Here is a 57671-nt window from a genome sequence, read left to right on the forward strand (position 1 = left end):
AATTAGTAAATCGCCATCCTCCAGACGCATCGCCGCAATATAAAGCCAATGTTGCCAAACTAGTCTGGGCTTGGACAATACTTTTGATTGACCAGCTTGGAGGTCTTGGAAACAAACGTCAGCCCGTAGTTGTTTCTGCCCATCGTCAAGCAAGGTGTTTTTACGAATACGGATACGAAAACGGGTACATGGGTCACTAATCAAGTAATCAAACCATTCTTCCCCCACAAATTCACGGTCTGCGGTCAAAAAGTCGATTTTACGATCTCCAAATATTTCCAGAAAACGATTACACAATTCACAACGTTCACGGGTGTTTGAGTTACCTTTTTTATCCAGCATCATCCAGACCAACGGGAATGCGATACCGTGATGCACTACCCCCAATGTCAGCACATTAAACACCGTCTTACCGAATCTCCAATCGGTGCGGTCGATACTGATTACCCATGGTTCGGGTATTTTCATTACTTTGACGACCATTAAAGCGATGCTTTCATAGTCCACTTCAAACTCCCTGAAAAATCTCTGTAACCGCTTATAGTGTGATGCGACTTTGGCTTCACCACTAAATCCTGTCGCTATTTCCGCTAGGTTTACTGTCTTTACTCGCATTAATGCGATCAAGAACATCGACACAAATAAGAGTCTTGCTCCATTCCATTGCAGATGTTCATGCAACTTTTCTCGAAATAGGTTAATCTCTTTCATAGGGGTTTTATTTGTGATGTGGTTATCTTTTATAAAACCCCTTCCTGCCTACTTTTGCAACTTTTTGTCCTGTACTAAGTCGATTGATTAAAATATGAAAGCGCACAATCATGTTCTTCTAGTCCAAAGTATGCGCTTCCTAATATGTGATGATAATATGCATCATTAGAAAGTAAAAGGGATTGTTCGTTAAGATTCTCAATTGCTTTTTTAAATTTTCCAATTTGACAATATGCATTACTTCTATCCAATAATGCATCTAAGTTACTGGGATTTAGGTTGATCGCCTGCGTATGCTCTTTAATGGCTTCTTTATATTGCCCTTGAGCATAAAATTCTAGACCTTGTTGATAGTGCTTTGTGGAGAGTTCAGTATCGTTATTAAGTGTCATATGAGCAAGTATTTATAAGCTTAATTTTATATTAACAAATCTAACGCAAAACCCTAAACCACTTGCTCTCTCATACATCCCGCCAAAATCCCGAACTCTGCGTCTTAGACACGAGCACAACACCCGTCATTAACAACCTCTACGAAGCCAAAGCACTGCTAGAAATGACAAAGGGCAAAAGATTTGAAGAATTGAAAACCTTCAGCACGATCGCCAATGCTCTCGCCATGCACGAAAAACTGATGCTCCATATCCGCTATAACCTTACTTTGATTATGCTAGGTTAAAAATACTTTGCACTAAGGAGTGAACAGATGACAACCAATAGCCCAACTGTATTTGCAGAAGAATTAGCCAACGAGCTAGACAAAATCCCTGAACAATATTGGTCAAACCTCTTACAGATTATTCGTTTGTTTCGTGAAAGTGTTACGCCAGTTACGCCAGTTTCACAAAGTCATTCTCAAGATCCTGCAATTGTCGAAGCGATCAAAGATTTAGGGCTTGTCCATTCCATGCTAGAAGTCAAAGACGAAAAGCCTCTTAGTCTCCAAGAAGCCCTTGCCGAAATGGAAAGAGAATGAACGTCAATTATTTTTTTGCATTTATTGTCGAAATAATCCGAACTACATCATTATCTCGTTTAGCAGATCAGAAACAATTTGCAAAATCTCCTCAAACTTAACTGGCTGATATGGCAGTACAAAATCTTCATCACCTTCATGCAGATGATGAGGATAAGTTTCAATCTCAGGATGGTGAGCAGCATTGTCCCAACGTTTAATGAATTTCCCATCATCACTTTGCCAATGGAAACTGTATTTAATCACCTCAACCTTATCTGATTGAATTTCAAAAAACTCAAACATTTCTAAAAGGCTATCATCTTGTAAAGTCAGCCGATATCGCCATAAACCTTTATTACCCTGTGCCTCTTCTCTAAGAATACTAAAACTTTTCACTGCTGGGCAAAGAGCAATTAATGACTTTATCAAAGCTAAATAATCTTCAGCAATCATCACAATGCTTGCTCTAGCCTGCTAATCTTAACTAAGAGATCCTTTCGCAACTCACATAAACTAAACCACTCAAACAGATCCATCTCATCCCCTAATACTCCTGATTCAAACTGTTCTTGAAACTGATTAGAATTGAGCCTATAGGTCTGTTCAAACTTGCTAATATCACAGTCATAAACAGCTAATTTCTGTCGATGACGATTTAACATGACACTAAGTAATTGACTGAGAATCCGATCTAATTCATTGCGATCGCTGCAATTTGCATTAAGTAGCTCTAATTTGTCTAATGTATTCATGGCGTATACACACAACTCATTTAACATTATACCAACGGTAATTTTTCCTATAAAAAAGGCGGCGCTTGCGCCGCCTTTTTTAAATTTTACTCTACACCTTCAATACGGTCTTCGAGTTCTTGATATAGCTCACGCAATCTATCGAGATTCTCTTCACTGGTTTCCCAATAGCCGCGACCATTGACTTCTAGAAGAGTACCAACAATCTTACGGAACGAGTTGGGGTTGAGATTTTTGAGCCGATCGCACATCTCTTTATCGTTCACATAGACATCATTGACATCTTCGTAAACCCAGTTATCCACTGCTCCAGCCGTTGCTGACCAGCCCATTGTGTTCACAAGGCGCTTGGAGATTTCGCGCACACCTTCATAACCACTCTTCAGCATTCCCTCATACCATTTAGGATTGAGAATCTTGGTGCGGGTATCGAGGCGGACGGTCTCAGTCAGGGTGCGAACTTGAGCATTAGCTGTAGTGGTGTCAGCAACAAAGGAAGCTGGTTTTTTGCCATCTTTGCGGAGACTGCCAACGAGCTTGGTGGGGTCAGAGTCGAAGTAGTGGGATACATCGGTGAGACTGATTTCTGACGAATCCAAGTTTTGGAAGGTCATGTCAACGGTCTTCAGAGAAGCTTCGTAAAGCTGACGCTGTTGGGTGTTGCTGACATTCGCACCAAAGGCGAAGGACTTGCGCGATAGATACATCTGTTGCAATTCTTCTTCGTTTTCCCATGTGCTGTTTTCCACAGCGAGGTTGACGTTAGAGGAATAGGAACCCGATGAATTACTGAATACGCGAGTTGCGGCTTGGCTAATCGTTAAGCCAAACTCTTCGGCTTGGGAGATCGCGTGTTTGCGGACAAAGTTCATTTCCAAAGGCTCATCAGCTTCGGCTGCCATACGCACGGCGCGATCGATCAAGTCCATTTGATTTACAAACAAATCACGGAATACGCCAGAGCAGTTGACGACCACATCAACGCGAGGTCTTCCTAGTTCTGCGAGAGGAGTTAGTTCCAAACGATTGATGCGACCGAGGGCATCGGGCATGGGCTTTACGCCGATCATGCAGAGAACTTGAGCGAGGGATTCGCCATAGGTCTTGATGTTGTCGGTTCCCCAGAGGACGACGGCGATCGTTTCAGGATAGACTCCGTTGTTGTCTTGACGTTGACGCTCCAATAGGCGATCGACTACGGTTTTCGCTGCTTGCACGGCCGCACTCGTAGGGATAGAGTTGGGATCGAGAGCGTGCATATTCTTGCCAGTGGGCAACACCAGAGGATTACGGATGGGGTCACCACCGGGGCTAGGGAGAATATAGTCACCTTCGAGGGCCCGAATTAAACCGCCAAGTTCGTTATCGGCAACAATTTGTTTGAGACAGAACTCTAAAAACTCAAATAGAGGCTTGATGTCATCTTTATTGATATTGGGATAGCCATTCTCTTGGAAAACTTCAATCCAAGGCTCGGTTTTGCCCATTCTAAAGAAGTTAAGCACTGAGAGTTTAGAAACTCTGCCGTCGTCATCAGCCTTAGCTTTGACTAATGCACCTACAGCTTTATTGGCGATCGCGCGAATATTTGCCAAGAGTTCCACATCGGCGTAAATACCTTTGTCACTGGATTTGTATAGCTGTTCGATATCGCGTCCGATACATTCACACATGATCCGTAGTAAAGACTTCATGTTGTCTTCGGGGCGATCAAAACTGGCGATGCTGGTCAATACATCGGTGACATCTTCGACTTTAGGAGGTTCGCCAACAACGTGTAAGCCACAAGGGAGAACACGGGACTCGATTTCCATCAGCTTGTTGTACACCTGACCGATGACGTTATCGCGTTCTTCAAGGGACATTTCCTTAGCGTCTTGGTCAGGAAGTTGCACATCCTTATCCAGATTGACCAAGCGCACCTTGTCCATGATCGTGTTGGTGATTTGGACACCACGACCACCGAGGCGCAGATCCTTGTAGGACGCAATCAATTCGCTCAGTTCTTGTAAGTTGCGGCTCAAGCCAGCATTCTCAGGTGCAGGAGTGATGTAACTGATGATGGTGGCATAACCGCGACGTTTAGCGATCGTTGCTTCCGATGGATTGTTGACTGCATAGTAATAGATGTTTGGCAATGCCCCAATTAAGCTGTCAGGGAAACATTCACCCGACATACCCACCTGCTTACCTGGCATGAATTCCATTGAGCCATGGGTTCCGAAGTGGAGGACAGCATCGGCTCCCCAGATATGGTTGAGATAGGTGTAGTAAGCTACAAATCCGTGGTGTGGCGATGCAGATTTACTAAATAGCAAGCGCATGGGGTCACCTTCATAACCAAAGGTGGGTTGCACGCCTACAAAGATATTTCCATATTGCTTACCGTAAATGAGAAGATTCTGTCCATCAGAGTTGAGATGTCCAGGAGCGGCTCCCCATTGCTCGATAATGCGATCTACGTAGGGAGTATTAGCCTCATATTCGGGCACAGACATTTTATAGGCAACATTCAGTTCAGGGCTGCCAACCATAGCTTCAGGGTTATGCAAAATTTCGGACATCATGTCGTGGGATGTCTTTGGTAAGCCTTGCACATCATAGCCATTGTTGCCAAGAGCTTCTACAACCTTGTGAATGGAAGAGAATACATCCAAATAAGCAGCGGTTCCAATATTGCCTTTGTCGGGTGGGAAGCTAAAAATCGTGATGGCAAGCTTTTTCTCATGGCGAGGCTTGCGACGCAGATTTGCCCATTTGATCGCACGGTTGGCGATGGTTTCAAGGCGATCGCCGATCGCATGGGATCTTCCCGTCATACTATCGCGCCCCGAAAGCACGATGGGATCGAGTCCGCCATCGAGTTCTGGTAGCGCAACCTGTAACGCTACTTGCACAGGATGTAATCCAAGATCGCTATCTTGCCATTCTTCAGTGGTTTGGAAGACGAGGGGTAAAGCCACCATGTAGGGACGATTTAGCTTCTCAAGGGCTTCGATCGCTTTGGGGTGATCTTGTTTAGCAGGGCCCCCAACTAATGCAAAACCAGTCAGTGAAACGACGCTATCGACGATCGCCCGATCCTTTTGCTTAGGATCATAGAAATATTCTTCAACTGCTTTTGAGAAATCTAAGCCCCCATTGAATACGGAAATCACCCTAGCCCCAAGGGATTCTAATTCCTGCACCATCGCCACATAATGCGCGTCATCTCCTGTGACAAGGTGAGTTCTTGCCATGAGCAGCCCCACACATGGCGCGAGGGGATCTTTCATTTCTTCAGGAATATCTGTGCGCGAGTTAAACCAGTTTAAATAGTCGGCAGTAGTCTCAAACATCTTGGGAGCAAGGGGATGCCACAGCCCCATGTCTAAGTAATTGACAGGATCTTTGATTTGTAAAGGTGCGGAACCATTTTCTTTTGCTCGCGCTTTGACCGTCGGCAGATAATTTTGGGCAAGCATCAACAAGAAATTTTCAAGGTTTTCCGTTGATCCCCCTAGCCAATATTGAAAGCTCAACATGAAGTTGCGAGCATCCTGCGCCTTATCCATCGGCATATATTTGAGAATCTTGGGCAGGGTCTGCACGACCTTGAGCATACTGTCTTGAAAAGAACTGCCTGATTTCTCTTTACGCTTCCGCATAAACTGGGCGATCGCGCTTTTCGACTGCCCCAGATTTTCCATACTGAATGAACCCATCTTATTAAGGCGCATCACCTCAGGCATCGATGGGAATACCACACAGGCGGATAGGCGATCTCGATGGGGTGCAACTGCTTGGGCGATCTTCGTGGCGAGATCGTCAATAAAAATTAGTGAGGCAATAAAAATATCGGCTTCTGCAATATCTTCTTTAAAGGCTTCGTAATTTTCTGGACTACGTAGCTCCTCGATTAAATAGCCATTGACCTCAATCGCTAGATGAGAATTGTTTTTGTTGATTGACTTTACAGCCGCCGACATAGCGCTCTGATATTGAGGCTCAAGCACTACATAGACCAACTTCATTAAGACCCGACCCTGTAGATTTTCGGGAATGATACGTCTACCAGATAATGTTGCGATCGGTGGCACAGAAGTGAACATGCAGTCTCCTTAAATTACTGTCCTGATTTTTTTTGGATGTTATGTATTGCGTTTGGTTATTGTGTTGCTAAAACTGTTACACAGAGTAACAATTAGCAATTAAAGATTTATACCTATTCACTATTTAATACCAGACAAGCATTGCCGTGGTTGATTTTGGGCAATAAATGCAATAATTTTAAATTGATTTGTTTACATTTCGTTACTTTTCGCAATATTTGCGACAACAAAATGTAAATATTTTTTAAATCTCTTTAAAGAACTTGAGCTAAAATCGAATCCATAAGCAATCCTAAGCGGTTTGAGAGAGTTCGCCCCAAAGGGGTGAACTCTCTCAAACTGTATCCCACAAATGAATTAGGATTGCTATAAATCAAATAACAACAAAGAATTTAGAGAAAATAGTTATGACATGGCAGCAATCTGTAACACCTCTCCACCGCTTTTATAGTTGCTTGCCTTACATATTGCCAATATCGGCGGGTGTAATCTATGGGGCGACCTTGTTTCAGCAGTTCCCAATTCTCATACTTCCCTTTTTTCCGTTTATCTGGCTGTATGGAAATGTTTTAGCATTTCCTTTAGTACCTGTGCTGGGTTTAACAGGCGAATTTTTCCTATTTATGGGATTATTCTTTTTGGTGGTGAGAGATGCTCGCGTTCCTCATTTTGTTCGCTTCAACACAATGCAAGCTTTGCTAATGCAAATAGTTTTGTTTATTGCTCAGCTTTTATTTCAAGTTGTCCAACAGTTATCTAGCAATGGATTGCCATCTGTGATCAGTGCAACCATCGCCAACACCATTTTTATTGGTACAACTCTAATAGCTGGCTATGCCATTTATCAAAGTGTCAAGGGTGAATATTCTGACATTCCTACTCTTTCACAAGCTGCATCATTTCAGTGCGAATGATAAAAACTGATCTAGGTACAGATTTTATAGAAACTAGTGATATTTAGACAGTTGAAAACAATTTGAAAATCAATAGAGATTTATGACAAGACGTAGTTCAGTTTATAATTCAGATAAGTTATATGCAAGCTTAACTTATCTATTGCCAATTACCGCAGTAGTGGGATTTGGGGCATTTTTGTTTGTCCAATTTCCCCCATTGTTTACTGTGTTTTTACCAGTTTTGAAGTTAAATCAACTTATATCTTTTTCAATTATTGATTTTATTTCAATCCGCCTTATTGCTTGGTTTTGCGTATTTATTTTTGTAGTTAGAAACTATAAGGTAAATCATTTTACGCGCTTTAATGCAATGCAAGCATTACTCTTAGATATTATTGTTGCTCTCATGGGAGCAATAATTCAGATTTTAGAAGCAATTTTAGGACAATTTGCATTCTTTCCATTTATGTTGCAAATTATTGCGAGTGTTACATTTTTAGGAATAACAGCGGCCTTTATATATTCCGTATTTCAATGTATCCTTGGAAAATATGCTGATAAAATCCCTTTAATTTCTGAAGTTGCATACATGCAAGTGCGATAAAAGTTAAAATCGCGAATTAGATGGATTAAAGGATGAGGCAGATTTCCAGACAGCTATAAAATGCAAAGTTGTTGGCTAGAGTAACGTGATTTCAGGATAAGCTACAAAATTTTAAAAATCAAAACAGTAAAAGCGTCGCAAAGCGAGGCTTTTACTGTTTTGGCTTCTAGAGATGGTTCGCGCCGCGAACCATCTCTAGAAGCTAGTTTGAAATTAACCCGAACTAAGGTTAATTAGTTTGAGCTGATACAAAACGTTCGATCGCTGCGTAATCTTGATGTATTTGAATATTGGTATATTTGCCACTTGTTTGTAATAGCGATCGCACTATTTCTGCTTGTCCAGACATTAGTTCCACAATCCAAAATCCGCCTGAGATTAAATATTGTGGTGCGATATTTACAAGTTCTCGAATAGCATCTAGTCCATCATTACCCCCATCAAGGGCTAAATGTGGTTCATGATTGGTAACTTCGGGCTGTAGATTTAAAACTTCGATACTGGGAATATAAGGCGGATTAGAAACTATTCCTGCAAGATAATTTTGTAAATTTAATTTAGCTAATGGCTCAAACCAACTGCCGTGATGAAAATGAATTTGCTGATAATTTTTACTAGCATTAATTGTGGCAATTTCTAAAGCAGCTTGACTGTAATCAACTGCATGAATTTCTGCTTGCGGAAATTGCTGTGCTAAAGCGATCGCGATCGCACCACTGCCCGTACCTAAATCTACCCAAACACCATTTTGATAAATAGGATCTTGGCAATTCTCCTCAACAATATCAATTATTAATTCGGTTTCAGGACGAGGAATTAATACGGTGGGAGATACTTGCAACTCTAAATTGCGCCATGCTACTGATCCTGTTAAGTACTGCACGGGAATGCGATCGCTTAATCGTTTTTGCCAAAGTTGATCGAGTTTAGTTAATAATTCAGGTGTAATTTTTTGTGCGATATTAGGCGATCGCAATCTGAGGTCGAGTTTATCTAGCGAAGCGAGACTCAATATTAGCCAATCAAGTTCAAATGTTGGTACATTGCCTGTCTGAGCAGCGATATGACTGCGATCGTACCATTCCCAAAAATTCATAGTTAATTTATCCTGCAATGCAATATGCAAGGGGCTGAAGCAACTTGTTAAATAAACAAAAGGCTCGCATTGCGAGCCTTTTGTTTATTTTTTGCGTTTATTCATGGCTTCGAGATAAGCCTGTTGGTAACTCAAAAAACTGTTATGCCATTCTTGAAAACGGCGATCGCCATCATGTACTAACATTTGACGATACTTTTCCGAAGAAATATATGATTTTGAAGTTGACATAATACATACCCCTCTAAATTGAGCCTATTGTAAATGAAAGAGCACTTTTTACCCCCTCTAACTCCCCCTTGAAAGGGGGAGAATTTAGATTTAGGATTCCCCCTTTTAAGGAGAAAAATTTAGATTTATGCTTCCCCCCTTCCAAGGGGGGACTGAGGGGGGGATTTACAGCTTCACCACAAAAGCATCAGTTACGCCCTGAATATGCACGATTTCATCAAGCAAACCGCTAGGCAAAGGATCGTCAATATTCAAGACCATGACTGCTTCGCCGCGCACCATGCGACGACCGACTTGCATACTGGCAATGTTTACATTGAAATTGCCGAGTAATGAGCCAATTCTACCGATGATCCCTGGCATATCACGGTGCAAAGTCAACAACATGTAGTGAGTTGGCGCAACGTTGATTGGAAATTCATTGATGCTAGTGATCCGAATTTCCGACTTACCAAGCAATGCACCAGTTACTTCTTGCTGACCTTGGCTACCATGAGCCGTCAAGTGAATTGAGCCACTGTAATCTTCAACGGAAGGATCGCGAGTTTCAGTAACGTGAATACCACGTTCTTTAGCCTCGATGCTGGCATTCACAAAATTAACTCGTTCGCGCAGAGCTGGAGAGAGCAAACCTTTGAGGGCAGCTACGACGATTGGTTGACTTTCGCTATTAGCAATTTCACCTTGAAGCTTGACATTGAGAGTATCGACACGACCACCAGCCAATTGACCAACCAGATTGCCCAGCATTTCGGCAAGTTGCAGGTAAGGCTTGAGTTTTTGCCATACATCGGGACGCAATCCAGGGATATTCACCGCCGATCGCGCAGGTAAGCCAAGCAAGACATCACGGATTTGTTCGGCAACATCAACAGCCACATTGGTTTGAGCTTCTTCGGTAGATGCTCCAAGGTGAGGAGTCAAGATTACGTTTGCACCGAGTTCACGCAAACCAGAGTCAGCTTCGAGAGGCTCATTTTCAAATACATCAAGGGCGATGCCGCCAATTTTGCCGCTCTTGATTGCTTCAGCGATCGCTATTTCATCAATGATCCCGCCTCTAGCGCAGTTGATGATTCTCACGCCATCTTTCATGATTGCAATGCGATCGGCATTAATCAAATGTGCGGTTTCTTTAGTTTTGGGTAAATGCAATGTGATGTAATCAGCTTCACGTAGCAAAATTTCTAGCTCAACCAGATGGACACCTAATTTCTCAGCACGTTCTGCGGTCAAGAATGGGTCATAGGCGAGAATCCGCATTCCCAGAGACTTTGCAACCGTAGCAACGTGAGAGCCAATTTTGCCTAAACCAAGAATACCAAGGGTTTTCTTGTAGACTTCAACGCCAGTAAAACTCTTGCGATCCCACTTGCCACCCTTGAGGGATGCGTTAGCTGCGGGAATAAAGCGCGATAGCGACATCATCATCGCCAGAGTATGCTCAGCCGCCGCGATCGTATTGCCTTCAGGAGAATTGACAACCACAATGCCCATGCGGGTAGCGGTTGGCACATCTACATTATCGACCCCAACACCAGCACGACCGATGATTTTGAGGTTTTTACCAGCTTCAACAGCTTCTTTGGTGAGCTTTGTACCAGAGCGAATCATGATCGCATCGTATTCAGGGAGAACTTGGATCAGTTCTTCAGGACTAAGGGTGGTTTTTACGTCAACGGTGGCGACTTGAGAAAGGATATCGATACCAACTTGATCGATGGGGTCAGAAACGAGAACTTTGGGCATAACGATTAAAAAATGTACCAGTGCCTATAGCGGAAGGTTTGCGGCTACGCTTTAAATCCTAAACGCCCTTGAATCAATGCAAGATAAACGCTAGACATCGCGCAGCTTAGACACACTAAGACGACAATAATTGCTTACATTAATAATATTAAAGCAAAAATGAACGCTCCTACGTTTCAGTAACTTTAGAGTTGTAATCACTCTATGGCTATTACCCGAAAGAGAGTGGCGGCGCGAAGCGCCGCCACTCTCTTTCGGGTTGGTCTTTCAGTAGCTAGCTCTAAGACTAAAAAGCTGATGAGTTGCTTGGCAACTCATCAGCTTTTTAGTGCTATGACTGTACTTTCAAAATACCGCGTAACTCACCTGCACGGTTAGATTTGGTATGGAGATCAACGTACAAACCACCACTATTAAGAGCTTGGAGTTGCTCAGCCGTTAGCGTATATTCGCCCTTAACATTACCGCTTACACCATCAGGATTAACTTGCACCTGCAAAGCATATTGGAAAGGACCATTTGCCTTAGCAGCGCCTCTATGAATATGTACACCCGAAGTAATGTTTGGATTAGGAGGAACTAGAGGATCAGTAGCATAATCACGTAGGGGACTGCTCAAACTATAAAAACCACCACGCACAATTAACCGATCGCCGAAGAGAGCTGCTCCTACTACACCTGCTGCATTAGTTGTCACTGGACTGGGAGAAATCTCATCACCTGATAATATTGCTGCAAATCTAGTGAAATTGACACTTTGGCTGATCAAATTACTTTCGGCAAGGAGTTCAGCTTCGGCTTGCTGTTGATAGATGGTTAAACTGATAGAGTTATCAGCTAGCCGTGAACTAATGGTTGTAGGGGAGACATTATGAGATTGTGCTGGTGCGCTAATATTTATCGCAAGTAAACAGATAGCGATACCAAGAGCTAGGCTATACAAAAACTTTTGATATCTCCTAAAAACCTTAATCATATTACTTTTACCGATTTAGTGAATTGGTTCTTTTTCTCTAGATTTCTCCAGTTACATTTTCTTACGCCCAAAAGTTGGATTTGGATGCAACCGTACTATATTGTTTCTGTTATATATATTTCATGAATGTGCAATATTTACTGATTTTTGGGGCGGCGCTATTGGCGGGTGGGATTAATGGAATTGCAGGAGGAGGCAGTTTTATTTTGTTTCCTGTTCTCATGTTTGTCGGCATTCCGCCAATAACTGCGAATGCTACCAATGCGATCGCTTTGCTGCCAGGGACATTAGCCAGTGCGGGAGCCTATCGTCGCGAATTTGATCAAGATAAGCGATCGCTAATTCAAGTATGTATATTGGGGATAATTGGGGGGCTAGCAGGAGCAATTTTGCTTCTTAGAACGCCATCGGCAACTTTTTTACAAGTCTTGCCTTATTTATTATTGACAGCAACATTAGCTTTTGCCTTTAGCAATAAAATGACGCTATGGGTTGAGCAGCAGCAATCTCGATTTGCGAAGCTCCGAGAATTGCGAACAGTCTTCATTACGATCTTGCAATTAGTTGTGGCTGTGTATGGAGGCTTTTTTGGGGGCGGGATGGGGATTTTATTTCTGGCAACCTTTGCGCTGATGGGGATGACCAATATCCATCGCATGAATGCTTATAAGGTCATGCTTACTAGTTGTATTAATGCCGTAATTGTTATTCCTTTTGTCCATGCGGGGGTAATTCTTTGGCAAGAAGGGGCGATCGCAGCGATCGGTGCTTCTATCGGGGGATATATCAGTGCTTACTATGTCCAAAAGATTGCCCCCATAGTAGTAAAGCGCTTTGTGATTGGCGTTGGTTCCGCAATGACGCTGTACTTTTTTATTAAAAGTTGGTTTGCCTAGCATCAGCACAGACAAGCTGTGCTTTCCGCAAACGATTTATTATACCAATTCACGAAAGTGTGGCAACACTTTTGTGAATTAAAAACCAAGCCCAGTAAGGGTTTTAAAAACACAAAATGGCGTAGCCATTTTGTGTTTTGGTATTACTTACAGTAATTACCAATCAAACAACTAGGACGACTCAAAACCCATAAGAGGCAGCGCGAAGCGCTGCCTCTTATGGGTTTTGAGTAATACCTCGACAGAGTTGATTTGGTAGTTGTTGAAGAACACGCCGAAATGGGGCAATATCTTTCAGGCTATGGGACAGAATCAAAGCACCCTGAATCATCATCATCGCATCTTCACCACGCTCCTTTGCCAAAGTCTCCTCCAATCCTGCGGTGACTAGAACCTTTGCGATCGCCTCAATCCATCGCGAAAAAGCATCACTAATCTGTGCGTGAAATAGGTCATCACTTGACTGCTCCATCAGTAAAACTGCCCATAGGCAAGAATTTTGTCCCTCATTAAAAAATTTACTCACCTCATCACACATAGCCTGAAATTTAGCGATCAGTGGTTCTGGGCGATCGAGAATCTCTAATATGTTCGTCTCTAGCCAATTGTTGACATAAGTTAGAGCCGTCTCCGCCATTTCTGCCTTGCCTTTAGGGAAATGATGATAGAGACTAGCCTTCCCCAAGCCAGTCTCTTGAGAAATTTTGGAAAGAGTTACCCCCTCATAACCAAACTGGCGAAACAGCTTGATCAAAGTTGGGACATGAGTTTGTTTAGACATAGATTTCTTAGCAGAGGATTGATGGCGCGAAGCGCCATCAATCCTTTTGGGATTTAGCAATATTTACTTATAGTTCTGCAATTTAGAAACTAATTTTTGGTGGCGCGGCGAAGCCGCGCCACCAAAAATTGGTTTTTATTTTATAGCAAAGTCTTTGTTGACATTATACCGAACGAACAGTACAGTATCAGTATACCGAACGAACGGTACAAAAACCTCAAATTTTAACTTTCCTCCTGAAAAACAGGCAATGCAATGATTAAGCTACATGGTCACGAAATCTCTGGTAACAGCTACAAAGTACGTTTAATGTTGTCATTGCTCAATCTTGAGTATGAATGGGTCAGAGTCAATCTAATGAAAGGCGAACATAAATCACCAGAGTATTTGGCAAAGAATCCTTTTGGGCAAGTTCCTTTGCTGGTCGATGATGAAACTCAAATTGCTGATGCTCAGGCGATTTTGGTCTATATAGCCAGAAAGTATGGTGGCGAACAATGGCTACCTACCGATGCATTACCAATGGCGCAAGTCGTTCGTTGGTTGTCAACGGCTGCAGGTGAAGTCCGTCAAGGTCCAGAGAATGCAAGACTGTTCTATCTATTTGGAGCAGGAACGAAGATCAATATTGAACGCGCTACTGAAAAATCTCATTTCATTCTCAAACAACTTGATCAACATTTGAGTACCAGAAATTGGCTAGAGTGCGATCGCCCTACGATTGCCGATGTTGCTATCTATCCCTACATTTCCCTCGCTAAGGATGGCAAGATTGAACTGGAAGCTTACTCTCATGTTTTAAGTTGGATGGAGCGATTTCAGAAGCTATCTGGCTATGTACCAATGTTAGGAGCTTAAACCGATGCCCAGACAATTTGGCACGATCGCCTTCACTCCAGCAGTGAAAGCCATGCAAGAAAAAATGGGTTCCCGTGAGAATTACGAGCGCTTTGTGGCAAATGGTGCTGACAATAACAGGGTTACTCCTGACATCGCTCAATTCATAGCAAGTATGGAAGGATTTTATCTTGGAACTGTCACTTCCAATGGCTATCCATATATTCAGTTTCGTGGCGGTAAGGCAGGATTTTTAAAGGTTCTTGATGAGAAAACGTTGGGCTTTGCTGATTATCGTGGCAATGTGCAGTATATCTCGGTGGGCAATCTTTCAGAACATGATAAAGCATTTCTATTTTTAATGGATTATCGAAATCGTCGCCGTTTGAAAATCCTCGGTCGTGCAAAGATTGTGGAAGACGATCCTGAGATCCTTGCTCAAGTCCAAGATCGCGACTATCCAGCCACCGTAGAACGGGCGATCGTTTTTGAAATCGAAGGCTGTGATTGGAATTGTCCGCAACATATTCCTGTGCGCTATTCGCAGGCTGAAGTGGAAGCAATGCAAGCTAGAATTAGTGAATTAGAGCAACTTCTAGCTGAGGCTAAGAACTCATAATTATGAAACTCCATGCAGATTTGAGCCAGCGCGTTGTCGTCGAAAGTGAATCCCTCGATTGGGTGGATTCCCCTATGGTTGGTGTCCAACGCCGAATGCTCGAGCGAGATGGCGAAGAAGTCGCAAGAGCAACCTCGGTCGTCCGCTATGCTCCTGACAGTCATTTTTCAGCGCATACCCACTGCGGTGGCGAAGAGTTTTTGGTCTTAGAGGGTATTTTCTCCGATGAGTATGGAGACTATCCTGCGGGAACCTATATTCGTAATCCTGTGGGTTCAACCCATACGCCTTTTAGCAAAGAGGGTTGCACGATTTTAGTCAAGCTCTGGCAAATGCATCCCGATGATCAACAACGAGTAGCGATCGCCACCAAGGAAACGCCTTGGGCTAATGGCTTAGTCAAGGGGTTACAAGTAATGCCATTGCATAGCTATGGAACCGAGAATGTTGCCCTCGTGAAATGGGATGCAGGTACTTACTTTCAGCCTCATATGCATTTAGGCGGTGAAGAGATCTTTGTAGTTGATGGAGTCTTTGAGGATGAGTTTGGTGCTTATCCCAAGGGGACTTGGTTGCGGAATCCTAGCGGCAGTCGGCATATGCCGTTTAGCAAATTAGGTTGTCTGATTTATGTCAAAGTAGGGCATCTGAGCTAATCTATTTTCTGTTTTTATCGTTGCTTTTAAAGATATGAAAACGCAAAGTATTCTGTCTAACATCGTTCTATATGGTCGCTCGATATGGCAGATAGTGCGATCGCGTCTTAGTCCTAAAAAAGGGATTGAGGATATCCTGAACTACCGATATATCTCGGACAAATTAGCTACAAGTGGTCAACCAACCGCCACAGAGCTGAAATTAATTAGTCAAGCAGGATATAAAACTGTTCTCAATTTAGCTCCGCCAACTGCTTCCAATGCTCTGCCAGAGGAACAAGCGATCGCAACTAGTTTGGGAATGAATTACATTAACATCCCCGTTGTTTGGGATAGTCCGACAATGGCAGACTTTAATCAGTTTTGCGATGTAATGGAAAATCACAAAGATCAACTAATTTTTGTTCATTGTGCGATGAATATGCGCGTATCTGCATTTATGTATCTCTATCGTCATTTGAAGATGGGAGTCCCTGCCTCAGAAGCTTATTCAGCCATGAAAACCATCTGGGAACCCAATGCTACTTGGCAGCAGTTTATTGAAACGGCGATCGCTTCTAATCAAAGTAACTTCCGAGCAAGCGAACCTCAAGAAAATTTTTAAAAGCATCGCAAAGCAATGCTTTTAAAAATTTTCTTGGTTTGAATTTGAGCGCAAAGCGCTGTAAATTAACTATTAACTAAATCCTAAAAACTATGGAAACTAAACCACCTCTTCCTCCATTTACCTTAGAAACCGCCAAAGCCAAAATCCAAGCGGCGGAAAATGCTTGGAATACTCGCGATCCCGAGCGCGTAGCCCTTGCCTATACTGAAGATTCTGAATGGCGCAATCGTAACGAATTTGTAAATGGACGCGATGAAATTAGAGAATTTCTCAAACGTAAATGGGCAAAAGAACTAGACTATCGATTGAGAAAAGAACTTTGGTGTTTTATGGATAATCGCATTGCGGTGCGATTTGAGTATGAATATCATGACGAAGCAGGTAATTGGTATCGTGCCTACGGCAATGAAAATTGGGAATTCGCGGAAAATGGCTTGATGATGCGCCGCTTTGCTAGCATTAACGACTTAGCTATCCAAGAAAGCGATCGCAAGTTTCGCTGGGAACGTTAAATTTACAACACTTTGCGCTTAAATCCAAACCATGAAGATTTTTGAAAGTGTTGCAAAGCAACACTTTCAAAAATCTTCATGGTTAGTTTGATCGGTAACTGATGTTACGTGGAACTCAGATGATGAATCTCTTGCTGGTAGCGAAGCAGGGCAACCACGGGGGGATTGCCCCTACCTGTAAATCTTAGATCTTGTAGGGGCTGTGCCCCCGTGCCAGCCCTAGACTTTCGCCATCGCAAGAATTCCTTCCACGTAACATCAGCGATAATTGCTGTAAACGAAAAAGCCGTGCTCAGCGCGGCTTTTTCGTTTAAGGATTTGGTGGACACCAGAATAGATTTTGACTAGATATGCCAAGAGATTCAAGAATCTCCTTCATCTTTTTAGCACATTCCATCCAATAGTCTTGGTTGTCATACATCCAGTCGGGACTGAAGTGGAGATCGTAATGGAGCAGATTGGGAATATTTGCAAACTCGTCAGATGTTTGCTTAGAAATAAGCAACACACGGAATGGCTTGCCCTTACATTTAATCGTTAGCTTCTCGATCAGATCAAGTACATAGCCGCGATTAGTTACGCCAGTACGCACAAATAAAACTTCATCGCAATGATCCAGAGTGTATAAAAATCTCTTTGCCCGCGCCGAATAGCGAACCCGCATTCTTTCATGAATCGGCTGCATATTATTCGCAGGATCGTCAGTATCTTCGACTTCGTGCCCAAAGGATAAGCCAGACCATTTAGAATGATAGACTCTCCCTTCTTCAATATTGTAATGGAGATAATCAGGGTTCCACATGTCTCGGAAGTCATTCATTACCATGTCTGACACATCGCCTAGATTTGTGGAACGTGCCAAATCAAAGGGAAATGCTGGCCCATCATATTCCATTTTGTATAAGAGCATTCTCGCCGCACAGCGATCGCCTAATGGCAAAATGGCAATGCGATTAATTTCTGATAGTTTACATTTGTATTTGAGCAGCATTGTCGATTTGACTGGCGCTTTGACGCGACTCTCTAAACCCTGCTCGCCAATCATCATCGTCCGAAATGGTGCTTCTGGATTGGCGGGATCGTGATAAACTCCCGCAGGCATGGCTGCTAGAGCAGACCGAATTTCTTTCCACATCGGATGGATGTTATATTCTTCTTCAGATTCATTGATAATCCGAATCGTGCGATCGCCTTCTTTGAGAATCCCTAGGTGTCCATCATAGTAAAGAATTTCTGCATTTTGAGGAGCAAAAAACTTAAGAGCAGAGCAATATTGAAGATCGACTCCAATCGGAATTTTAACTGTATTCTCAATTGAGCCATTAAACCCAACTGAAAGCAATGGAACCAAGCCTAACTCATCATTTTTAGAGACATATGATGTACCAAAGGTTAAGCCAGCCTTGCGCTTCAGAGCTTCTTGTAATTCCTTCCAAGTAGGAGTGATATTGTAAGTATATTCAGACTTATTGATAATTCTCAAGGTCTGAGATTCAGGGTTAGCAAACACTTGAAATCCATATTTATCTTCATAAATAGAAATCTCGGATGTTTTGCTAGAATGCAATATTAGTCTTTGTGCTTGCGATCGCTGAACTCGATCAATCTGGAAAATGTCGAGATTAATCGCTTGAAACATTAGCTCATGTCCTTGGGAATTGGGATGAGCCACATCTAGAGATATGTCATGTTTCCAGCCTCCATAACCATTGTCCAATGCATCGAGCCAGTCAAGCATAGGCACTCCCCACTTCAACATGCGATGGTGAGTATCGCGCAGCAACCACGCATGTTCGGGGGTATAGTCTCCATGAGGATATAGACCACCAATAATAGGTAATGCACCTAAATCTTGAGTCATCTTGATTAATTGCAGTAACCCACTCTCAAAGCGACGCTGCACCGCTCTGCGATCATGTGGACGACAATAAGCTAGTCCTTCATTTCCCAAGGAAAGAGAAATGATCACTACATCTGGTTTTTCAGGCGCAACAACCGAAGTAAAGCGTTCAATCGTGCTGGTGACATTTGCCCCCAATTGTGATCGATTGACCAGTTGATGCCCATATTTTTCTTGCAAAGCTTGTCCTAGATGACTTGCCCAACCTTTGAGCAGCCAAGCACTACATCCCATCGCCACAGAACTACCGATGACTAATACTTTAAGTCCATCTGGTGAGGGGATTGCTGATTTTGAGTCTGGAGCTAAGGCGATCGCCTTTTCCAAATATCCATAGGGATATGCAGGAATATAACCAAAAGCTTGATCATCCACAATAATTGTCGAGGTTGAGGAATTAGTATGATCTAGTTCAATCGGAACCCATCGATTAGCAACATTTTCACATTCCCATTCAGTTTTGCCATTGGCTGCAACTCGTACATACTTATACTCAATTTTTGCTTCAGATTTTGCTTCAGAGTCAGGCAAGGTTAACGGATCAATTTCTACATCTACCCACCAAATTGGGTAGCGATCGCCTGATGTACGCAAAGGTAAATATTTTTTAATGTCCCACGATCCCAATTGAGGAATCGAACCGACCATACCAATCATTTCCCCACTTTGAGTGGGAGCTTTTACCTGAAATCGATACATAGAAATGTCTTCTGTGGATAGGACTTGATTAGTTCTGCCTACTGTAGCTACTTGTTTTAAGGCAAGTCCCACCCCCATTGATGAGATGTGGCTCGAAGCAACGCATCTCATCAATGGGGGGGGCTGTCTTAGCAAGATCGGCTATAGCTATAACAATCATTAAGTATTTAGGGCGATCGCCTCAGGTTTGAACTGTCTTAGAATCTATCACTCATTAGGTTTTAAGTCTGTTTTAGAAACTACAGCTAGCTATCCAGAAATATCGTTATTGATTGCTCAAAATTGGAGAACAACAAAATAAGAAACCGATTTTTGATGGTGAGGCTTTGCCTCACCATCAAAAATCGGTTTCTTATTAAATTACAGCGCCATGATAATTCAATTTCGTCGCCAGAAAATTAAGAGGTAGCACAAAGAGCTGTCTCTTATTTTTTGGAGTTTTAAACTGGACGGAATTCGGTAAAATTATTAAGACATTGTAAAAAAGCAACTTTATATACTACGAGTATAAAAATTTTATGGCGAAGAAGAGTCTTGCAAGTTTGACTGCTACGGAATTAGCAGGCAAGAAAGTTTTAGTAAGAGTTGATTTTAACGTTCCTCAAGACGAAACAGGCAAAATTACCGACGATACCCGTATTCGTGCAGCATTACCAACCATTAAGTATCTCACCGAAGCTGGCGCTCGCGTAATCCTCACTAGCCACTTCGGCAGACCTAAGGGTGTTACCGAAAGCCTCCGCCTCAATCCTGTAGCAGTACGTTTATCGGAGTTACTTGGTCAGCCCGTTGTCAAAACCGATGATTGCATTGGTGACGCAGTTGCTGCTCAAGTTAATGCTCTTAACAACGGCGATGTTGCTTTGTTAGAAAACGTGCGTTTTTATCCTGAAGAAGAAAAGAACGATCCTGAATTCGCCAAAAAACTAGCATCTTTGGCTGACATTTATGTAAATGATGCCTTTGGTACTGCCCACCGCGCCCATGCCTCAACTGAAGGCGTAACCAAGTACATCAGCACCTCAGTTGCTGGTTTCTTGCTTGATAAAGAATTGCAATATTTGAGCGGTGCGATCGACAATCCTAAGCGTCCTTTAGCAGCGATTGTTGGTGGTTCTAAGGTTTCTAGCAAGATCGGCGTAATCGAAACCTTGCTCGATAAGGTCGATTATTTGTTGCTCGGCGGCGGCATGATCTTCACCTTCTACAAAGCTCGTGGCTTGAGTGTTGGTAAGTCTCTCGTTGAAGAAGACAAGCTAGACTTAGCTCGAGCCCTTGAAAAGAAAGCCGCAGAACGTGGTGTCAAGTTCTTGTTGCCTACTGATGTAGTTGTAGCTGATAATTTCAAACCCGATGCCAATGCTCAAACCGTTAGCATTGACAATATTCCTGATGGTTGGATGGGCTTGGATATTGGACCAGACTCCGTAAAGGTATTCCAAGAGGCGCTTTCAAATTGCAAATCTGCAATCTGGAATGGTCCTATGGGCGTATTTGAGTTTGATAAGTTTGCGGTTGGTACTGAAGCGATCGCGCATACTCTTGCCGATCTCACAGCCACTGGTACAATCACTATCATCGGCGGCGGCGACTCCGTAGCTGCGGTTGAGAAGGTTGGTGTTGCTGACAAGATGAGCCACATCTCCACTGGTGGTGGTGCAAGCTTAGAATTGCTCGAAGGCAAAATCTTACCTGGTATCGCTGCTTTGAACGAAGCTTAATATTTCCGTTAAAAAAAGGGGCGCGATGCGCCCCTTTTTTTAACGGAAATTATCGGGATTGAGTCGTCTACCGCCACTAGTAAAGCCATTGTTAGCCAGACTTGCACCAGTGCCACCATCACTAGGATCAAGGAATGGCTTCAAGTACAAGTTGCCACTACGTACATTGGATACCGTGCGGCTTGGTGATAGCACTGAACCAAGGACACCATTAATTCCTCTAAGATCAATGCCTAAACCAAGATCACCAGTGATGTCATTTAAAGAGCGATCGCGTCCGCGATAAGTATTCACAGCCGTGGTTTGTTGACCGCTATCAGCCGTAGCAAGATTGCCAAACACCTGATCGCGAGTGGCGATCGGATCTTGACCATTGGGAACGGTCAAGACAATACGACAGGCTGAATTTTTATCAGTCGTGGCACAGATCACGTTATAGCCGTTTTCAGTACTGGTTCGCATTTCTAGCAAACCATCGGGACGATAGGACTCTAAACGACGACTAATTTCATTGCAACGTCTTTCAGGTGACCAACCATCGCCCATGAGGCTAGGAGCAGCCCAAGGGAAATATTTTTGGGGTTGACTCTTAGGTTGATAAACCACAATATACTGACCATCACGCGCTTGACAGCTAAAACGAGCCGTTTTGTTGTCCGTAGGATTAGCAGCTTTGTCGTTGGGATTTTCGGAGGGAAGCGTGGAGGGATTTGAGCTAGGGCTGGTCTCGACAGGAATAATCTGCGCGAAACTAGGGCTTGCGACTAGAGGCAAACTAAGGGCGATCGCCGATAAGCAGCCAAATTGCTTTCGCAAAAATTTTGGTAAATTTCGGGTTGAGTAGTTCATAGGATTAGCGGGTGTGTGAGGATTAGTAGACAAATCAAGGCTTCCCCCCAGATATATTTTGTGACTCTTGCGTAGAACGCCTATGAGATTGCGCGTCACTTTTTCTGATTCTAACTATAGATCCTTAGATCTTTCTATAGTTGCATGACCTTATGTTCAGAAAATATGTTCCCTCCAACAATAAAAAAAGGCTGTGCTTAGCACAGCCTTTTTTTATTTAGTCATTAATTTCGCTTTCTTCCGTCTCATCGTCAGACGGTAAAGGCGATCGCAAGATTACAGTGTTATGCAATTTACCAATCCCCTCGATTTCAATATAAATGCGATCGCCTTCTTGCATCGGACCAACACCTTCAGGCGTACCCGTGAGAATGATATCCCCTGGCAGTAAAGTCATAATTTGGCTAATGTAAGACACGATATAATCTGGTGAAAATACCATTTCCTCGATTGAGGCAGCCTGAAAAGGCTTTTTAGTATCATTTACAAAGGTCTGCAACATCGCAGTAGGACTGATTTCGCGCACAATCCACGGTCCCAAGGGACAGAAAGTGTCAAAGCCCTTACCCCTAGTCCATTGACTATCGCTTCTTTGGAGATCCCTTGCAGTCACATCGTTGGCGATCGTGTAGCCCCAAATCGCAGCGATCGCTTGATTAGGTGTGACATTAAAACAATGAGAACCAATCACCAATGCTAGCTCACCTTCATATTCCACCCGTTTAGATTGTGGTGGAATAGCTATTTCTGCTTCAGGCGCAATAATTGTCGTAGGTGGCTTTAAAAATATAATTGGCTCTTTTGGTACTTCTCCACCCATTTCCGCAGCATGAGCGGAATAGTTTTTACCTACAGCAACAATCTTGCTCGGTTCGCAGGGAGCTAAAAGTTGATAAGTATCTGGCGCAAGTAATTCTCCATTTGGCTCCCCTCCCAGCCAAGGTGCTGTATTGAGTAGCTTTATAGATTGGTTCAACTCTAACAGCCCATAATAGACTTTCCCTTGGGAAGTTTTCACGCGAACATAACGATCCGCCATAGCATCTTATTTGTATCTAAATATTAAGAGGGGGAACCTAGCAGCCTTGATTATATAGCAATCACCATCATAAACCTAGGAAGGTGCGGTGGCTCAGCAATTCTCATTATAAAAATAGTTTTTTTGAAAGCTCGCCGTTGGCAAGCTTTCAAAAAAAATGATTTTGGTGTTTCCAGCGCCGAAGAGTTTTGTAATTTGATAAGGAACCAAATTTTTGATGGCGCGGCTCCGCCGCGCCATCAAAAATTTGGTTCCTTGTTTTACGGCAAAGCTCTAATATCAATTCACGAAAATGTTGCCACGCTTTTGTGAACTATAGCTGTCGCCATTTTTGTTAGGACATAAAACCCAGATAGTGTGAGGCGGCGCGAAGCGCCGCCTCACACTATCTGGGTTTTGATTTGTCCTGGTACAGGTAGCTATAGCTATAAAAACCAAACCCAGTAAGAGTTTTAAAAACACAAAATGGCGTAGCAATTTTGTGTTTTGGTATAAGTCCAAAATGAACCGCGATCGCGGTTCATTTTGGACTTTCTTTTTGGTCTTACTAAGCTAGTTTGAGGTATACAACCGCAAGTTGTTTCTAAGTAGCTAAGCAAGGCTTGAGCCTCCCGCTACGCGGGAGGCTCAAGCCTTGCTTAGCTACTTAGCTGTTTTTATGTTAGTAAATTGGAATATGAGTCTATCTACATTCATCCTAGTTTCGCTTGCCTTTGGAGTTGCCTTTGGAACTCTATTAAATACAACTTTCCCTCAGAATATTGAACTAATTAATCAAAGTTTTTTAGCTCCAGTTGGGGAATCTTTTTTAAGGTTAATTCAATTTGTAGTTGTTCCCATTGTTTTTTCTTCTTTAATCATGGGATTAACCCGAATTCAAGGAGCAGGGCAAGTGGGCAGATATACAGTCAAGTTAATGACCAGTTACTTGATTACTAGCTCAATAGCACTTTGTGTGGGTATGGGGACAGCCTATTTTTTGCAACCTGGTAGTGGTGTGACAGGCTTCTCTATGTCTGAGAATATTAGTATTACAGAAGCTCCTTCTCTCATATCTTGGTTAGTGAGCCTAATTCCTGTCAATCCATTAGAAGCTCTCAGTACTGGCAATCTATTGCAAATCATTTTTTCGGCAGTTCTACTAGGCATAGGCGTGCAACTTGCTAAAGAGAAAGCCAAACCCTTTGTCGAATTCATTGAAAGTATCTATCACATTAGCGAAAAGACTTTATCCATAATTTTGTATGTCGCTCCTTTGGGTGTATTTGCCCTCATGAGTTCTACGATCGCTACTCAAGGATTAGAACTAGTTGCTAAATTATTTCTCTATGTTTTGGGTTTAGTGATTGCTTCTTCGATCATGATTTGTCTGGATATGCTGGTTCTGTTTATTCTCAAAGCTGATCCTTTAAGATTTCTACGTAGTCTTTCAGAGGCGATCGCCCTAGCGTTTGGGACAGCTAGTTCTAATGCAGCGCTGCCCGTGGTATTACAAAATATTCAAGAGAATTATGGATTGCGTGAAGAAATAGCCAGCTTTGCCATTCCCCTAGGTACTGCACTCAAACGTGATGGTGCAGCAATTTTACAAGGATTTAATGCCTTGTTCGTAGCTCAAATTTACCAAGTTCCCTTAACGCCTTCCCTATTAACTGCGATCGCCGTTAGTAGTTTGTTGGTTTCCTTTAGTACTCCTGGAGTTCCTGGCTCAGCCCTAATCACAATGGCAACTGTGCTTTCAGCTTCAGGATTGCCATTAGAAGCGATCGCTTTAGTTGCAGGAATTGATCGGCTTACCGATGGCTTTAAAACTGTTGTCAATATTATTGGTAATAGTGTTAACGCTATTATTCTCAGTCATTGGGAAGTAGAACAAATATCTGAAGTAGAACAAATAACTGCTATCTGAATAAAAACCTCTGCTTAGCAGAGGTTTTTATTCGGAATTTACTTTAAGACCTCATTTAGGCTTTGTTTAAACTCATCCCATTAGACTCAGCATAACGATTCATAAATCTCAGGAAGCGCTCCCAATCACGTTCGCCTTCAATTTTATGAATTGCTTCAATCCCTGCTGATTTACCATTGATGAATTTGGCGTTGACGTTGCGTGTCACCATTTCGCCTTCTTCATCAATCATATACATTCCCAATATCTCATTATTGTTAGCATTCTCGCCACTCATGCATTTAGGTGAATCGAAGATAAATACTGCAACACTCGTATCTCCGTCCTTAGAGCGCGTAATTTTTACATCGGTGGCTTCTTCGTCAATACCGAGCGCCAACTGTATTCTTGCTGTCATTTTTTAAAACCTTGATCTAAAACTTTGAATAAGACTTTTTTAAAAGCACATTTGTATTAACATAACTCAAAATTAACACTCATTAACAGTAAAGGTGTAGCTTTGTAACAGCTTTACTGTTAATCAAATACTACTGTTCGCAACCCTAAGCCTGAACTTGCCGATTGTCCATAAATTAATACACGGTTTTGTAAATGTTGTCTGACGGCTCTAGCTAAGACAATGCGCTCTAAGTCTTTGCCTTTGCGAATCAGGTCAGTAACCGAATCACGATGCGAAACTCGAATGACATCCTGCTCAATAATTGGACCTTCATCTAATTCCTCAGTGACATAATGAGCTGTTGCACCAATGATTTTTACACCACGCTTATAGGCGCGATGATAGGGATTTGCACCTGCAAAAGCGGGTAAAAATGAATGGTGAATATTAATAACTTGCGAGAACTGTGAGAGAAAGTCTGGACTCAAAACTTGCATATACTTCGCGAGAACGACTAAATCAATCTTGTATTGTTTGAGTAAAGCAAGTTGCTGCTTTTCTTGCTCCAACTTATTTTCTGGCGCGATCGCCATATGATGATAATTAATCCCGAAGTTATGGGCAACTTTTTCTAAATCTGGGTGATTGCTAATCACCACAGGGATCGTCGCTGAGAGTTCGTGCGATCGCTGCCGTAAAATCAAATCGTACAAGCAATGATCTTGCTTAGAGACAAAAATGGCAATCCGACGCACATAATCAGAAAACTGAATACTCCATTTAGCATGAATTTCAGTTGCTAATTTCTCAAAGGTCGGCTTAATTTCTGATCGCGCTAAATCGAAGTTTTCCAAGTCCCACTCAACACGCATCAAAAACAATCCCGCCGTACTATCAGCATGTTGATCGGCATGGAGAATATTCCCACCGTGGGAAAATACCCAGTCCGAAATTTTTGCCACTAAGCCTTTTTGGTCAGGACAAGAAACTAATAAAGTTGCAGTAGTCATAGTGTTCGTCGTGCTTTGTAGCCATTTTTGCTGAATTAATATCCAAATTTTTGATTAAAAGGGTTGCTTTGCAACCCTTTTAATCAAAAATTTGGGATTTGTTTGGATGCCATAGATATTTTCGCAGATCGATCTTACCTGCATCATTAAAGCTAATTCCTTCATTTTCCAGTAGCGATCGCTGCAAATAGTCTGTACCAAAACGCAAAGGCGAAAGAGAAATCTCACCCTTAGCATTGACTACACGCTGCCAAGGAATATCCGAATTTTGCATGTCGACTCGATAGAGCGCATAGCCCACTACCCGCGCTTTGCCCGCCAAATTTGAAAGTTCAGCGACCTGTCCATAGGTAGCCACAAATCCTTGGGGAATTTGCCGCACAATTTCATAAATACGATTATAAGTTGTGGTATTACTACTCATGGCGGTTGCCTATAGTGTAAATTTATACTCTTTATAGATTTAGTGACTTGAATCACTTCCATTTCCGTAAAACTTTAGCTACTATGGTAAATGTCAAAACACTAAGACATTTGCACTGGAGATACTTCAATGCTAGCGGCGGAATGCATCGATTCCAGAGCTACCGTAAATTTAGAGGAAAAGCGCCGAACGACGACACGCATTGCTATGCGTGTTCCGAGAAGCTGCTATGGAGAGCCTATTATTTCTCGCCTCTCTTGTGAACACGGTTTAATTGTGACAATTATTGCTGCACTTCTAGGCGAAAGTCCAGAAGATGATGGCTGGTTCACGTTAGAACTAACTGGAACAACTCAACAAATTCAAAGTGGAATTATTTATCTAGAAGAGCTAGATTTAGAAATTTGGGATAAAACGGCTGTCGAAGACGAAAGCTGGTAAACACTTAGAAAAAAGAAAGCTTGTTTAGCAAGCTTTCTTTTCATAACCAATTAAATAGAAAGTTTTATTTATATCAAAAAGAAATGTGGCGCATCGCACCACATTTCTTTTTGGTATGGGGGTTACCTAATAAGTACAACGCACTCATTAAACAACCTGTAGCAGTGTAAGTTTTGCTTAGGACATAAAACCCAAAAGATGAGTGGCAGCGCTAAGCGCTGCCACTCATCTTTTGGGTTTTGATTTGTCCTAGCTGTCTCTTATACCAATTCACGAAAGTGTTGCCACACTTTTGCGAATTAAAAACCAAACCCAATAAAGGTTTTCAAAGCACAAAATGGCTACGCCATTTTGTGCTTTGGTATTACGTTGATATATAGCTGTCGCCATTCTTGTTAGGATATAAAACCCAAATAATGTGAGGCGGCGCTTCGCGCCGCCTCACATTATTTGGGTTTTGATTTGTCCTGATACAGGTGGCTATAGCTATAAAAGCAATCCCAGAAAGGGTTTTAAGTTGTCATTTTACCGTAAGCAAAATAACAACCGCTATACTAAAGTGGTTTGCAATCACCCCCAAACCAAGAGATTTTTTGAAAGTGTTTCAAAGCAACACTTTCAAAAAATCTCTTGTGGTTCGTTTGATCGGTAATTGCTGGAGTTTACTTGTTAGGCTGAGGAGTTAGACGTAAGTAAGGCTTAATAGGGTTGAAACCTTTAGGAAACTTGGTCTTAGCTTCTTCGTTAGAAATTGAAGGGACAATCACGCAATCATCGCCATCTTTCCAGTTGGCAGGTGTCGCAACGCTGTAGTTGTCGGTCAATTGCAATGAATCAATTACACGTAGAATTTCATCAAAGTTGCGACCTGTGCTAGCTGGGTAGGTCAAGCTAAGGCGAAGTTTTTTGTTGGAGTCAATGATAAACACCGATCGCACAGTTAAGGTGTTACCTGTTGCCGAGTTAGGGTGAATCATGTCATAAAGTTCTGACACTTTCTTATCTTCGTCAGCCAAAATTGGGTAGTTAAGGGTAGCGCCTTGGGTTTCTTCGATATCGCCAACCCAGCCTTTGTGGGATTCAACACCATCAACGCTCAAAGCGATCGCCTTGATATTGCGCTTATCAAATTCAGGCTTGAGCTTAGCCACAGTTCCAAGCTCGGTGGTGCAAACAGGGGTGAAATCTTTGGGGTGAGAAAATAGAATTGCCCAGTTATCGCCAATCCACTCATGGAAATTGATCACACCTTCGGTGGAGTCTTGAGTAAAATCGGGTACGGTATCGCCTAAACGCAGTGTCATAGTTTTAAAGTTAGTCTTCTTTGTTACAAATCTAAGATACAAGATTACTGGAAAAACCGCTAGCCCTATAGAGCGGTATTCCCATCGCTTTACTGTAGATTATGACATAAAACTGATAAATTAGAGATAGTGCTTTGCACTATCTCTAATTTATCAGTTTTGATTATTGACATTGTGCAATCTTTACAGGAAACTTAATAACTGCCAGTTAGATGCTTATGCTATTTAAATTCGTTAGCTAAAAATTAACAACTAATAGCAAAATCTCACAAATACTAATCGCGGAACTGGCGGAATTGGTAGACGCGCATGTTTCAGGTACATGTGTTGAAAGACTTGGGGGTTCAAGTCCCCCGTTCCGCATTAATCAATAAAAAAGCTCGTAAAACGAGCTTTTTTATTGTCGAAAAATAATCGCCTGATTGCCACCTTTTTGTAATTCGTAATCCACTTGAATAATTTCTGAGCTAATACCTTCTTTGACTAAGATGCTGCAAACTTCATCAATGTAAGGCGATCGCGCTTGAGCCAAATTTAATAATGGGAAAATTCGCACTTCTTCGGCGATGCGACATAGTTCGCGGATTGATTCTAAATGGAATTCAAAACTAAGATGTTCGGAATAGAGAAATAGAAAATGTGAACATAGGGCAAGCTGAAATTGCTTGTCTTGAAAATCTAGTTTGGGTAATTCGGCATTGAGATATCGTCCTTCAATTTTGCCGCGATCATAATCTTCAAGAAATATAGCGATCGCCTTCTCACGATTTGCCCGTAAATCTTCAGGAGACTTGTGATAGCTCCAGACCCAGTTATTTGGTGTATTGCGAACCTGTTCGATAATGGTGTCTACGCAAGCATCAAAGCGACTTTTAATTTCTGAGCCAGTAAACTGATAAATCGGATCGATCGAGGTAACTTGATAACCTGCGGCAGTCATTTCCGCATTAAAGCTTGCTGGTCCGTCACCGATGCCAATTATGGATTTAAGGCGATCGCTTTCTGTAAGCGCAAACATTAACTCATATTCGGTTTTAGACCGTCCAAACGGCACAACGCGATCTAAGATCATCATGATTTATAGCTAAGGTATAGTTTTGACTGATTTTATCTTGGTGCTTTACGCCATCCACTAGCGATCGCCTCAGACTCAGAACAAAACCATTTCTCTCCTTTGCTTCCATCAATGTTGGTTGTAGCATAATCTTCCATATTCGGCAGGTGATAAAGCTTGCCCCCTGTATTCACTGAAATATTGCCTTTAATATTGCAACCACGCACAAAGTTAGTCACAGGAGAAATTGAGCTAATCCCTAAACCAATCAAAAACATTACAGGTAATACATTATGTATACCTTTACGCATATCGCGTTTGTTGGTTTGGGTATTGCTATTTATGCGGTTGTCTGTAGATTTCTTATTAGCTGTTTGGCTAGAATTGTGCGATCTTTGTTTTGAGACTGTAGGTTGGTTGATAACACCTTGAATTGAGGCTTTAGAAGCCCGTATTTTTCCATTGGCTTCAGTAGCTTTTTCGTAAAAGATAGTATCTCCCACTACAGGGCGACGACTAGCCCCTTTTAATACGCTTATATGTAGGAAAACTTCTTTACTGCCATCATCAGGTTTAATAAATCCAAACCCTCGATCATCTTTCCAAGTAGTTAATTGCCCCTGACAGGAAAAAGACTGCATAAAATATCGTTATTTAGTCTTATTTCTAGATTAACCCAAAATGACAGCTTAGATTTCCAAGAAAAATATAAAAAATGCAGACGATATATTGTATCGTCTGCATTTTATGAAAATTAATTCAAAGTAGTTGTTTTTAGAGCAGTTTTAATTACAAAGCTGCTGACAACTTCAAATCACTGGTTTCCAAAATCTGTTGTAGCTCTTCAGCATCAACGGTTTCGCGCTCAATTAAATCATGAGCAATCTTATCCAAAACATGACGGTTATCAACGAGAAGTTGCTTGGCACGACGATAAGCATCAGCCACTAAAATACCAACTTCTTCATCAATAGTTGCAGCAGTTTCTTCAGAGAAGTCACGCTCAGCAGCAATGTCACGACCGAGGAACATATTGCCATTGGAACGACCAAGAGCAACAGGTCCAAGCTTCTCACTCATTCCAAAACGCATCACCATTTGACGAGCAGTCGAAGCAACTTGTTGAAGATCGCTAGATGCACCAGTGGTAACTTCCTCATCACCAAAGACAATTTCTTCAGCGATGCGACCACCGAGGGCAACTGCCATCTGGTTTTGCAAGTAAGCGCGGCTTTGCATTCTCTCTTCAGTAGGCAAGAACCATGTCAAACCACCAGCACGACCACGAGGAATGATTGTTACCTTTTGGATTGCGTCATAGTCTGGCATCAATGCTCCAACCAGAGCATGACCAGCTTCATGGTAAGCAACTAATTCTTTGCGCTTTTCGCTCATCACGCGGTCTTTTTTCTCAGGTCCAACCAAGACGCGATCGACAGCATCATTGATTTCATCCATGGAGATTTCAGTCAAGTTGCGACGTGCGGCAAGAATAGCAGCTTCGTTCAACAGGTTAGATAAGTCAGCACCTGTAAATCCGGGGGTACGACGGGCAATCTTTTCAAGATCGACATCCTTAGATAGTGTCTTGCCGCGTGCATGGACTCCGAGAATTTCTAGACGACCTGCAAAGTCAGGACGATCAACAACTACTTGGCGATCAAAACGACCTGGACGTAGTAAGGCTGCATCCAATACGTCAGGACGGTTAGTTGCGGCAACGATGATGATGCCTGTGTTACCTTCAAAGCCATCCATTTCGGTGAGCAATTGGTTCAAGGTTTGCTCGCGCTCATCGTTACCACCACCGAGACCAGCACCACGCTGACGACCGACGGCATCAATTTCATCGATGAAGACGATACAAGGGGCATTTGCCTTGGCTTGCTCGAATAGGTCACGCACACGGGATGCACCGACTCCGACGAACATTTCGACGAATTCGGAACCAGAAATACTGAAGAAAGGTACACCAGCTTCCCCTGCAACCGCACGGGCTAATAGAGTTTTACCAGTTCCAGGAGGCCCAACAAGCAGTACGCCCTTAGGAATCTTTGCGCCGACAGCGGTAAAGCGATCGGGATTTTTGAGGAAGTCCACAACTTCAGTAAGTTCAAATTTGGCTTGCTCAATACCAGCCACATCAGTGAAAGTTACTTGGGTTTGAGGCTCCATTTGCACACGAGCACGGGACTTACCAAAGTTCATGGCTTGGTTGCCTGGTCCAGATTGAGCACGGCGTAGTAGGAAAAATAAACCGACTAATAGCAAAATTGGCAAAATTAAACTGCTCAAGGTTTGGACTAAAGCACCGTCAGTACGACGGGGAGCTACATCTAGTTCAATTTTGTTCTCTTGAACAACTTTGCCAAACTCAGGATCGTTAGGTAGATTTACCCGAACTTTTTTCTTGCCTTCGGGGCCACCAGGGACTGTTACTTCCGCAAAAGTGCGATCAGGGCTAAGGGTGATTCTGGAAACGCCAGCAGGTTTTTTCCTGATTTCTTCGAGTAGCTTGCTATAGCGCCATTCGCCTTGAGTGGGAGGCTGACTATCGAGCAGGGTTGTTCCTAATGTGATAACAACAATGCCGAGCAGTGCGTATAAACCAAAATTTTTCCACTTTTTATTATTATTGTCGTTTTTATTATTGCTTTTCACTACTACCGCTCCATCGATAAAAGTGTTCTTAGATGATTTTGCCAAGAACGAATGATTTAATTAACTAATCTTAACGCAAGCAGTCTAGGATCTGTTCAAGTCAGTGCAGAATCCGTCTTTGGATCGATAGTAATGCGATTCCAATATTATCGAGGTGGGCTTAGCCCGCCTCAATAATATTGGGGTTTAATCGTTCTTTAGACATTGAAAAACGATAATTTACCAATATGGCTAAATATATAGACTTGTGGCAAACTTATCGCGATCGCCTTGCCGCGCAAATGGGGGTGGATGAGCAACGTAAAACTGAGGTGTATTTAGAAATTTCGCAAGCTGCGACTTTAAGAGATACAACCTATTGGTTACAAATCATTTTTGCAGCAGGAATTGCAACATTAGGTTTGGTGCTGAGCAGCCCTGCGGTAATTATTGGGGCAATGTTGATTTCACCTTTAATGGGACCAATTCTTTCTCTCGGTTTATCATTGGCGGCTGGAGATTTGATTTTGTTAGCAAGAGCGATCGCCAATCTTGCTTTGAGTTGTTCTGTGGCAATTAGTTTTGCCATATTGCTGATTTTTACATTGCCATTTAAGGAGGCAACTAGTGAAATTTTGGCGCGAGTACAACCAAATACTTTGGACTTGGGGGTGGCGCTTTTCTCAGGAGCCATCGGCGCGATCGCAATTTGCCGTCCTATTAAAGGTGTCGTCACTTCGATTCCAGGTGTATCGATCGCGGTAGCGTTGATGCCGCCTTTATGTGTAGTTGGTTTTGGTATTGGGGTCGCTTTTAGTCTTAATTGGGTGGAAGGTTCCCAAATTGCTAAGGGGGGCGGCTTACTATTTCTCACAAATCTTGTAGCGATCGCCTTTTCGTCAGCACTGGTGTTTATTGCTTTGCATCTTGATACAGACCAAGTGCGTGAAACCGTCAAGGATTGGGAAGCTGGCGATCGCGAAAGTATGGCTGTACAGAATTTTCTAAATCGTTATAGCTTCTTGAAACTATTACGCCCGATTGGAAGCTTACCAGGAAGATTTTTGGTAGCAACATCAACGATTTTGGCGCTTTTAGTTCCCCTCAGTAATGCCTTTGGTAGGCTGGGTGAAGAGGTTACCCAGAAACAGCAACAGAATGCCCTTCGCCGCAATGCAACTAATATTTGGCAAGCGAGATTTAGTAATGATCCAGATGGTCAGTTGCGCTCTTCGATAGAGCGGATCTCGATTACAGAACAAAATCAGTTTGTGTCTTTACGATTAAATGTATTTACCAGCAAGCTTTATTCTGCGGCTGAAAAAGAACAGTATGTTCAAGAACTAGCTCAAAAACTTGGCAAAAATCCTCAACAAATTCAATTTGTTTTGACGGAGGTTCCCACTGCTTCTAATGAGATTTTGGCTAAGAAGGAAGAAGTTACTTTGCCTGTGGCGATTAAACCACCTAGTCTAAGTGAATTGCAGTTTAATCTTTTACAGGATCTGGATACGACGATCGCTGATTTATCTTTGCCACCAAGGGTACAATTACTCGACTATGCTATGACTACGGGTAAATCTAAGTCCTTGTTATTAGCAATTACCTATTTAAGCGATCGCCAAATTAGTACTGATGCCCAAGCCTTAGTAATTCAAGATGTGAAGACAAGGATCGGCATAGCTGGGGCAAAGGTAAATTTAGAATATATCAATACCAATGGGGGAGAGATTATTTTTGAGGAGAATAAAACATCATTACCTCATGACGCTAATACGAAACTCGATCAGATGGGGAGTTTACTAAAACGTTATCCTAATCTCAAGTTATTGATGTCAGTCAGTTTGCGGTATCTAGAGAGTAATGCGTTAAGAAAAGTGCGGACTCAAGCGATCGCTTCGTATTTAGAATCTAAATGGAAAATTCCCAATGAACGCATAGATATTACTCAAAATCTCAATATCACAGATTCTGAATCCCAAAATTTACAACAGGATGGAAAAGTGTTATTTCAGTTTACGGTCAAGCCAAAAGAGGGATAATAAATCAGCTATGCTACGTTTTGCGTGGCAGATAGCAATCCTAAATAGTTTGAGAGATTGCGCCCCGAAGGGGCGCAATCTCTCAAACTATTTAATCTCACAAATGAAATAGGATTGCTATAGCTGATTTATTATTTGAATAATTATGCGTATTGTATTTTTTGGAACTCCCGATTTTGCTGTTCCTACTTTAGAAAAATTATTGTCCGAACCAGACTTTGAAGTGGTGGGCGTGGTATCACAACCCGATACAAGACGGGGACGCGGCAACCAAGTCAGTCCACCGCCTGTAAAAGCCGCCGCGATCGCCCAAAATCCCAATCTAAAAATTTGGCAACCCGATCGCCTCAAAAAGGATAAAAATGTACTCGCGGAACTGGAATCACTGGAAGCCGATGTATTTGTAGTTGTAGCTTACGGTCAAATCCTTTCTCAAAAGATTCTGAATATGCCAAAGCATGGCTGCATTAATGTGCATGGCTCATTGCTGCCAAAATATCGCGGTGCGGCTCCAATCCAATGGGCGATCGCTAATGGTGAAAGTATTACAGGCATTACGACCATGCAAATGGATGCAGGTATTGATACAGGTGCGATGTTACTCAAAGCCGAATTAGAAATCTTGCCTGAAGACAATACAGACACCTTGAGTATGAAATTAGCTAACCTTGGTGCAGATTTATTAATTGATACTTTACGACGCTTACAGACGATTACACCTGAGCCTCAAGATGAAGCTTTATCCTGCTATTCACCAATGATTGGGCGCGAAGATTGGGAACTAAACTGGAAGCAAGAGGCGATCGCATTGCATAATCGGATTCGTGCTTTCTATCCCAATTGCTATACAGATTTTCGTGAACAAAGATTGAAAATTACAAAGACAGAAGTTATTTCTGAAGATGAGAATCTTAATCTTGTGGGAACAGTGGCAGAGATTCGCAAAGGTAAAGGATTTGTCGTACAGACTGGTAAAGGGCTATTGCTAATCAAAGAAGTTCAGCCTGCGGGTAAAAAATTACAATCAGGTTGGGATTTTGTTAATGGTATGAGAATAGCGATCGGCGAATCTTTGTCATAAAAAAGCCAAGAACTTGATTTCTTGGCTAAAGGCTCAAGTCTGCTTCAACAGACTAAAAATTATTCTAATTAACCCGTTAAAACGGGTTTGAGCTTTTAGCCCGCAATTGAGTGCAGGGCTAATTTTGCTTATGGTTTCTTAACTGGATCGTTGCTAGGTGCTTGTGCTGGATCAGTGAAGGGAGCCTTTTGAGGAGGAAGAGCCGCTAGACGTTTTACTTCATCTTTAAACTCAGCAGGAGCAAGCTCTAAACCTTTATCAAAGAGTTTCTTAGCTTCATCTTCCTTACCTTGAACTTGTCTTAATTGAGCTTTGCCAACGTAGGGACGAAAATCTTTAGCATTTTCTTTGATCATTTGATCGTATGTAGCGATCGAGTCATCAATCCGATTTTGTTGACGATACACTTCCCCAAGAATCCAACGTACTGAACCAGTATCTACCGTATTTGCTTGGACTTTGTTAGCGGTTTCCGCAGTTTTGAGCGTATCTTGGAGAATCCCGATCGCCGCTTCAGGTCGTTTATCGTTTAGCTCAATACTAACTAGACTCTGGATTGCGGGGATATATCCTGGTTTTGTAGTCAAAATCTTGCGATACTCTGCGGACGCATTTTTAGGGTCTTTGAGTTCGAGGTAAGTGCGTGCCAAGGTCATCCGATATTCAGGCTGATCGGGGAAAGTGTCGGCAAGAGTTTGTAAAGGCTCGATAGTTTCTTTAACTTTGCCAAGTTGATTTCTGAGATTTACCAGTCCAATCAGCGCAGTTTGATTTTTAGGATCGCTTTTTAGTACAGCCTCAAACCCCTCGATCTGAATTTTGATCCGCTCTTGCTCTGATGTATTTTGGTTGGGGGTATTAGCTGCTTGCTGGGCAGGTGGGGCAAACAAGCCACCGATCAGTGGGGCGATCGATACGCCCAAAAACGAGAGCGTAACTACGATTAAGACCCCATTAATAATCCATTGCCTTGCTGTACGTTGTGTCACGATATTTACCCTAAAATCAAATACATCATAGTCTACCCCAACTGTAACTAGAGCCAGTCTTAATTAAGACATAAAACAGCAATTCTCATTATGAAACTGATTCTATAGCAAAAAACGAGTTAGCTAGTACAAACCAAAACCCAAGAATCGAGTGGCAGAGCTTTGCGCTGCCACTCGATTCTTGGGTTTTATGTCCTAAGCAAAACTTGCTTTGCTTGTAGCAATTACGAATTAAGGAACTTGCAACTTAATAAAATACCAAATATAAAGCCAGAACCAATGGGGCGACTCCGCCGCCCCATTGGTTCTAGGAAATCTGGATTGGCATCTTATTTTCTTGCAAATCCCTAAGATATTTTAGATTCGTGATTCGTGATTCCTAGATTAAGCTGCAACAGCCACAGGACTGTCGAGTTTCTTCAATTGCTGCACTAGCAAGCTGAGGAATAGCCCGACATCGGTGACAACGCCGACGGACTCAACAGAACCGCGATCTGAGAGTTTGGTCACCACCGCAGGATTGATGTCCACACAAACCATCTTCACACCTGCGGGAGTCATGTTACCCACACCGATGGAATGCAGCATTGATGACAGCATCAAAATCATGTCAGCGTTGCGAATTTGTTCGCTGTACAGGCGTTGTGCTTCTAGCAAATCCATTACAGTGTCAGGCAAGGGACCATCATCACGGATGGAGCCAGCTAGTACAAAAGGAACCTCGTTCTTAACGCATTCGTACATCACACCAGTCTTCACAAAACCAGCTTCAACCGCTTTGTGGATGCTGCCATAGCGACGAACGGAGTTAATCACTTTCAGGTGATGGCGATGTCCGCCCTTGACGCTTACGCCACGTTTAAGATCGACACCGAGAGAAGTTCCCATTGAGGATTGTTCCATATCGTGAACCGCGATCGCATTACCACCGAGCATTGACTGTACATAACCTTCACGAATTAAGTAAGCCAAGTGAGGAGCGCCGCCAGTATGCACGACTACGGGACCACAGGAGACAACTAACTTGCCACCGCGATCGCGAATTTGGCGCAGTTCCCATGCGATTTGCTCAACCACGAGTTCGACGCGACGTTCGCTAGATACACCCGCACCCATGAAGGAAAATTCTTCTTTCTTGGCGGTATCTCTAGCTTCAGGCTTACGCACAGTCCGCACGCCATCATAGCCAACTACTACGCGATCGCCTACAACTAGATCACGCAACAGCTTACAGGTAGCAGTTTTACCATCAGGACTAATGGCGATCGCCGCATCCATGCGCTGATTAGTACAACGAATCCACTCACCATCCACACAGGCATCGGTAGGATAAATTGTAGATACATAGAAGTCATCGGGAGCAACGCCATCTTGCAAGACTGGCTCAAGATTTGCATCAGATGTGTCGCGATCCTGTAGGACTGCACCGATTTCAATCAGTTCACCCATGATTGTTTCCATGAGGTCATGGGATGGGGCTGAAATACGGATTCTGGCTAAAGAAGTGCTTTGTCTTTGTTCACCAAGATTAAATTCCAAGACTTGAAAACTACCGCCATTATCGGTTACCAAATCAAGGGCGCGATTGATGATGCCAGAATCTAGCAAATGTCCTGTTAATTCGACAATTCTTGCTTCTACGCCGCCTTGCTCAATGGCTTGGTCACTGCTTTCTGCGGCAATAGGAACTTCAATGGTTCTCAAAGTTAGACATTTTGCTGCGCCACCCGCTTTCAAAAACTCAGTGAGAGGAGTTTCGATCACAGTAAAACCAGCGTTGGTAATGCGTTGTTTGAGGCGATCGCTGATTTTGTTCATTACTACATTGCGATCGACGTTGACCGCATTACAAGCAAAATTCACAGCATCCGCTTCTTCGATCGCAATCCTCTTGTCCGCAGGAACGCGCATTTCAATCAAACGATTAGAATAAGAATCAAAGGCTGGTGGATAGTAAAGTAAATAGCCGCCTGTTAAAGGACAGAAGCAGGTATCGAGATGATAGAAGCGATTGTCAATTAAACGGAGGGAAAGGACTTCGACATCGAGCCATTTCGCTAAGTAAGGATGGGCATCTAGTTCTGAACGAAACCCATAGCCAGCCCATAGCCAACCACCACTGCGATCAAACAATGCATCACCTGCACCTTCAAAGGGCAAATCCTTAGGCAGTTCAAAAACTGTAAAGCCCTTAGACTCAAACCATGCTTTGAAATAGGGTTCTTCGCCTTGACGCTCTTTGTGCAAAAAACGACTCAATACTGCTTTGTCACCTAATACTAGACCAGCGTTGGCGGTAAATACCATATCTGGCCAGCCCTTTTCGGGTGTCACTAGCTCGACATTAACTAAACCCTTAAGGACTCCATACAGTTTTTGCCATTGCTCTACAGCGCGATCGCGGCTAGATTTGTGAACGTTGCCCTCCATCCAAGGATTGATCACATAGTCTACGTCGTAGTGATCGGGGGCACACATCAGATAATTCAGTTGGGCAGTCATAAATAAAAGTAAATGATTAGAGGAGAATGCAATTTTTGGTCACATCCATACTGGCAGCTACCAAAAATTGCCAAACAATTGCAAAGCTGCCAATCTTTAATCATAACCTAATGCTTCATGCTGTAAGCCCTTATAAAAGTTATCGTCTCTTGATAATTGTTATCAAAAAATTTTTCATAGACTATTGCAAATTATGGAGGAATAGTCTACATTACTACTAGACCCATCCTATTCCCCCCCGTGTGGGTCTAGTATCCCCGAAATGGCAATTACTTCCGAAAGGGGTAAGCGCAAATTGGTAGACCTAAAGCTATCCGCTACACATACGGTATGGTGGCTACTAATGCCGAAGGGATATTTTGTAATCCTACAACTAAATAAAACAAAAGGGTTCGCAATGCGAGCCCTTTTGTTTAGTTAAAAAATCTCGCGTCGCGAGATTTTTTAACTAAACCAATTCACAAAAGTGTGGCAACGCTTTTGTGAATTGAAAACCAAACTCAGCAAGGGTTTTAAAAGTACAAAATGGCTACGCCATTTTGTACTTTTGTATTAGCCGCCAATTTGGGACATGGTGCGAAAATAGCTTTTTTGCTCTCCAGTACCGCGATCGCGTTCTTTAAAATTAATTTCGTCCTTGAGATTTAGTAAATCACGTACCGCAATTCGTAACTCGGCAAAATTTTTGCCCTGACGCAATGCAGTTTTCAGATCAATTTGTCCCGCTTCATTTAATAGACATGGACGCAATAGACCGTCAGCCGATAGCCGCATCCGATTGCAGCGATCGCAAAAACATTCAGACATTTGACTAATAAAGCCCAAAGTCCCCTTAGCATTAGGAATTTGGAATACATCGGCAGGACCGTTACCTTTGCATTTGCCAACATCAAGCCCGTAGCGATCGCTTATTTGTTGGCGCAGAGTTGCTGAGTCCACCCAACCCTTATGGGTAAATAAGCTGTCGTTACCAATCGGCATAAACTCAATAAACCGAATATGCCAACGGCGATCAATACTTAGAGCCGCTAAATCTAATATTTCGCGATCGTTTACATCTGGCACAACCACTACATTTAATTTGAGTGGATCAAATCCCACCTCATGGGCTGCCAAGATCCCAGCCCAGACTTTTTCCCAGAGATTTCGACCTGTAATTTGCCGAAACACATCGTGATCGAGGGAATCGAGACTAATGTTAATTCGCCGTAAACCTGCTGTATACAGTGGCTGAGCTAACTCACCAAGTAAAAAGCCATTGGTGGTCATCGACAAATCTTCTACCCCCTGTAAATTGGCGATCGCTTCTACCAAACTTACTAAATCTCGCCTTAGTAGCGGCTCTCCGCCCGTCAGCCGAAATTTTTTAAAGCCAAGGGGAATAAATACCTCTTGAATTAAGTTGATTAACTCATCATTGGTGAGGCTTTCCTGCGCTTGAATATAATCGACTTCCGAGCCTTCAGGCATACAGTAGGTGCAGCGAAAATTGCAGCGATCGATCAAACTGATGCGAAGGTAGTCAACATTGTTCACAGATTTAATGTCCTTATGGCTGGCGTGGCAGAAATTAATTGTGGCGCGAAGCGCCACAATTAATTTCTAATTTTGTAATTCGGGGCGTGATGTGCTGTAACTAATTTTTAGGTTTTGATTTGTCCTAGCTATATGATAGAAAAATAATTGATCAAGATGTTTTAAACCATGACCTTACAGTACGCCTATATACGCGGGACATTTGTACCCCTCGAAGATGCCACAATCAATATCCGCACCCACGCATTTCTATATGGTACGGCTGTCTTTGAAGGAATTAAGGCGTATTGGCTACCAGAAGAAAATCGGATGGCGGCATTTCGCCTAGCAGAGCATTATCAACGTCTCATCCAAAGTTGCCGCATTATTGGCTTGCAACATCCCCTTGATGTCGAGACGATGGTTCATCTCACGACCGAGTTAATCCAACGCAATCAGTGTAACTCTGCTACATATATCCGCCCGATTATTTACAAGTCTGACCTTCGGATTGGACCAATTCTCAAAGTTCCTCATACCCATGATGATTTTTGTTTGTTCAGCGTGCCGATGGATGGATATCTCGATACTAGCAACGGTATCAAAGTCGGTGTTTCTTCATGGCGACGTTTAGATGACAATGCAATTCCTGCTCGTGCAAAAGTGAATGGCGCTTATGTAAATACTGCTCTTGCGAAGACCGATGGTTATGCCTCTGGTTTTGATGATGTTGTTGTATTAACGAATGAAGGGCATGTCGCGGAAGGAAGTGCGATGAATCTCTTTTTAGTAAGAGATGGAAAACTAATCACTAGTTCGATTACTGACAACATTCTCGAAGGAATTACTCGCAGTTCGGTAATAGAGTTAGCTGCTAAAGAATTAGGATTAGAAACTGTATCGCGCACAATCGATCGCACAGAGCTATACATTGCCGATGAAGCTTTCTTTGTTGGTACGGCTACTGAACTCGCTCCAATTACCAGCTTTGATCATCGTCCCGTCGGTGATGGCACAATTGGTGAGATCACTAAGAAGCTTCGCGACTTGTACAGTAAAGCTGTTCAAGGACTTTTACCTGACTATCATCACTGGCTAACCAAGGTCTAAGTTATTACCAGACGAGACCATTGAAGCAATTTTGAATGAACGAGTTTACCTGACAGTCAACAATAGCGGTCAATATAGCTATAGTCACCTATATCAGGACAAATCAAAACCCAAGTAGTGTGAGGCGGCACATCGCGCCACCTCACACTACAAAAGAGTTAGCTAGTACAAACCAAAAGCCAAGAATCGAGTGGCGGAGCTTTGCTCCGCCACTCGATTCTTGGCTTTTATGTCCTAAGCAAAACTTGCTTTGCTATATAGGTGGGAAGGAAGTATCACTTGTTTGTAAATTCAACATTTCTCTCTGCACATGCATTCCAATTATTAAGGCATCTCTCAATAGAGAACTATACTGATTAGCTTGATTTTGAATTTCCAATGACTGTAAGGCGATCAGATTCTGCTCAATATTGTCAAAAAGCTGACGATCACCACTGAAAAAGCCCTGATGCTCACGCAGGATTTTTTCAGTAGTCAAACCACAAATTAGGCTATCCCTAGTTAGTCCTAGGGCTTGTAAGATATCATCTCGATGATTGAGATCAGCCGATTGATTGCCAACGGACTTGAGGCGATCGCAAATATCAACAGCGACAAGTACTTGATTATATTTATCCACTTCATCGAGAAGATGGGATAAACAAGCCATTTTCTTAGATCTTGTCCAAGCGAGTAGATTCCAAAATGTAAAGAGAATCAATGTAAGTGTAAATACAAAAACAGCAAATCCAACTTGAGCCTGACGATTGTCGATGGATCTACCAAGAGATTGAAAAATCAAAATACTAATTGGCAAACTAAAAATTGAAATTAAGAATAAAGTGATAGCTTCACTCAGTAGGAAAGGAACTAAGTATCTAGGGTTTTTAAATCTAGTAATTCTATAAGCACTTCCAATGGATAACAGGCTAATTTCTTTTCCTGTGATCCTTTCTAAATCCTGTTCTGTAATCTGCAAATTTCTGATGTCAGTCTGCATAGTTGTTCGAGAAGCTCAGATTTATTGGAAAAACAAGTGCCTAATAGAATTCCAGACTGCTAGATAGAAATTGCCTTCGCGAGGACGAAACAGGTCGAATTTAGATCCAAAAGACCCAAAAAATGGTCTGAGCGTCCAAGCCATCTGACTACCAACAAAAGCATAAAGTCCCAGCCAGAATTTTAAAATTGATATCCTGACTTTGCGATTTTTGTCAATGGCTGTATCTTCTATGACCAACTCTTTATCTGAGATAATAGTTTCCACTTTGGGAAGTAAAACTTGATAAAGAAAGTAAACCCCAATAATTCCTGTTAATGTGAATATAGCAACATTTAACAATAGAAAAAAGGAGTAGTTATCCGTCGTAATCAAGAAGAACAAAGTGACTGGTGCGAAGCCAAATAGTAAAGTACTGGTAATCGTCACGGCACAAAGCAAAATAGCCGCATATTGACTCAGGCGAGTTTTTGCACCGAAGTAAACATTAAAGAAGTAGAGTGCAGGCAGGCAAATTGCTAGGGTGATAAGGAATAGGAACGGTAATTTAGCAGCGGATGACAAAATCTGCATCCAAGAGCTAACTGCACCAATCAGTCCACCATAAATTGCTAAAAATATAGAGCTACAGACTAACAAACCAAATATTTTGGTGTTGATCTTAATGCCATCATAGATTTCTTGAATAAACTGATCGCGATCGCTAAGTAACTCAATAAGAACTGAAAAAAACGGCATAATTTTTTGGGAATGAAGTTAAACTTGCTAACTTTGGACATGTTTAATAAATAAAAGTTCCTTGCTTCATACAGCCCATCTTACAGCGCTTTGCGCTCAAACCCAAACCAATAAAAATATTGAAAGCATTGCTTCGCAACGCTTTCAATATTTTTCTTATGGTTCATTTGGTGATACAGAAAAAAGTTTTAATTTCGTATGGTTTAAATGTGATTGTAAAGTAATTTAAAGTGATTTCATCTCGTGAAATCACAGTATTCCTCTTTTCCATTAAGTCGCATTCCCAAATCTTGTTTATTGGCAAAAGTAGATCTGAAATCTCAATATTGGTTTCAGTGTTTTTACCATGAGCTTCATAAAAACGCATAATCCAACCTGACTGATCTTGCGATCGCTTAAATGTGGAGAGAATGATGTTTGGAGCAGTAACTTGCAGAAAACTTTGTTGGTTTGCTTGAATTGGTGAACTTTGGAGAACAAGCGGATTATTTAATTCCTGAGCAAGTTGAACAATATTTGCTTCGCGCCAATCACCTTGATGGGGAACTAGCCGATAGATAAATTTATGATTACCGCGATCGCTATTTGGAGTCGGCCAGTTAGGACTACGCAGCAACGTAAGCCTCAGACAGTCAGGCTTAGCGTCATATCCATACTTACTATCATTGAGAATGCTTAAACCCAAACCCAAAGGATATTCTCCCGCCTTCGGAGGGAGAATATCCTTTGGGTTTGGAGAAAATGCAATATCTGCCCAATATTGAGCAGGGACTTCCCATTTAGCTTTGGCTTCAGGTGTTTCACCTAAAGTACTACGCTGGATCGTTCCCATTGGGATTTCGTAAGTTGCGTAGGTTGATCTCCAATTTACAGGAAAAGCAACTTTGACTAGGGTGTACTCCTCTTGCCAATCGACCCAATTTTGTACGGTAATAAATGCTTCAAAAGCAGTTAGTTGAATCTCTTGGGTAAAGGTTGAATTACGGAATTTCTGAATAATGCGTAATGATATTAATAAACTACAATTTTCAATGATCTCAATTGATTCAAGAGTTGCAGATTCTAATTTTTTGTTTTCGTAATCTGGAGCAATATTCCATGCATCCCAATATTGTCCTTTGTCTTCAAAAAACTGCAATTCACTAGCTGATTGCAGGATCGCTCTTTGTGATCGCTTATCAAACATTTGCGCGATCGCCCCAGTCGTGAAGTCAATCTCTACTTGAAGATACTGATTTTCTAGATAGTATCTATCGCTATCAAAATTAATCTTTAAAATCGCATCTGTCTCAGTGATGCCAACAGATTCAAGCTCAGTAAATCCAAAACTAGGAATATTCTCTAACCAACACAAGGAAATATCTGGCTTTCTAACAAGTTGTGATCGCTGCCAGTTGAGAAAATTCCATGCTTGCAGATTCTCGTTTCCTGAAGCTTCATGAGGGAGAAGGCGATCGCAGATTTCTCTTACTTCTGTCCAAGTGTGATCGGCATCGATAAATACTTCTGGGATCGATGTCCCTGGTAAAATATCATGAAATTGATTTAACAATAATCCTTGCCATGCTTGTTCTAATTGGGCTTGAGGATAGGGGATTTTATTGATTAGAGAAGCGATCGCACTGTATTTTTCGGTATTACCTAAAAGAACTTCTAATTGGCGATTTTGTTGCTTCTGATCGGCTTTGGATGTGAAAGTGCCACGATGAAATTCTAGATACAGTTCATCTTGCCAAATTGGTAAATCTGTGGGTAGTTTTGCTTTTACATTTAAGAGGAAATCTTCTAATGTACTGGGTTGCATCTTAAAGAAGATTTGTGAATCAGCCCACTTACGACCCATATTCAGCATATCCGCAGTTGGTCCTCCACCATGATCGCCAACTCCATATAGCCATGCGGTTTCGGGGATATTGTGTTTTTCTTCTTGGTTGGCAAGATATTTAGTGATCGCAACAGGTTCCAATCCCTGACCTATTTCATTACTAAAATAAGTAAAAATCTGACTTCCATCCACACCTTCCCACCAAAAGATTTGATGAGGGAATTTGTTGGTATCATTCCACAAAAGCTTTTGGGTAACGAATGCCTCAAAACCACTTTTTAAAAGGATCTGTGGCATTTGCCAATGAAAGCCAAAAGTGTCAGGTAACCAAGCAATTTTGACTTCTCGATTAAATTTTTTCCGAAAATATTCTTGCCCATAGAGAATCTGCCTGATTAAAGACTCTCCACTCGGCAAATTCCCATCTGGTTCTACCCACATGCCACCGATGAGTTCCCATTTGCCATTCGCCACTGCCGTTTGAATACGAGTAAATAATTCAGGATATTCCTGCTCCATCCATTGATAGGAAACAGCCGTACTTTGATTGAAAATCAGCTCTGGATAATGCTCTTGTAGATTCAAAGCTGAGGTAAATGTACGCTGCATTGCATTTTTGGTTTCCGCGATCGCCCATAACCAAGCCACATCGATATGCGAATTACCAAGAATATAGATTTGGCGTTGTTTGAGAAATTCGCTATATTGCAAGAGAGGTTCGCGAATATTAGCTAGTTTATCGAAAAAGCGATCGCTTGCGATCACTTCAGATAAATCAAATAAAGCTATTAAATTCTTAGTAGCAGTTTCTAAAGGTTGTAAATCAATTTGATGCTTAGTAAAAATTGGAATATAGGTTTGGAGAATCTCTAGTTCAGTAGCAAACTTATCTGGGTCACAGGCTTGATGATGATATTCAAAAATTAGTTCTGAAAGTTGTAAAGCGCCAATATCATGCTTAGGACTATTGAGCTTGATCTCTAGAGTAAATTGATCATTAGTCTCTGCATGATCGGTTAATAAAATTCGACATTTCTGATCAAACAAATCGCCTTCTTGGACTTTGTGATGATTAACCCATATCTCACAAATATCTGCCCACCAAATTAAATTTAAGCGAACTGTTGCCCCTAACGTTGATAATCCTGCATAAATCTCTGGTACTTGCCAAGTTTGTCTTAAACAGATATTTTCTTCCCTTTGTAAGAAAGATAACATCGGTTTATTTTGCTTAGAATTTACCGTTGCTAAATCCTCCCAAACACCTTGATTGTTTTGTCTTTGCCAATTACTGAGTATTGATAAATGCGAGCGAGATTTTAATTCATTAATAACTTCAGTCAAACTTTCTACTAAATCAATCATTTTATTAACTCCTAATAGTTTAAATTTAAAAAGCAAAAGAAATACTTTGTACTTTTTTTACTTTACATTGATGTAATACCTTGGGCAGCAATCCAAGCAGTAGTCCAAGCATTTTGGAAATTAAAACCACCTGTCACACCATCAATATCTAATATCTCTCCCGCAAAAAATAAACCTGAGCAAATCTTACTTTCCATCGTCTGAAAGTTAACATCTTGCAAGCGAATGCCGCCACAGGTGACAAACTCTTCTTTAAATACACCTTTACCTGCGATCGCATATTCACTAGCGGTTAATACATTCACAATTTGCTGAATTGCCTTATTAGAAATATCTGCCCAACGTTTCTCTAATTCTACTTCTGCTTTATCTAGCAAATATTCCCATAAACGTAGAGAAATATCGACAGGACAATAATTAGAGATAAACTTTTTCGGCTGATCAGTTTTCGCAGTTAAGAGAATTTGCTTCACTGCTTCTACTTTGAGCGTCGGAATCCAATTAACAGCTAATTTGGCTTGATAGTTACAATCGTGTAATTCTCGCGCCGCCCATGCCGACAACTTCAAAACGGCGGGTCCACTCAATCCCCAATGTGTAATTAACAAAGCTCCCGATTGTTCTAATTGATTGCGAGACTTTTTCTTTTCATTACTAGGATTTGAAGTTAGAAGCTTAACTGTGGCGGGATTTATGCTCACACCAGCGAGTTCATGTAGTTTAGAATCTTTGATATTAAAGGTGAAAAGTGAAGGTACAGGAGGCTCTAGTTCATGACCTAGCGATCGCGCGATCGCATATCCAGATGGGCTGCTACCTGTAGCGAGTAATAGGCGATCGCAAACTAGATTTTCACCATTTTTAAGAATCACATCAAATTTGCTGTCGCCTAGATGCTCAATCTTCTGTACTAAAACATTATTGCGAAGAAAAACACCAGCTTTTTTAGCCGCAAACATCAAGGCTTCCACAATTGTTTCTGAATCATCAGTAACAGGAAACATGCGACCATCAGCTTCTGTTTTTAATTTTACTCCTTCGGCGTTAAACCAGCGCACTACATCCAACGGCTGAAAGCGAGAAAATGCACCTCGCAAAGCCTTCCCACCTCTGGGATAGTTCTGGACTAATTGTGAAGGTTCAAAACAATGATGGGTAACATTGCACCTCCCTCCACCTGAAATTCTCACCTTGGCAAGCGGTTGTCGTCCTGACTCTAATAAAGTTACTCGCGTATGTGGTGATTGCGCTGCATGAATTGCCCCAAAGAAACCTGCTGCCCCACCGCCAATTACTACTACTTCTATACTTGCCATGCTTAATTACTAATTTTGTCTAAACTATAGCAATGCAAGAGATAGCTTAGGACATAAAACCCAAATAGTGTGAGGCGGCGCTTCGCGCCGCCACTCATCTTTTGGGTTTTATGTCCTAAGCAAAACTTATAGCTGTAATCAAGTGTATTTGGACAAATCAAAACCCAAATAGTGTGAGGCGGCGCGAAGCGCCGCCTCACACTATTTGGGTTTTATGTCCTAACAAGAATGGCGACAGCTATACTATTGATAAATCCACAACTTTACTTAAAAGTTTTGATCATCTCTTATACCAATTCCCGAAAGTGTTGCCACACTTTTGGGAATTAAAAATCGAACCCAGTAGTGGTTTTAAAAACACAAAATAGTATAGCCATTTTGTGTTTTGGTATTACAGCAATTACCGATCAAACGAACTACAAAAAATCTGTGAAAGCGTCGCGAAGCAATGCTTTCACAGATTTTTGGGTTTGGGTTTGAGTGCAAAGCGCTGTAATACTTTTGTAGATTGCGATCGCATTCTACAAGAACCACCACATCAGTAATATTCCTAAGACAGAGCCAGCAACGACTTGGGCTGGTGTATGACCTAATAATTCTTTAAGAGGATCGTGTTCTTCTTCAAACACTTCCACCATAATTTGATTAAGAACTTTGGCTTGCTTACCTGCGGCGAGGCGAATACCTGCGGCATCATACATCACGATAAAAGCGAAAACTGTAGCGATCGCAAATTGCGGTGTGTCCCATCCTTGAGTGCGTCCGATCCCTGTCGCCAGTGCCGAAACTAAAGCCGAATGGGAGCTAGGCATACCACCTGTTTCAAATAGTACCTTGAATCTAATTTTCCCAAATTGGGCTAGCTCAATAAACAGTTTGAGGAGTTGAGCAGTCAAGCTAGAACATAAAGCAATTAGCAGAACTTGGTTATCGAGGATTTCGCCAACAGGATGGATGTTCATATCAATTGCAACAATTTTAGGATCAAGAAAAAGGGTCAAGAAAAGTCGAGAAAGAAGGTTTAGTTTTTTCGAGCAGTGATGTAATCAGCAAGTGCCATCAGAGGTAACGCCGCATCGCCATAACTCACAAGTTGAGCTTTGGCTTGTTCTACGAGTTCCTGAGCCTTTTGCTGAGAGGTTTCGATGCCCCACAAGCTAGGATAGGTAACTTTTTGAGCGGCGATATCCTTACCAGCAGTCTTGCCAAGTTGCTCAGAAGTCGAGGTGATGTCGAGGATGTCATCAATGATTTGAAACGCTAAACCAATGTTATTAGCATAGGTGGATAAGCGTGTGATGTCAGTATCATTTGCACCAGCTAGTAATGCTCCACAGATGACACAGGACTCCAGTAAGGCGGCTGTTTTGTGAATATGGATGAATGTGAGGGTTTCAGCAGTTACATCGGGCTTACCTTCACATTCTAGATCAACGACTTGACCGCCGACTAAACCCGTTGCAGCTACCGCATGACCGAGATGGGCGATCGCCTTTAAAATTCGCTCTGCGGGTACACCCTTAGTTTGTTCTGCGATAAATTCAAAAGCGTAAGCCAGTAAAGCATCCCCCGCCAAAATTGCAATATCATCGCCATAAACCTTGTGATTCGTCGGTTTGCCGCGCCGAAAATCATCATTATCCATGGCTGGCAGATCATCATGGATCAATGACATCGTATGAACCATTTCCATTGCACAGGCGGTGGGCATTGCTGAGGCGCGATCGCCACCAAGCAATTCACAAGCGGCAAGGCAGAGGATCGGACGCAAACGCTTGCCACCAGCCATTAGCGAGTAGCGCATGGATTCATAAATTTTTTCGGGATAGGTAACAGCGATCGAAGCATCAAGGGCTGCCTCAACCTCTTGTTTGAGATCGCGTAAATATTTATCTAGATTGAATGCAACTGTTTGTGATGGCATGGCTTAGCAATGATTTCGACAATAACTTCGACAATTTTGACAACAACTAAGGTCAACAATTGGGGCAAAATTTCTGACTATATCCAGAATGTATATTATGCAATGTCTTGCGATCTCTCACCTAAGAATTTGTTGATTGCCAGCAATTCTCATAGTAAAAGTCGGTTTTGTAAAAGCTCACCGTTGGCGGGCTTTTACAAAACTGATTTTGTTGTTTCCAGCGCCTTCGGCGCTGGAAACAACAAAATTATCGATTGCACCGCTTAAGGCTGTGCAATCGATAATTTATTGGATTTAGCAAACTTTTCTTTGTAACTCCACAAGGTATTGTGCAGCAGCATAGTCACGGTCATGGGACCAACACCTCCAGGGACAGGTGTAATGTGTGAAGCAACTTCACTAACACTGGCATAGTCCACATCGCCAACTAAGCGCGATTTACCTTCGTAGTCAGTAATACGGTTAATGCCCACGTCAATTACTACTGCGTCTGGCTTCACCATCTCGGCAGTTACAAATTCAGGCTTACCGATCGCTGCAATTAAAATGTCAGCTTTGCGAGTAATTTCAGTAAGGTTTTTAGTGCGGGAATGGGCGATCGTAACGGTGGCATTTTCTTCGAGTAGCATTAGGGCGACAGGTTTACCCACGAGAATACTCCGACCGATTACCACGGCATTTTTGCCAGCAATATCAATTTTGGCTTCGGCTAATAACTCCATCACTCCCGCAGGTGTACAACTCTGCAAGCCTAATTCACCCCGCACCAATTTACCTAAGTTATTAGGATGCAAACCATCGGCATCTTTGGCGGGATCAAGGCGATTTAAGAGGGCGATCGCATCAAATTTGTCAGGCAATGGCAACTGAATCAAAATGCCATCAACACGATCATCGGCATTTAATTCATCAATAACTTGCTCTAGTTCAGTCTGAGTAACGCTTGCAGGAAAATGTTTGCCAAAGGAGGCAATTCCTGATTTATGGCAGGCAGTTTCTTTGTTTTTGACATAGGCGGCACTAGCAGGATTGTCTCCCACCATTAGCACAGCTAGCCCCGGAGGACGACCATACTGCGGTTGTAGTTGCGCGACTTCTTCGGCGATCGCCTTTTGCATCTTTTTTGCAAGGGCTTTGCCATCAATAATTATTGCCATAGACTGCTATAGAGTTTTACTTTGCGATCGTTACCTACTATCTAAATGATTGTATCCCTTGATGTGAAATGATGGCGATCGCTCGCCATTTTGAGCTTGACACTCTCAGTCGCTTTAGCGACTGAGAGTGTCAAGCTCAAAGAGAATATTAATGATTAGTCATCCCAAAACTTAACTCTCAACATTGCCTCAATGTCACGGCTAAACTGCCATTGCTCAGGGATGTGATAGCCTTTTTTTCTCATACTCATCTCTGATTTATAAGTTATAGCCTGTGTCATTTTGATATTGCTCCTTTGCCATAGTCTATCGAAGCTTTAAGTAGCACTAAGAAATTTTTGAGAGCGCCGCGAAGCGGCTATCTCAAAAATTTCTTTGGGTTTTCATTTAGCGCTTTGCGCTGTAAGTGCAAGTATAAAGGCATAGAATATAACTCTGTGCAATCATCCCGAATCAAGCAATCACAATAAGCAATCACAATGGACTTCGAGCCAGCCTACAGCCGCTATCCCCTTGCTACGGTCAATCAACGCCTCGGAGCGCTCATCGTAGACTTTTTAAGTTGTTGGTTTATTTCCGAATTAACCGTATCAATCCTATCGATTGACCCAGCTAACCCTCTGCATCTATTTATATTTATCTCGACATGGTTTGTCTTTCGGGTGTTTATTGCCGCCCGCGCACAGGGACAGAGCTTTGGCAGATGGCTAATCAGCATTCGTGTGATTGATGCGGAATATGGCAAAACGGCTGGACTCGGTGCATTTATGAAGCGGGAGATATTTGTATTTATCTGCTCCATTTTTCTGATTAAAACGATCACCTCCACCCTGATTGTCTTTGCATGGATTCCCTTTGTCGCCGATGCAGCTTTTGCGATCGTTGATAACGAAAAGCGTCAAGCCTTCCACGATCGCATCAGTGGCACGATTTCCATTCAAACCCGCAAAGGCTTTGAGATCGATGAAAAGCTGGGCAAACTCTTTAATCAAGCGGGGCAACAGGCAACGAAGCTCTATCAAAGTCGTCAAGACCGTGATTTATATGAAGATGAATATAGCGCTCCTCGCCCTAAACCTAAGCGCCGCCCCCGCACAAAATCACGCCCACCGCAAGACTTTAATTTCGATCGCGACAGTGACTTTGATCGCTCTCCAGATCGTTACACCGATCCCTATGCTGAGCCTTTAGATCCGCCCAGAAATGTCTACAAAGGTGATGTTGATAGTTTTGATAATTGGGACAAAGATGATTCCCGTGATGATTTTGGCGATCGCCCTAAGTCTTATGGAAGTAACTATGATAAGCCCTATGAAAAACCTTACGAAGATGAACCACCAATTAAGCGATCGGCGCGTCGCCCCAGACGGAGATAAATTACTAAAGCCCTTGAAGTTGAGCCTCGTAGGGGCGCAACTTCAATTTTAATAAATGCTTAAACCAAACAACCCATAAAACCTTCACGGAGCTTGTCGCTCTCTAAATGTCTGCCAATGAAGACCAATTGATTTTTGCGGAGTTCATTGTCTTTCCAAGGGCGATCGCGAGTTGCATCAAACTGCATATGCACACCTTGAAATACCAAACGCTCATCAGAACCAGAGAGATTAATAATTCCCTTAGAGCGAAAAATATCTTGACCTTGAGTTTTCAATAGCTCACTAATCCAAGCTTGGAATTTGTAAGGATTGACCACACCTGCTTCTAAAATGCTGACCGAGCCAACTTCCTCATCATGGATATGGTGATGATGTTCGTGGTGTTCATGCTCATGATGAGCATGGTCATGGTCGTGGTGATCGTGAGCATGGTCATGGTCATGGTCGTGATTATGTTCTTCTTTGACTTGAGCCGCGAGAAATTCTGGATTCTTCTCAAGAATGCGATTGAGGTCAAAGCCACCGACATTGAGAACTTTATTGATGCTGTCCTCAATATTCTCAGTATTGGTTTGATTTAATTGGACTCGATCAACTCTGGCTAAGACATTGAGATGCTTGATTTTCGCTTCTAATTCCACTAATTCAGCTTCAGTCACCAAATCAGTCTTATTCAGCAAAATCACATCGGCGAATCCAATTTGTTCGAGAACTTCGCGATCGCCCCAATGTTGTTGGACATGCTTAGCATCAACCACCGTCACCACCGCATCCAGCTCAACTTGTTTATGGATATCTTCATCCATAAAGAAAGTTTGAATCACAGGACCAGGATCGGCTAATCCCGTGGTTTCGATCAAGAGATGATCGAATTTATTGCGACGGCGCATCAGATTGCCAATAATCCGAATCAGATCGCCACGTACAGTGCAGCAAATGCAACCATTATTCATTTCAAAAATTTCTTCGTCAGCACCGATGACCAGTTGCTGATCGATGCCCACTTCGCCAAATTCATTGACAATCACGGCAACTTTTTTGCCATGCTCAGCTGTGAGGATGTGATTAAGTAATGTAGTTTTGCCTGCGCCGAGGAAGCCTGTAAGGACAGTAGCGGGGATTTGTGATGTTGCGATCATAGCCGATGCCAATTGCCTGTGATGCTAATTAATTAAAGATGTACTGACCAAATTATAGCGCTCTTAATTTGTCGAGGCTTCTAACCGCCGCCAACAATGGTGACGATTTCTAAGCGATCGCTGTTTTGGATAATCGTGTTTTCCCAGAGTTGACGATGCAAAATCTCGCCGTTATATTCCACGGCAACTAGGCGAGGGTTCATTCCTAAATATTTCAGCAATTCGATCATCGTGAGATTTGGCTCACAGGTGCGATCGTCACCATTTACTTGCAACGTAATCATAGATATTAAGTTTAAACTCTGATTTTCAATATTGACTTAGAGATCTTATACTGCTTACTAAAAATGATACCTGTGTGTCTATGTCACAACCTACACCAGACAATACGTCAGACTTGCCTGTGATCGCCTCGCCTAATGTCGTCATAAATCCTGAAATAGGACTGAGTGAAGCTGAAGTCGCTGATCGAAAGCGGCGTGGTGATATCAATGTCGTGGTGATGCGTTCGAGTCGCACCTATAAAGACATTTTCCAAGAAAACGTTTTTACATTATTTAACGTTACCTTTGGCGTGGTCTTAGTCTTGATGATGGCGCTTGGACAAATTACCGATGCGTTCTTTTCAGGATTTTCAGTATTTATGAATATTCTTGTGGGTGTTGCACAGGAAATTCAAGCCAAGCTGACGCTAGATAAACTGGCTTTGTTGTCGGTGCAGAAGGTAAAAGTGCGGCGTGACGGTGAATCGAAAGAGGTTCCTGTGGGTGAGGTGGTACGTGATGATCTGATCGAACTGAATCCGGGCGATCGCGCTCCTGTGGATGGCGCAGTGTTGGTATCCCAAAATGTGGAAATGGATGAATCACTGCTTACAGGGGAATCCGATCCTGTTGCTAAACAAATTGATGACATTGTGCTGTCGGGTTCCTTCTGTTTAGCGGGAAGTTGCGTATTTCGTGCCGACAAAATTGGCAATGAAAGCTATGCAGTGAAGCTATCGCAGTCTTCGCGTGTGTATAAGCGAGTCTTTACACCTTTACAGAAAAAGATTGATGTTCTCGTCGAAATTTTTGTGCTAGTGCTGATTGTGGCGGCGTTCTTGCATGTCGCATCTAGTCTTAATTCGGGGCGGACGATGGTGGATACGATTCGCTATGCTTCGGTAATCATCAATAGCTTCGTGCCAGCAGGTTTAATCCTATCGATTAGCGTAGCCTTTGCGATCGGTGCGGTGGAAATTAGTAAGCGGCGCACCTTGATTCAAAAGATCAATGCTGTTGATTCGATGAATAGTGTGCGGATTCTTTGTACTGATAAAACAGGAACGCTGACCCAAAATAAGCTTGTCGTTAAAGAGATTGTGCCTTTGGGTGATACCGATGAGGATTCACTCCGCGAGTTAATCGCTCTCTACACAAATCTAATGGGTTCTCAGAATAGCAGTGCCAAGGCGATGGCAACTTTTACGGATAAACCCAGATCTCCAGCCAAGTTTGTTAGCGAAGTTCCCTTTAGTTCTGGACGTAAATGGGGGGCGATCGCGATTGATATCGGCACAACAATCATGGTTGGTGCGCCCGAAATCTTATTTACCAATCCTGAAATGCAGGAAAAAGCCAAGCAATACGGAAGACAGGGATTGCGGGCGATCGCTGTGGTTACTAGTGAAGATAGTTTTGATGTTTCTGAAAAAAATCCCGCCTTGCCAACTAATCGACGCGATCGCGGATTGGTCTTACTCGAAGATAGTCTCCGTCCTGATGTAATCGAGACGATCGCCGAATTACAAAACAAAAATATTCGCCTCAAAGTAATTTCAGGCGATAGCGTCGAAACCGTCGCCTCAATCGCCCGTCAGGCAGGAATTGCGGTTCCCGATGATGCGGTGTTTACACAAAAGACTTTAGAAGCGATGGATGCGCCCACCTTTAGTCGAGCCGCTGCTTCTGGCGCAGTCTTTGGCAGGATCACCCCCGACATGAAACGTCGCCTAATTTCGTCAATGGTCAAGCGTGGCGGCTATGTGGGGATGGTTGGTGATGGGGTCAATGATGTGCCAGCCTTTAAGGAAGCGCAACTGGCGATCGCCATGAATGATGGCGCACAGATCAGTAAAGATGTAGCGGATATCGTCTTACTGGATAACAATCTCTCAGCCCTACCACAAGCCTTTAGCGCAGGAGATGACATTAAACAGAAGATTCTCTCTACGGCTCTACTCTATCTCACCAAAAATATTATGGTGATTTTGACGATTTCCTTTGCAGGATTTGTGCAACTTCCCTTTCCCGTGGAGCCGCGTCACATGACGGTTTTGACAATGGCTGTAGTGGGTTTTCCGACGATTTGGATTGCCTTTGGCTGGCTAAAAACTGTGAGACTTGAGAATTTCTTACGCGATGTCTTGGGCTATAGCTGTATTGCTGGTATTTTTGGGGCGATCGCGATGACCATCGGCTATGTCTTTTCCTATTACATTAGCGGTTGGGCTTTGCTTAAAGTTCCCTATAGTTCAACTGTGATTAGCACCGAGGCTTTTGCGGATATTGCTAGAGGTCAAGCACAATGCGTGAGTACTTTTATTGGGATGCTTTTCTGTCTATTTGTATTTTGGAGTATTACTAATATATCGATATGGAAAGTGAATACTCTTCTCAAAAACTCTACAGCTGCGATTCTGGGGATTTTATCGGTTGGAATTTCAGTGATTTTGATGTTAGCTTTCCCAACATTTTTTCAAATAAAAGTCCCCGATCAGTTTGGTTGGTCGATGATTATCTTTTTGCCAACTGCTAGTTATTACACATTACGCATGATGCAGTCTAGCAAGTTGTTTCGTCATTTGCCGCGCTATCTCACTCAACCCTAATCGAAAGATCGTCACTGCGCGATGTTCTTTCTTAATCTAAAATTCACACTATGAGCATGATGAAATCTAGAACTGTCAAACGCCCGATCGCTATTACCATTCTCTCAACTATGATGATGGGGATGAGTATCGTCTTGGTTTGCGATCGCATTCTTAATTTTTATATCTATCGTTTATTAGATGGCAACGTTCCTTTAGTAGATAGTAATTCTATTAATTTACAATTAGTTTCAGATATTGCTTTTTTAGGATTTAGTATCGTGCCAATTCTATTGGCGATCGGGTTGTGGTATTTAAAATCTTGGGCAAGATTTCTAAGTTTGTGTTTCTTTAGTTCCATCATGTTTCCTGCGATCGCCGCTTCTCTTGATTGGATTTCACCACCATCTGCTGACAAGTTGCTAGAAATCCCTACGGTTTTTGATGATGTTCTTAGTGTAGATGCCTCAATCCCAGCTTCGCGTCTGATTATTCTTAATCCATATATTGCTTTTGGCAGCGCGATCGCCCTTGCTATTCTGCTTACCCCTGCGATCTCTAAAGCATTTCGCCCTCATCCTAGTTCTGCAAATTCAGAAGACTAAAAGAAATTTACCTTTTACCTAATCTTTAAGGTCAGTTGAGATTAAATTGGCGTATCAGTTCCTATTTTCTTCCTCAAAAATATGCTTACACTCTTGAAAGCTTGCCTGAGCATTGCTGCATAACCCGATGGGCTTCTTCAGTGCAGCAGCCACATTCTTTACCCAATCGCGTTAACTCCGATAGCATAGCGATCGAGCAAGCGCCTTTGCTCACAGCTTTTTGAATATCTTTCTCGGTTACGGCATTACAAATACAAATGTACATCTTTACTTTAATTCCTTTAAAAAAATATGTAATAAAAGTAATTGCATCTTATTGCAAATTATTATCAATATTGTCGCCTACACTCGATAAATCCGTCAAGTCAAAAATTTTAAATTTGGCATAATTATGCCTTTAAGCGAAAACGTCTATAACTTAAGGCTGACTACCAAATACATCGAAAAGACTATGCTGTAGAGTCTTTTCATGGATTGTCTCTAGACTGTATTCTTTAGCGTAAGTCCTATAAATGTTACACTCTGAAAATTCTGAACTTTAAACTACTTAGTCAAGTATGATAAATAAGGTAATGCAACTGATTAAACTAGGGTAATCCTATATGCAAGGAAATCTAGACGTAAAACGTCAGTTAAACGAAGCTCTTAAAGCTCAATTAACAGCCATTAACCAATACTTTCTTCATGCCCGAATGTGCAAGAACTGGGGATTAAACCAGCTTAATGATCGGGAATATCGTTATTCCATCAAGGCGATGAAGCAAGCCGATGAGCTAATTGAAAGAGTTCTTTTTCTAGAAGGATTACCCAATT

General features: G+C 42.3%; 54 protein-coding genes and 1 tRNA gene (1 of these 55 running past the window's edge). 21 read left to right on the forward strand and 34 right to left on the reverse strand.

Annotated elements, in window-relative coordinates; all coding sequences use genetic code 11:
* Together H6G05_RS09030 and H6G05_RS09035 are read right to left on the reverse strand one after the other, a co-directional pair.
* Positions 1-711: IS4 family transposase (locus tag H6G05_RS09030; protein WP_190577864.1), on the reverse strand; the 711-nt coding region annotated here is incomplete at its 3' end.
* A gap of 74 nt (positions 712-785) precedes the next feature.
* Positions 786-1103: a tetratricopeptide repeat protein gene (locus H6G05_RS09035; RefSeq protein ID WP_190577865.1), complete on the reverse strand. Its 318-nt coding sequence runs from the start codon at positions 1101-1103 to the stop codon at positions 786-788.
* A gap of 164 nt (positions 1104-1267) precedes the next feature.
* Between H6G05_RS09035 and H6G05_RS25600 the strand changes: the two genes are divergently transcribed.
* Positions 1268-1390, forward strand: coding sequence for a hypothetical protein (locus H6G05_RS25600; protein ID WP_277874750.1), 123 nt, complete (start codon positions 1268-1270; stop codon positions 1388-1390).
* A gap of 27 nt (positions 1391-1417) precedes the next feature.
* On the forward strand, positions 1418-1687 hold the full coding sequence (locus H6G05_RS09040; protein ID WP_190577866.1) for a hypothetical protein: 270 nt from the start codon (positions 1418-1420) through the stop codon (positions 1685-1687).
* A 42-nt stretch (positions 1688-1729) separates the two neighbouring features.
* Here the strand turns inward: H6G05_RS09040 and H6G05_RS09045 are convergent, their stop codons facing one another.
* The 3 genes from H6G05_RS09045 to H6G05_RS09055 all read right to left on the reverse strand — a co-directional run bounded on the left by H6G05_RS09045 (position 1730) and on the right by H6G05_RS09055 (position 6512).
* Complete coding sequence (locus tag H6G05_RS09045) at positions 1730-2122, reverse strand: toxin-antitoxin system TumE family protein (protein WP_190577950.1); 393 nt, start codon at positions 2120-2122, stop codon at positions 1730-1732.
* On the reverse strand, positions 2122-2421 hold the full coding sequence (locus H6G05_RS09050) for a hypothetical protein (RefSeq protein ID WP_190577867.1): 300 nt from the start codon (positions 2419-2421) through the stop codon (positions 2122-2124). Before H6G05_RS09050 ends, H6G05_RS09045 begins: the two co-directional genes overlap by 1 nt.
* 86 nt (positions 2422-2507) lie before the next feature.
* On the reverse strand, positions 2508-6512 hold the full coding sequence (locus tag H6G05_RS09055; protein ID WP_190577868.1) for a magnesium chelatase subunit H: 4005 nt from the start codon (positions 6510-6512) through the stop codon (positions 2508-2510).
* 407 nt (positions 6513-6919) lie between these two features.
* Here H6G05_RS09055 and H6G05_RS09060 point away from each other — a divergent pair, with 407 nt between their 5' ends.
* Together H6G05_RS09060 and H6G05_RS09065 are read left to right on the forward strand one after the other, a co-directional pair.
* Positions 6920-7426: a Tic20 family protein gene (locus tag H6G05_RS09060; RefSeq protein ID WP_190577869.1), complete on the forward strand. Its 507-nt coding sequence runs from the start codon at positions 6920-6922 to the stop codon at positions 7424-7426.
* 82 nt (positions 7427-7508) lie between these two features.
* Positions 7509-8012: a Tic20 family protein gene (locus tag H6G05_RS09065; RefSeq protein ID WP_190577870.1), complete on the forward strand. Its 504-nt coding sequence runs from the start codon at positions 7509-7511 to the stop codon at positions 8010-8012.
* A gap of 229 nt (positions 8013-8241) precedes the next feature.
* On the opposite strand, the gene prmC is transcribed toward H6G05_RS09065, so the two are convergent.
* From prmC to H6G05_RS09085, 4 genes are all read right to left on the reverse strand, one after another.
* Positions 8242-9108: a peptide chain release factor N(5)-glutamine methyltransferase gene (gene prmC, locus H6G05_RS09070; RefSeq protein ID WP_190577871.1), complete on the reverse strand. Its 867-nt coding sequence runs from the start codon at positions 9106-9108 to the stop codon at positions 8242-8244.
* An 84-nt stretch (positions 9109-9192) separates the two neighbouring features.
* Positions 9193-9339, reverse strand: a complete 147-nt coding sequence (locus tag H6G05_RS09075) for a hypothetical protein (RefSeq protein ID WP_190577872.1) — start codon at positions 9337-9339, stop codon at positions 9193-9195.
* Between the two features lie 165 nt (positions 9340-9504).
* On the reverse strand, positions 9505-11088 hold the full coding sequence (serA, locus tag H6G05_RS09080; protein ID WP_190577873.1) for a phosphoglycerate dehydrogenase: 1584 nt from the start codon (positions 11086-11088) through the stop codon (positions 9505-9507).
* Positions 11089-11419: 331 nt separating this feature from the next.
* The gene (locus tag H6G05_RS09085; RefSeq protein ID WP_190577874.1) at positions 11420-12064 is read right to left on the reverse strand and encodes a CHRD domain-containing protein; all 645 of its coding nucleotides are present in this window, start codon (positions 12062-12064) and stop codon (positions 11420-11422) included.
* 122 nt (positions 12065-12186) lie between these two features.
* Between H6G05_RS09085 and H6G05_RS09090 the strand changes: the two genes are divergently transcribed.
* Entirely contained in the window at positions 12187-12960 is a 774-nt protein-coding gene (locus H6G05_RS09090) for a sulfite exporter TauE/SafE family protein (RefSeq protein ID WP_190577875.1), read from the forward strand.
* A 217-nt stretch (positions 12961-13177) separates the two neighbouring features.
* Here the strand turns inward: H6G05_RS09090 and H6G05_RS09095 are convergent, their stop codons facing one another.
* Entirely contained in the window at positions 13178-13741 is a 564-nt protein-coding gene (locus H6G05_RS09095) for a TetR/AcrR family transcriptional regulator (RefSeq protein WP_190577876.1), read from the reverse strand.
* Positions 13742-13996: 255 nt separating this feature from the next.
* On the opposite strand from H6G05_RS09095, the gene H6G05_RS09100 reads away from it, so the two are divergent.
* The 5 genes from H6G05_RS09100 (at position 13997) to H6G05_RS09120 (ending at position 16972) form a co-directional block, all read left to right on the forward strand.
* Positions 13997-14599 (forward strand): glutathione S-transferase family protein, encoded by a 603-nt coding sequence (locus H6G05_RS09100; protein ID WP_190577877.1) that lies wholly within the window; start codon positions 13997-13999, stop codon positions 14597-14599.
* Between the two features lie 4 nt (positions 14600-14603).
* Complete coding sequence (locus tag H6G05_RS09105) at positions 14604-15197, forward strand: pyridoxamine 5'-phosphate oxidase family protein (RefSeq protein ID WP_190577878.1); 594 nt, start codon at positions 14604-14606, stop codon at positions 15195-15197.
* 2 nt (positions 15198-15199) lie between these two features.
* The gene (locus H6G05_RS09110) at positions 15200-15853 is read left to right on the forward strand and encodes a cupin domain-containing protein (protein ID WP_190577879.1); all 654 of its coding nucleotides are present in this window, start codon (positions 15200-15202) and stop codon (positions 15851-15853) included.
* A 34-nt stretch (positions 15854-15887) separates the two neighbouring features.
* On the forward strand, positions 15888-16457 hold the full coding sequence (locus H6G05_RS09115; protein WP_190577880.1) for a protein tyrosine phosphatase family protein: 570 nt from the start codon (positions 15888-15890) through the stop codon (positions 16455-16457).
* A gap of 92 nt (positions 16458-16549) precedes the next feature.
* Positions 16550-16972 (forward strand): nuclear transport factor 2 family protein, encoded by a 423-nt coding sequence (locus H6G05_RS09120; protein ID WP_094535011.1) that lies wholly within the window; start codon positions 16550-16552, stop codon positions 16970-16972.
* Between the two features lie 310 nt (positions 16973-17282).
* On the opposite strand, the gene H6G05_RS09125 is transcribed toward H6G05_RS09120, so the two are convergent.
* Positions 17283-19682, reverse strand: coding sequence for a DUF1796 family putative cysteine peptidase (locus H6G05_RS09125; protein ID WP_242025361.1), 2400 nt, complete (start codon positions 19680-19682; stop codon positions 17283-17285).
* 407 nt (positions 19683-20089) lie between these two features.
* Here H6G05_RS09125 and H6G05_RS09130 point away from each other — a divergent pair, with 407 nt between their 5' ends.
* The gene (locus tag H6G05_RS09130) at positions 20090-21292 is read left to right on the forward strand and encodes a phosphoglycerate kinase (RefSeq protein WP_190577881.1); all 1203 of its coding nucleotides are present in this window, start codon (positions 20090-20092) and stop codon (positions 21290-21292) included.
* A gap of 39 nt (positions 21293-21331) precedes the next feature.
* Here H6G05_RS09130 and H6G05_RS09135 read toward each other — a convergent pair whose 3' ends face one another.
* Together H6G05_RS09135 and H6G05_RS09140 are read right to left on the reverse strand one after the other, a co-directional pair.
* Positions 21332-22141 carry a COP23 domain-containing protein gene (locus tag H6G05_RS09135; protein ID WP_190577882.1) on the reverse strand — a complete coding sequence of 270 codons (810 nt, stop codon included), beginning with the start codon at positions 22139-22141 and terminating at the stop codon, positions 21332-21334.
* 217 nt (positions 22142-22358) lie between these two features.
* Complete coding sequence (locus H6G05_RS09140) at positions 22359-23180, reverse strand: fumarylacetoacetate hydrolase family protein (protein ID WP_190577883.1); 822 nt, start codon at positions 23178-23180, stop codon at positions 22359-22361.
* Positions 23181-23856: 676 nt separating this feature from the next.
* Here H6G05_RS09140 and H6G05_RS09145 point away from each other — a divergent pair.
* The gene (locus tag H6G05_RS09145) at positions 23857-25089 is read left to right on the forward strand and encodes a dicarboxylate/amino acid:cation symporter (protein WP_190577884.1); all 1233 of its coding nucleotides are present in this window, start codon (positions 23857-23859) and stop codon (positions 25087-25089) included.
* 55 nt (positions 25090-25144) lie between these two features.
* Here H6G05_RS09145 and psb28 read toward each other — a convergent pair whose 3' ends face one another.
* From psb28 to H6G05_RS09160, 3 genes are all read right to left on the reverse strand, one after another.
* The gene (gene psb28 / locus H6G05_RS09150; RefSeq protein ID WP_190577885.1) at positions 25145-25486 is read right to left on the reverse strand and encodes a photosystem II reaction center protein Psb28; all 342 of its coding nucleotides are present in this window, start codon (positions 25484-25486) and stop codon (positions 25145-25147) included.
* Positions 25487-25605: 119 nt separating this feature from the next.
* Positions 25606-26478: a formyltetrahydrofolate deformylase gene (purU, locus tag H6G05_RS09155; protein WP_190577886.1), complete on the reverse strand. Its 873-nt coding sequence runs from the start codon at positions 26476-26478 to the stop codon at positions 25606-25608.
* Between the two features lie 79 nt (positions 26479-26557).
* Entirely contained in the window at positions 26558-26902 is a 345-nt protein-coding gene (locus H6G05_RS09160; RefSeq protein WP_190577887.1) for an MGMT family protein, read from the reverse strand.
* A 129-nt stretch (positions 26903-27031) separates the two neighbouring features.
* Between H6G05_RS09160 and H6G05_RS09165 the strand changes: the two genes are divergently transcribed.
* Positions 27032-27343: an NIL domain-containing protein gene (locus H6G05_RS09165; RefSeq protein ID WP_094535005.1), complete on the forward strand. Its 312-nt coding sequence runs from the start codon at positions 27032-27034 to the stop codon at positions 27341-27343.
* A gap of 662 nt (positions 27344-28005) precedes the next feature.
* On the opposite strand, the gene H6G05_RS09170 is transcribed toward H6G05_RS09165, so the two are convergent.
* Positions 28006-28647: a peroxiredoxin gene (locus H6G05_RS09170; RefSeq protein ID WP_190577888.1), complete on the reverse strand. Its 642-nt coding sequence runs from the start codon at positions 28645-28647 to the stop codon at positions 28006-28008.
* A gap of 281 nt (positions 28648-28928) precedes the next feature.
* On the opposite strand from H6G05_RS09170, the gene H6G05_RS09175 reads away from it, so the two are divergent.
* Positions 28929-29010, forward strand: a tRNA-Leu gene (locus tag H6G05_RS09175).
* 34 nt (positions 29011-29044) lie between these two features.
* Here the strand turns inward: H6G05_RS09175 and H6G05_RS09180 are convergent.
* The 3 genes from H6G05_RS09180 to ftsH all read right to left on the reverse strand — a co-directional run bounded on the left by H6G05_RS09180 (position 29045) and on the right by ftsH (position 32362).
* The gene (locus H6G05_RS09180) at positions 29045-29722 is read right to left on the reverse strand and encodes an SAM-dependent methyltransferase (RefSeq protein WP_190577889.1); all 678 of its coding nucleotides are present in this window, start codon (positions 29720-29722) and stop codon (positions 29045-29047) included.
* A 32-nt stretch (positions 29723-29754) separates the two neighbouring features.
* Positions 29755-30342, reverse strand: a complete 588-nt coding sequence (locus tag H6G05_RS09185) for a cold shock domain-containing protein (protein ID WP_190577890.1) — start codon at positions 30340-30342, stop codon at positions 29755-29757.
* Positions 30343-30490: 148 nt separating this feature from the next.
* Positions 30491-32362, reverse strand: a complete 1872-nt coding sequence (gene ftsH, locus H6G05_RS09190) for an ATP-dependent zinc metalloprotease FtsH (RefSeq protein ID WP_190577891.1) — start codon at positions 32360-32362, stop codon at positions 30491-30493.
* A gap of 227 nt (positions 32363-32589) precedes the next feature.
* Here ftsH and H6G05_RS09195 point away from each other — a divergent pair, with 227 nt between their 5' ends.
* Both H6G05_RS09195 and fmt read left to right on the forward strand, forming a co-directional pair.
* Positions 32590-34383, forward strand: coding sequence for a DUF389 domain-containing protein (locus tag H6G05_RS09195; RefSeq protein ID WP_190577892.1), 1794 nt, complete (start codon positions 32590-32592; stop codon positions 34381-34383).
* 145 nt (positions 34384-34528) lie between these two features.
* Positions 34529-35464, forward strand: a complete 936-nt coding sequence (gene fmt, locus H6G05_RS09200) for a methionyl-tRNA formyltransferase (protein ID WP_190577893.1) — start codon at positions 34529-34531, stop codon at positions 35462-35464.
* Between the two features lie 128 nt (positions 35465-35592).
* Here fmt and H6G05_RS25810 read toward each other — a convergent pair whose 3' ends face one another.
* From H6G05_RS25810 to moaA, 3 genes are all read right to left on the reverse strand, one after another.
* Positions 35593-36453 (reverse strand): tetratricopeptide repeat protein, encoded by an 861-nt coding sequence (locus H6G05_RS25810; protein ID WP_190577894.1) that lies wholly within the window; start codon positions 36451-36453, stop codon positions 35593-35595.
* 384 nt (positions 36454-36837) lie between these two features.
* Positions 36838-38955, reverse strand: a complete 2118-nt coding sequence (gene argZ / locus H6G05_RS09210) for a bifunctional arginine dihydrolase/ornithine cyclodeaminase (RefSeq protein ID WP_190577895.1) — start codon at positions 38953-38955, stop codon at positions 36838-36840.
* Positions 38956-39507: 552 nt separating this feature from the next.
* Complete coding sequence (moaA, locus tag H6G05_RS09215) at positions 39508-40491, reverse strand: GTP 3',8-cyclase MoaA (RefSeq protein ID WP_190577896.1); 984 nt, start codon at positions 40489-40491, stop codon at positions 39508-39510.
* A 168-nt stretch (positions 40492-40659) separates the two neighbouring features.
* Here moaA and H6G05_RS09220 point away from each other — a divergent pair, with 168 nt between their 5' ends.
* A complete protein-coding gene (locus tag H6G05_RS09220; protein ID WP_190577897.1) occupies positions 40660-41580 on the forward strand; it encodes a branched-chain amino acid transaminase in 921 nt (306 codons plus the stop codon).
* Positions 41581-41833: 253 nt separating this feature from the next.
* Here H6G05_RS09220 and H6G05_RS09225 read toward each other — a convergent pair whose 3' ends face one another.
* The 8 genes from H6G05_RS09225 to H6G05_RS25605 form a co-directional block, all read right to left on the reverse strand.
* Complete coding sequence (locus H6G05_RS09225; RefSeq protein ID WP_190577898.1) at positions 41834-42559, reverse strand: hypothetical protein; 726 nt, start codon at positions 42557-42559, stop codon at positions 41834-41836.
* Positions 42560-42580: 21 nt separating this feature from the next.
* Entirely contained in the window at positions 42581-43297 is a 717-nt protein-coding gene (locus H6G05_RS09230) for an actin-binding WH2 domain-containing protein (RefSeq protein WP_190577899.1), read from the reverse strand.
* Positions 43298-43460: 163 nt separating this feature from the next.
* On the reverse strand, positions 43461-46487 hold the full coding sequence (locus H6G05_RS09235; RefSeq protein WP_190577900.1) for an alpha-mannosidase: 3027 nt from the start codon (positions 46485-46487) through the stop codon (positions 43461-43463).
* 62 nt (positions 46488-46549) lie between these two features.
* A complete protein-coding gene (locus tag H6G05_RS09240; protein ID WP_190577901.1) occupies positions 46550-47803 on the reverse strand; it encodes a BaiN/RdsA family NAD(P)/FAD-dependent oxidoreductase in 1254 nt (417 codons plus the stop codon).
* A 521-nt stretch (positions 47804-48324) separates the two neighbouring features.
* Positions 48325-48759, reverse strand: a complete 435-nt coding sequence (locus H6G05_RS09245) for a divergent PAP2 family protein (protein ID WP_190577952.1) — start codon at positions 48757-48759, stop codon at positions 48325-48327.
* A gap of 65 nt (positions 48760-48824) precedes the next feature.
* Positions 48825-49727 carry a geranylgeranyl diphosphate synthase CrtE gene (crtE, locus tag H6G05_RS09250; protein ID WP_190577902.1) on the reverse strand — a complete coding sequence of 301 codons (903 nt, stop codon included), beginning with the start codon at positions 49725-49727 and terminating at the stop codon, positions 48825-48827.
* A 263-nt stretch (positions 49728-49990) separates the two neighbouring features.
* Positions 49991-50884, reverse strand: coding sequence for a bifunctional methylenetetrahydrofolate dehydrogenase/methenyltetrahydrofolate cyclohydrolase FolD (folD, locus tag H6G05_RS09255; RefSeq protein WP_190577903.1), 894 nt, complete (start codon positions 50882-50884; stop codon positions 49991-49993).
* Between the two features lie 155 nt (positions 50885-51039).
* On the reverse strand, positions 51040-51165 hold the full coding sequence (locus H6G05_RS25605) for a hypothetical protein (protein WP_277874752.1): 126 nt from the start codon (positions 51163-51165) through the stop codon (positions 51040-51042).
* Positions 51166-51363: 198 nt separating this feature from the next.
* Here H6G05_RS25605 and H6G05_RS09260 point away from each other — a divergent pair, with 198 nt between their 5' ends.
* On the forward strand, positions 51364-52260 hold the full coding sequence (locus tag H6G05_RS09260; RefSeq protein WP_190577904.1) for an RDD family protein: 897 nt from the start codon (positions 51364-51366) through the stop codon (positions 52258-52260).
* Between the two features lie 59 nt (positions 52261-52319).
* Here H6G05_RS09260 and H6G05_RS09265 read toward each other — a convergent pair whose 3' ends face one another.
* Together H6G05_RS09265 and thiS are read right to left on the reverse strand one after the other, a co-directional pair.
* Complete coding sequence (locus H6G05_RS09265) at positions 52320-53402, reverse strand: CobW family GTP-binding protein (RefSeq protein ID WP_190577905.1); 1083 nt, start codon at positions 53400-53402, stop codon at positions 52320-52322.
* Positions 53403-53482: 80 nt separating this feature from the next.
* Positions 53483-53686: a sulfur carrier protein ThiS gene (thiS, locus tag H6G05_RS09270; protein ID WP_190577906.1), complete on the reverse strand. Its 204-nt coding sequence runs from the start codon at positions 53684-53686 to the stop codon at positions 53483-53485.
* 80 nt (positions 53687-53766) lie between these two features.
* On the opposite strand from thiS, the gene H6G05_RS09275 reads away from it, so the two are divergent.
* On the forward strand, positions 53767-56274 hold the full coding sequence (locus tag H6G05_RS09275) for an HAD-IC family P-type ATPase (RefSeq protein ID WP_190577907.1): 2508 nt from the start codon (positions 53767-53769) through the stop codon (positions 56272-56274).
* A 50-nt stretch (positions 56275-56324) separates the two neighbouring features.
* Positions 56325-56858 (forward strand): hypothetical protein, encoded by a 534-nt coding sequence (locus H6G05_RS09280; RefSeq protein ID WP_190577908.1) that lies wholly within the window; start codon positions 56325-56327, stop codon positions 56856-56858.
* 85 nt (positions 56859-56943) lie between these two features.
* On the opposite strand, the gene H6G05_RS09285 is transcribed toward H6G05_RS09280, so the two are convergent.
* Positions 56944-57123, reverse strand: coding sequence for a (2Fe-2S)-binding protein (locus H6G05_RS09285; RefSeq protein ID WP_190577909.1), 180 nt, complete (start codon positions 57121-57123; stop codon positions 56944-56946).
* Positions 57124-57460: 337 nt separating this feature from the next.
* On the opposite strand from H6G05_RS09285, the gene bfr reads away from it, so the two are divergent.
* Positions 57461-57671: the beginning of a bacterioferritin gene (gene bfr, locus H6G05_RS09290; RefSeq protein WP_190577910.1), read on the forward strand. The gene runs 254 nt beyond the window's last position; the window shows 211 of its 465 coding nt (coding positions 1-211); its start codon is at positions 57461-57463; its stop codon lies off the right edge, out of view.

It is taken from the genome of Phormidium tenue FACHB-1050 (genome assembly GCF_014696925.1).
Taxonomy (GTDB): domain Bacteria; phylum Cyanobacteriota; class Cyanobacteriia; order Pseudanabaenales; family Pseudanabaenaceae; genus Pseudanabaena.

What these genes read in the sequence shown, in the direction of transcription:
- H6G05_RS09035 (WP_190577865.1), bottom strand. Translation starts at nt 1,103, where the DNA reads ATGACACTTAATAACGATACTGAACTCTCCACAAAGCACTATCAACAA.
- H6G05_RS25600 (WP_277874750.1), top strand. Translation starts at nt 1,268, where the DNA reads ATGACAAAGGGCAAAAGATTTGAAGAATTGAAAACCTTCAGCACGATC.
- H6G05_RS09040 (WP_190577866.1), top strand. Translation starts at nt 1,418, where the DNA reads ATGACAACCAATAGCCCAACTGTATTTGCAGAAGAATTAGCCAACGAG.
- H6G05_RS09045 (WP_190577950.1), bottom strand. Translation starts at nt 2,122, where the DNA reads ATGATTGCTGAAGATTATTTAGCTTTGATAAAGTCATTAATTGCTCTT.
- H6G05_RS09050 (WP_190577867.1), bottom strand. Translation starts at nt 2,421, where the DNA reads ATGAATACATTAGACAAATTAGAGCTACTTAATGCAAATTGCAGCGAT.
- H6G05_RS09055 (WP_190577868.1), bottom strand. Translation starts at nt 6,512, where the DNA reads ATGTTCACTTCTGTGCCACCGATCGCAACATTATCTGGTAGACGTATC.
- H6G05_RS09060 (WP_190577869.1), top strand. Translation starts at nt 6,920, where the DNA reads ATGACATGGCAGCAATCTGTAACACCTCTCCACCGCTTTTATAGTTGC.
- H6G05_RS09065 (WP_190577870.1), top strand. Translation starts at nt 7,509, where the DNA reads ATGACAAGACGTAGTTCAGTTTATAATTCAGATAAGTTATATGCAAGC.
- prmC (WP_190577871.1), bottom strand. Translation starts at nt 9,108, where the DNA reads ATGAATTTTTGGGAATGGTACGATCGCAGTCATATCGCTGCTCAGACA.
- H6G05_RS09075 (WP_190577872.1), bottom strand. Translation starts at nt 9,339, where the DNA reads ATGTCAACTTCAAAATCATATATTTCTTCGGAAAAGTATCGTCAAATG.
- serA (WP_190577873.1), bottom strand. Translation starts at nt 11,088, where the DNA reads ATGCCCAAAGTTCTCGTTTCTGACCCCATCGATCAAGTTGGTATCGAT.
- H6G05_RS09085 (WP_190577874.1), bottom strand. Translation starts at nt 12,064, where the DNA reads ATGATTAAGGTTTTTAGGAGATATCAAAAGTTTTTGTATAGCCTAGCT.
- H6G05_RS09090 (WP_190577875.1), top strand. Translation starts at nt 12,187, where the DNA reads ATGAATGTGCAATATTTACTGATTTTTGGGGCGGCGCTATTGGCGGGT.
- H6G05_RS09095 (WP_190577876.1), bottom strand. Translation starts at nt 13,741, where the DNA reads ATGTCTAAACAAACTCATGTCCCAACTTTGATCAAGCTGTTTCGCCAG.
- H6G05_RS09100 (WP_190577877.1), top strand. Translation starts at nt 13,997, where the DNA reads ATGATTAAGCTACATGGTCACGAAATCTCTGGTAACAGCTACAAAGTA.
- H6G05_RS09105 (WP_190577878.1), top strand. Translation starts at nt 14,604, where the DNA reads ATGCCCAGACAATTTGGCACGATCGCCTTCACTCCAGCAGTGAAAGCC.
- H6G05_RS09110 (WP_190577879.1), top strand. Translation starts at nt 15,200, where the DNA reads ATGAAACTCCATGCAGATTTGAGCCAGCGCGTTGTCGTCGAAAGTGAA.
- H6G05_RS09115 (WP_190577880.1), top strand. Translation starts at nt 15,888, where the DNA reads ATGAAAACGCAAAGTATTCTGTCTAACATCGTTCTATATGGTCGCTCG.
- H6G05_RS09120 (WP_094535011.1), top strand. Translation starts at nt 16,550, where the DNA reads ATGGAAACTAAACCACCTCTTCCTCCATTTACCTTAGAAACCGCCAAA.
- H6G05_RS09125 (WP_242025361.1), bottom strand. Translation starts at nt 19,682, where the DNA reads ATGAGATGCGTTGCTTCGAGCCACATCTCATCAATGGGGGTGGGACTT.
- H6G05_RS09130 (WP_190577881.1), top strand. Translation starts at nt 20,090, where the DNA reads ATGGCGAAGAAGAGTCTTGCAAGTTTGACTGCTACGGAATTAGCAGGC.
- H6G05_RS09135 (WP_190577882.1), bottom strand. Translation starts at nt 22,141, where the DNA reads ATGAACTACTCAACCCGAAATTTACCAAAATTTTTGCGAAAGCAATTT.
- H6G05_RS09140 (WP_190577883.1), bottom strand. Translation starts at nt 23,180, where the DNA reads ATGGCGGATCGTTATGTTCGCGTGAAAACTTCCCAAGGGAAAGTCTAT.
- H6G05_RS09145 (WP_190577884.1), top strand. Translation starts at nt 23,857, where the DNA reads ATGAGTCTATCTACATTCATCCTAGTTTCGCTTGCCTTTGGAGTTGCC.
- psb28 (WP_190577885.1), bottom strand. Translation starts at nt 25,486, where the DNA reads ATGACAGCAAGAATACAGTTGGCGCTCGGTATTGACGAAGAAGCCACC.
- purU (WP_190577886.1), bottom strand. Translation starts at nt 26,478, where the DNA reads ATGACTACTGCAACTTTATTAGTTTCTTGTCCTGACCAAAAAGGCTTA.
- H6G05_RS09160 (WP_190577887.1), bottom strand. Translation starts at nt 26,902, where the DNA reads ATGAGTAGTAATACCACAACTTATAATCGTATTTATGAAATTGTGCGG.
- H6G05_RS09165 (WP_094535005.1), top strand. Translation starts at nt 27,032, where the DNA reads ATGCTAGCGGCGGAATGCATCGATTCCAGAGCTACCGTAAATTTAGAG.
- H6G05_RS09170 (WP_190577888.1), bottom strand. Translation starts at nt 28,647, where the DNA reads ATGACACTGCGTTTAGGCGATACCGTACCCGATTTTACTCAAGACTCC.
- H6G05_RS09180 (WP_190577889.1), bottom strand. Translation starts at nt 29,722, where the DNA reads ATGATGATCTTAGATCGCGTTGTGCCGTTTGGACGGTCTAAAACCGAA.
- H6G05_RS09185 (WP_190577890.1), bottom strand. Translation starts at nt 30,342, where the DNA reads ATGCAGTCTTTTTCCTGTCAGGGGCAATTAACTACTTGGAAAGATGAT.
- H6G05_RS09195 (WP_190577892.1), top strand. Translation starts at nt 32,590, where the DNA reads ATGGCTAAATATATAGACTTGTGGCAAACTTATCGCGATCGCCTTGCC.
- fmt (WP_190577893.1), top strand. Translation starts at nt 34,529, where the DNA reads ATGCGTATTGTATTTTTTGGAACTCCCGATTTTGCTGTTCCTACTTTA.
- argZ (WP_190577895.1), bottom strand. Translation starts at nt 38,955, where the DNA reads ATGACTGCCCAACTGAATTATCTGATGTGTGCCCCCGATCACTACGAC.
- H6G05_RS09220 (WP_190577897.1), top strand. Translation starts at nt 40,660, where the DNA reads ATGACCTTACAGTACGCCTATATACGCGGGACATTTGTACCCCTCGAA.
- H6G05_RS09225 (WP_190577898.1), bottom strand. Translation starts at nt 42,559, where the DNA reads ATGCAGACTGACATCAGAAATTTGCAGATTACAGAACAGGATTTAGAA.
- H6G05_RS09230 (WP_190577899.1), bottom strand. Translation starts at nt 43,297, where the DNA reads ATGCCGTTTTTTTCAGTTCTTATTGAGTTACTTAGCGATCGCGATCAG.
- H6G05_RS09235 (WP_190577900.1), bottom strand. Translation starts at nt 46,487, where the DNA reads ATGATTGATTTAGTAGAAAGTTTGACTGAAGTTATTAATGAATTAAAA.
- H6G05_RS09240 (WP_190577901.1), bottom strand. Translation starts at nt 47,803, where the DNA reads ATGGCAAGTATAGAAGTAGTAGTAATTGGCGGTGGGGCAGCAGGTTTC.
- crtE (WP_190577902.1), bottom strand. Translation starts at nt 49,727, where the DNA reads ATGCCATCACAAACAGTTGCATTCAATCTAGATAAATATTTACGCGAT.
- folD (WP_190577903.1), bottom strand. Translation starts at nt 50,884, where the DNA reads ATGGCAATAATTATTGATGGCAAAGCCCTTGCAAAAAAGATGCAAAAG.
- H6G05_RS25605 (WP_277874752.1), bottom strand. Translation starts at nt 51,165, where the DNA reads ATGACACAGGCTATAACTTATAAATCAGAGATGAGTATGAGAAAAAAA.
- H6G05_RS09260 (WP_190577904.1), top strand. Translation starts at nt 51,364, where the DNA reads ATGGACTTCGAGCCAGCCTACAGCCGCTATCCCCTTGCTACGGTCAAT.
- H6G05_RS09265 (WP_190577905.1), bottom strand. Translation starts at nt 53,402, where the DNA reads ATGATCGCAACATCACAAATCCCCGCTACTGTCCTTACAGGCTTCCTC.
- thiS (WP_190577906.1), bottom strand. Translation starts at nt 53,686, where the DNA reads ATGATTACGTTGCAAGTAAATGGTGACGATCGCACCTGTGAGCCAAAT.
- H6G05_RS09275 (WP_190577907.1), top strand. Translation starts at nt 53,767, where the DNA reads ATGTCACAACCTACACCAGACAATACGTCAGACTTGCCTGTGATCGCC.
- H6G05_RS09280 (WP_190577908.1), top strand. Translation starts at nt 56,325, where the DNA reads ATGAGCATGATGAAATCTAGAACTGTCAAACGCCCGATCGCTATTACC.
- H6G05_RS09285 (WP_190577909.1), bottom strand. Translation starts at nt 57,123, where the DNA reads ATGTACATTTGTATTTGTAATGCCGTAACCGAGAAAGATATTCAAAAA.